The 55,839-nt window shown below is 63.9% G+C and carries 51 protein-coding genes (1 of these 51 only partly in view); 25 read left to right on the top strand and 26 right to left on the bottom strand.

Features of this window, described 5'->3' with window-relative positions; translation table 11 throughout:
• The 4 genes from AC1DZP_RS20105 to nhaA all read left to right on the top strand — a co-directional run.
• Positions 1–1,040: ATP-dependent helicase C-terminal domain-containing protein (locus AC1DZP_RS20105; protein ID WP_477304847.1), on the top strand; the 1,040-nt coding region annotated here is incomplete at its 5' end.
• A gap of 124 nt (positions 1,041–1,164) precedes the next feature.
• Positions 1,165–2,490 carry an ActS/PrrB/RegB family redox-sensitive histidine kinase gene (locus tag AC1DZP_RS20110; RefSeq protein ID WP_457150039.1) on the top strand — a complete coding sequence of 442 codons (1,326 nt, stop codon included), beginning with the start codon at positions 1,165–1,167 and terminating at the stop codon, positions 2,488–2,490.
• An 85-nt stretch (positions 2,491–2,575) separates the two neighbouring features.
• Positions 2,576–3,139: an ActR/PrrA/RegA family redox response regulator transcription factor gene (locus AC1DZP_RS20115; protein ID WP_095082767.1), complete on the top strand. Its 564-nt coding sequence runs from the start codon at positions 2,576–2,578 to the stop codon at positions 3,137–3,139.
• A 312-nt stretch (positions 3,140–3,451) separates the two neighbouring features.
• Positions 3,452–4,648, top strand: a complete 1,197-nt coding sequence (gene nhaA / locus AC1DZP_RS20120; protein ID WP_477304849.1) for a Na+/H+ antiporter NhaA — start codon at positions 3,452–3,454, stop codon at positions 4,646–4,648.
• 31 nt (positions 4,649–4,679) lie between these two features.
• On the opposite strand, the gene AC1DZP_RS20125 is transcribed toward nhaA, so the two are convergent.
• On the bottom strand, positions 4,680–5,180 hold the full coding sequence (locus AC1DZP_RS20125; RefSeq protein ID WP_184873363.1) for an MmcB family DNA repair protein: 501 nt from the start codon (positions 5,178–5,180) through the stop codon (positions 4,680–4,682).
• 900 nt (positions 5,181–6,080) lie between these two features.
• On the opposite strand from AC1DZP_RS20125, the gene AC1DZP_RS20130 reads away from it, so the two are divergent.
• Together AC1DZP_RS20130 and AC1DZP_RS20135 are read left to right on the top strand one after the other, a co-directional pair.
• A complete protein-coding gene (locus AC1DZP_RS20130; protein WP_477225231.1) occupies positions 6,081–6,647 on the top strand; it encodes an NADPH-dependent FMN reductase in 567 nt (188 codons plus the stop codon).
• 240 nt (positions 6,648–6,887) lie between these two features.
• A complete protein-coding gene (locus AC1DZP_RS20135; RefSeq protein WP_477304851.1) occupies positions 6,888–7,094 on the top strand; it encodes a hypothetical protein in 207 nt (68 codons plus the stop codon).
• 137 nt (positions 7,095–7,231) lie between these two features.
• Here AC1DZP_RS20135 and AC1DZP_RS20140 read toward each other — a convergent pair whose 3' ends face one another.
• Together AC1DZP_RS20140 and cueR are read right to left on the bottom strand one after the other, a co-directional pair.
• Complete coding sequence (locus AC1DZP_RS20140) at positions 7,232–7,606, bottom strand: hypothetical protein (protein WP_477304853.1); 375 nt, start codon at positions 7,604–7,606, stop codon at positions 7,232–7,234.
• A 99-nt stretch (positions 7,607–7,705) separates the two neighbouring features.
• Positions 7,706–8,128, bottom strand: coding sequence for a Cu(I)-responsive transcriptional regulator (gene cueR / locus AC1DZP_RS20145; RefSeq protein WP_457150044.1), 423 nt, complete (start codon positions 8,126–8,128; stop codon positions 7,706–7,708).
• Positions 8,129–8,352: 224 nt separating this feature from the next.
• On the opposite strand from cueR, the gene AC1DZP_RS20150 reads away from it, so the two are divergent.
• Positions 8,353–8,970 carry a L,D-transpeptidase gene (locus AC1DZP_RS20150; RefSeq protein WP_477304855.1) on the top strand — a complete coding sequence of 206 codons (618 nt, stop codon included), beginning with the start codon at positions 8,353–8,355 and terminating at the stop codon, positions 8,968–8,970.
• A 195-nt stretch (positions 8,971–9,165) separates the two neighbouring features.
• Here AC1DZP_RS20150 and AC1DZP_RS20155 read toward each other — a convergent pair whose 3' ends face one another.
• The 6 genes from AC1DZP_RS20155 to AC1DZP_RS20180 all read right to left on the bottom strand — a co-directional run bounded on the left by AC1DZP_RS20155 (position 9,166) and on the right by AC1DZP_RS20180 (position 17,050).
• The gene (locus tag AC1DZP_RS20155; RefSeq protein WP_095084295.1) at positions 9,166–9,735 is read right to left on the bottom strand and encodes a NifU family protein; all 570 of its coding nucleotides are present in this window, start codon (positions 9,733–9,735) and stop codon (positions 9,166–9,168) included.
• Between the two features lie 191 nt (positions 9,736–9,926).
• Positions 9,927–10,418 carry a universal stress protein gene (locus AC1DZP_RS20160; RefSeq protein ID WP_095082749.1) on the bottom strand — a complete coding sequence of 164 codons (492 nt, stop codon included), beginning with the start codon at positions 10,416–10,418 and terminating at the stop codon, positions 9,927–9,929.
• Positions 10,419–10,522: 104 nt separating this feature from the next.
• Positions 10,523–11,590 carry a tryptophan--tRNA ligase gene (gene trpS, locus AC1DZP_RS20165; protein ID WP_477304857.1) on the bottom strand — a complete coding sequence of 356 codons (1,068 nt, stop codon included), beginning with the start codon at positions 11,588–11,590 and terminating at the stop codon, positions 10,523–10,525.
• Between the two features lie 119 nt (positions 11,591–11,709).
• Positions 11,710–13,317, bottom strand: coding sequence for a murein biosynthesis integral membrane protein MurJ (gene murJ / locus AC1DZP_RS20170; protein WP_477225235.1), 1,608 nt, complete (start codon positions 13,315–13,317; stop codon positions 11,710–11,712).
• A gap of 46 nt (positions 13,318–13,363) precedes the next feature.
• The gene (locus AC1DZP_RS20175; RefSeq protein WP_477304858.1) at positions 13,364–16,165 is read right to left on the bottom strand and encodes a [protein-PII] uridylyltransferase; all 2,802 of its coding nucleotides are present in this window, start codon (positions 16,163–16,165) and stop codon (positions 13,364–13,366) included.
• Between the two features lie 33 nt (positions 16,166–16,198).
• On the bottom strand, positions 16,199–17,050 hold the full coding sequence (locus AC1DZP_RS20180) for a glycosyltransferase family 25 protein (protein WP_477304860.1): 852 nt from the start codon (positions 17,048–17,050) through the stop codon (positions 16,199–16,201).
• Between the two features lie 200 nt (positions 17,051–17,250).
• Here AC1DZP_RS20180 and AC1DZP_RS20185 point away from each other — a divergent pair, with 200 nt between their 5' ends.
• The 3 genes from AC1DZP_RS20185 (at position 17,251) to AC1DZP_RS20195 (ending at position 20,985) form a co-directional block, all read left to right on the top strand.
• Positions 17,251–19,614: a heavy metal translocating P-type ATPase gene (locus AC1DZP_RS20185; protein ID WP_477304861.1), complete on the top strand. Its 2,364-nt coding sequence runs from the start codon at positions 17,251–17,253 to the stop codon at positions 19,612–19,614.
• A 43-nt stretch (positions 19,615–19,657) separates the two neighbouring features.
• Entirely contained in the window at positions 19,658–20,050 is a 393-nt protein-coding gene (gene copM, locus AC1DZP_RS20190) for a CopM family metallochaperone (RefSeq protein WP_477304863.1), read from the top strand.
• A gap of 89 nt (positions 20,051–20,139) precedes the next feature.
• Positions 20,140–20,985 (top strand): aldo/keto reductase, encoded by an 846-nt coding sequence (locus tag AC1DZP_RS20195; protein WP_477304865.1) that lies wholly within the window; start codon positions 20,140–20,142, stop codon positions 20,983–20,985.
• Here the strand turns inward: AC1DZP_RS20195 and mutS are convergent, their stop codons facing one another.
• The gene (gene mutS / locus AC1DZP_RS20200; RefSeq protein ID WP_477304867.1) at positions 20,986–23,715 is read right to left on the bottom strand and encodes a DNA mismatch repair protein MutS; all 2,730 of its coding nucleotides are present in this window, start codon (positions 23,713–23,715) and stop codon (positions 20,986–20,988) included.
• Between the two features lie 213 nt (positions 23,716–23,928).
• Here mutS and AC1DZP_RS20205 point away from each other — a divergent pair, with 213 nt between their 5' ends.
• On the top strand, positions 23,929–26,208 hold the full coding sequence (locus AC1DZP_RS20205; RefSeq protein ID WP_477304869.1) for an NADP-dependent malic enzyme: 2,280 nt from the start codon (positions 23,929–23,931) through the stop codon (positions 26,206–26,208).
• A gap of 247 nt (positions 26,209–26,455) precedes the next feature.
• Positions 26,456–27,547 (top strand): sensor domain-containing diguanylate cyclase, encoded by a 1,092-nt coding sequence (locus AC1DZP_RS20210; protein ID WP_477304870.1) that lies wholly within the window; start codon positions 26,456–26,458, stop codon positions 27,545–27,547.
• Positions 27,548–27,578: 31 nt separating this feature from the next.
• Here AC1DZP_RS20210 and AC1DZP_RS20215 read toward each other — a convergent pair whose 3' ends face one another.
• Together AC1DZP_RS20215 and AC1DZP_RS20220 are read right to left on the bottom strand one after the other, a co-directional pair.
• Positions 27,579–28,292, bottom strand: a complete 714-nt coding sequence (locus tag AC1DZP_RS20215) for an antitoxin Xre/MbcA/ParS-like domain-containing protein (protein ID WP_477304872.1) — start codon at positions 28,290–28,292, stop codon at positions 27,579–27,581.
• Positions 28,293–28,684: 392 nt separating this feature from the next.
• Positions 28,685–29,677, bottom strand: coding sequence for an adenosine kinase (locus AC1DZP_RS20220; RefSeq protein ID WP_477225245.1), 993 nt, complete (start codon positions 29,675–29,677; stop codon positions 28,685–28,687).
• A gap of 307 nt (positions 29,678–29,984) precedes the next feature.
• Between AC1DZP_RS20220 and AC1DZP_RS20225 the strand changes: the two genes are divergently transcribed.
• Both AC1DZP_RS20225 and AC1DZP_RS20230 read left to right on the top strand, forming a co-directional pair.
• Positions 29,985–30,869: an EamA family transporter gene (locus AC1DZP_RS20225; RefSeq protein ID WP_477304874.1), complete on the top strand. Its 885-nt coding sequence runs from the start codon at positions 29,985–29,987 to the stop codon at positions 30,867–30,869.
• 133 nt (positions 30,870–31,002) lie between these two features.
• Positions 31,003–31,713 carry a sulfate transporter family protein gene (locus AC1DZP_RS20230; RefSeq protein ID WP_477304876.1) on the top strand — a complete coding sequence of 237 codons (711 nt, stop codon included), beginning with the start codon at positions 31,003–31,005 and terminating at the stop codon, positions 31,711–31,713.
• Between the two features lie 7 nt (positions 31,714–31,720).
• Here AC1DZP_RS20230 and AC1DZP_RS20235 read toward each other — a convergent pair whose 3' ends face one another.
• The 6 genes from AC1DZP_RS20235 to AC1DZP_RS20260 all read right to left on the bottom strand — a co-directional run bounded on the left by AC1DZP_RS20235 (position 31,721) and on the right by AC1DZP_RS20260 (position 36,315).
• The gene (locus AC1DZP_RS20235) at positions 31,721–32,719 is read right to left on the bottom strand and encodes a proline racemase family protein (RefSeq protein ID WP_477304878.1); all 999 of its coding nucleotides are present in this window, start codon (positions 32,717–32,719) and stop codon (positions 31,721–31,723) included.
• A gap of 12 nt (positions 32,720–32,731) precedes the next feature.
• On the bottom strand, positions 32,732–33,535 hold the full coding sequence (locus AC1DZP_RS20240) for an isocitrate lyase/PEP mutase family protein (protein WP_477304880.1): 804 nt from the start codon (positions 33,533–33,535) through the stop codon (positions 32,732–32,734).
• Between the two features lie 81 nt (positions 33,536–33,616).
• Positions 33,617–34,471 (bottom strand): hypothetical protein, encoded by an 855-nt coding sequence (locus AC1DZP_RS20245; RefSeq protein ID WP_477304882.1) that lies wholly within the window; start codon positions 34,469–34,471, stop codon positions 33,617–33,619.
• Positions 34,472–34,566: 95 nt separating this feature from the next.
• The gene (locus AC1DZP_RS20250; RefSeq protein WP_477304884.1) at positions 34,567–35,229 is read right to left on the bottom strand and encodes an HAD family hydrolase; all 663 of its coding nucleotides are present in this window, start codon (positions 35,227–35,229) and stop codon (positions 34,567–34,569) included.
• A complete protein-coding gene (gene dut / locus AC1DZP_RS20255; RefSeq protein WP_477225252.1) occupies positions 35,229–35,714 on the bottom strand; it encodes a dUTP diphosphatase in 486 nt (161 codons plus the stop codon). Before dut ends, AC1DZP_RS20250 begins: the two co-directional genes overlap by 1 nt.
• 130 nt (positions 35,715–35,844) lie before the next feature.
• Complete coding sequence (locus AC1DZP_RS20260) at positions 35,845–36,315, bottom strand: Lrp/AsnC family transcriptional regulator (RefSeq protein WP_477304886.1); 471 nt, start codon at positions 36,313–36,315, stop codon at positions 35,845–35,847.
• A gap of 115 nt (positions 36,316–36,430) precedes the next feature.
• Between AC1DZP_RS20260 and AC1DZP_RS20265 the strand changes: the two genes are divergently transcribed.
• The 3 genes from AC1DZP_RS20265 (at position 36,431) to AC1DZP_RS20275 (ending at position 39,049) form a co-directional block, all read left to right on the top strand.
• A complete protein-coding gene (locus AC1DZP_RS20265) occupies positions 36,431–36,679 on the top strand; it encodes a DUF6356 family protein (RefSeq protein WP_477304888.1) in 249 nt (82 codons plus the stop codon).
• A gap of 15 nt (positions 36,680–36,694) precedes the next feature.
• Entirely contained in the window at positions 36,695–37,495 is an 801-nt protein-coding gene (locus AC1DZP_RS20270) for a class II glutamine amidotransferase (protein WP_477304890.1), read from the top strand.
• 180 nt (positions 37,496–37,675) lie between these two features.
• The gene (locus AC1DZP_RS20275) at positions 37,676–39,049 is read left to right on the top strand and encodes an amidase (RefSeq protein WP_477304892.1); all 1,374 of its coding nucleotides are present in this window, start codon (positions 37,676–37,678) and stop codon (positions 39,047–39,049) included.
• On the opposite strand, the gene AC1DZP_RS20280 is transcribed toward AC1DZP_RS20275, so the two are convergent.
• Both AC1DZP_RS20280 and AC1DZP_RS20285 read right to left on the bottom strand, forming a co-directional pair.
• Entirely contained in the window at positions 39,043–40,116 is a 1,074-nt protein-coding gene (locus AC1DZP_RS20280; protein ID WP_477304894.1) for an NAD(P)/FAD-dependent oxidoreductase, read from the bottom strand. The two genes, AC1DZP_RS20275 and AC1DZP_RS20280, sit on opposite strands and share 7 nt — an antisense overlap.
• Entirely contained in the window at positions 40,113–40,388 is a 276-nt protein-coding gene (locus AC1DZP_RS20285; protein ID WP_477304896.1) for a DUF6959 family protein, read from the bottom strand. The genes AC1DZP_RS20280 and AC1DZP_RS20285 overlap by 4 nt, the downstream gene beginning before the upstream one ends.
• Positions 40,389–40,540: 152 nt before the next feature.
• On the opposite strand from AC1DZP_RS20285, the gene AC1DZP_RS20290 reads away from it, so the two are divergent.
• From AC1DZP_RS20290 to AC1DZP_RS20300, 3 genes are all read left to right on the top strand, one after another.
• The gene (locus AC1DZP_RS20290) at positions 40,541–41,137 is read left to right on the top strand and encodes a TetR/AcrR family transcriptional regulator (RefSeq protein ID WP_477304898.1); all 597 of its coding nucleotides are present in this window, start codon (positions 40,541–40,543) and stop codon (positions 41,135–41,137) included.
• Entirely contained in the window at positions 41,134–42,063 is a 930-nt protein-coding gene (locus tag AC1DZP_RS20295) for a haloalkane dehalogenase (RefSeq protein ID WP_477304900.1), read from the top strand. The genes AC1DZP_RS20290 and AC1DZP_RS20295 overlap by 4 nt, the downstream gene beginning before the upstream one ends.
• A gap of 99 nt (positions 42,064–42,162) precedes the next feature.
• Entirely contained in the window at positions 42,163–43,755 is a 1,593-nt protein-coding gene (locus AC1DZP_RS20300) for a peptide chain release factor 3 (protein WP_477304902.1), read from the top strand.
• Positions 43,756–43,931: 176 nt separating this feature from the next.
• Here AC1DZP_RS20300 and AC1DZP_RS20305 read toward each other — a convergent pair whose 3' ends face one another.
• From AC1DZP_RS20305 to AC1DZP_RS20315, 3 genes are all read right to left on the bottom strand, one after another.
• Positions 43,932–44,402, bottom strand: coding sequence for a VOC family protein (locus tag AC1DZP_RS20305; RefSeq protein WP_477304904.1), 471 nt, complete (start codon positions 44,400–44,402; stop codon positions 43,932–43,934).
• 39 nt (positions 44,403–44,441) lie between these two features.
• A complete protein-coding gene (locus AC1DZP_RS20310) occupies positions 44,442–44,969 on the bottom strand; it encodes an SRPBCC family protein (RefSeq protein WP_477225259.1) in 528 nt (175 codons plus the stop codon).
• 73 nt (positions 44,970–45,042) lie between these two features.
• The gene (locus AC1DZP_RS20315) at positions 45,043–45,387 is read right to left on the bottom strand and encodes an ArsR/SmtB family transcription factor (RefSeq protein WP_095082680.1); all 345 of its coding nucleotides are present in this window, start codon (positions 45,385–45,387) and stop codon (positions 45,043–45,045) included.
• Between the two features lie 197 nt (positions 45,388–45,584).
• Here AC1DZP_RS20315 and ilvD point away from each other — a divergent pair, with 197 nt between their 5' ends.
• From ilvD to AC1DZP_RS20330, 3 genes are all read left to right on the top strand, one after another.
• Positions 45,585–47,429: a dihydroxy-acid dehydratase gene (ilvD, locus tag AC1DZP_RS20320; protein WP_477304906.1), complete on the top strand. Its 1,845-nt coding sequence runs from the start codon at positions 45,585–45,587 to the stop codon at positions 47,427–47,429.
• Between the two features lie 254 nt (positions 47,430–47,683).
• Positions 47,684–48,976, top strand: coding sequence for an amidohydrolase family protein (locus AC1DZP_RS20325; protein ID WP_477304908.1), 1,293 nt, complete (start codon positions 47,684–47,686; stop codon positions 48,974–48,976).
• 178 nt (positions 48,977–49,154) lie between these two features.
• Entirely contained in the window at positions 49,155–50,078 is a 924-nt protein-coding gene (locus tag AC1DZP_RS20330) for a DMT family transporter (protein ID WP_477304910.1), read from the top strand.
• Between the two features lie 18 nt (positions 50,079–50,096).
• On the opposite strand, the gene AC1DZP_RS20335 is transcribed toward AC1DZP_RS20330, so the two are convergent.
• Complete coding sequence (locus tag AC1DZP_RS20335) at positions 50,097–51,014, bottom strand: phosphotransferase (RefSeq protein ID WP_477304912.1); 918 nt, start codon at positions 51,012–51,014, stop codon at positions 50,097–50,099.
• A gap of 69 nt (positions 51,015–51,083) precedes the next feature.
• Between AC1DZP_RS20335 and AC1DZP_RS20340 the strand changes: the two genes are divergently transcribed.
• The gene (locus AC1DZP_RS20340; RefSeq protein ID WP_457152732.1) at positions 51,084–51,746 is read left to right on the top strand and encodes a class I SAM-dependent DNA methyltransferase; all 663 of its coding nucleotides are present in this window, start codon (positions 51,084–51,086) and stop codon (positions 51,744–51,746) included.
• Between the two features lie 19 nt (positions 51,747–51,765).
• On the opposite strand, the gene AC1DZP_RS20345 is transcribed toward AC1DZP_RS20340, so the two are convergent.
• Complete coding sequence (locus AC1DZP_RS20345) at positions 51,766–54,207, bottom strand: GcvT family protein (protein WP_477304914.1); 2,442 nt, start codon at positions 54,205–54,207, stop codon at positions 51,766–51,768.
• Positions 54,204–55,091 (bottom strand): phosphotransferase, encoded by an 888-nt coding sequence (locus AC1DZP_RS20350; RefSeq protein ID WP_477304916.1) that lies wholly within the window; start codon positions 55,089–55,091, stop codon positions 54,204–54,206. The genes AC1DZP_RS20345 and AC1DZP_RS20350 overlap by 4 nt, the downstream gene beginning before the upstream one ends.
• Before the next feature lie 428 nt (positions 55,092–55,519).
• On the opposite strand from AC1DZP_RS20350, the gene AC1DZP_RS20355 reads away from it, so the two are divergent.
• Positions 55,520–55,839: the 5' end (the start) of a DeoR/GlpR family DNA-binding transcription regulator gene (locus tag AC1DZP_RS20355; protein WP_095082659.1), read on the top strand. Its footprint extends 457 nt past the window's final position; 320 of the gene's 777 nt are visible here — the first part of the coding sequence; the start codon lies at positions 55,520–55,522; the stop codon falls past the right edge of the window.

The raw sequence follows: 55,839 nt of genomic DNA on the forward strand, positions 1-55,839 counted from the left end.
GTGGGGGGGGGGGTCCCACGCTCGGCCCACCCCCACCCCGCTCCGCTTCGCGGATCGACCCTCCCCACAAGGGGGAGGGTGGGGCCGGCACGCTTCTGATCCACGCCTGGCCCGATCGCGTCGCCAAGGCGCGCGGCGAGCGCGGTCGTTTCGTGTTGGCCAACGGTTCCGGCGCCATGCTCGACGCTGCCGACCCGCTGGCCGGCGAGCCGTTTCTGGTCGTCGCCGACCTGCAGGGCAAGGCGCAGAATGCACGCATCACGGCGGCGGCGGCAATCGGCGAGGACGACGTCCGCACAGCACTTGCCGACAGGATCGAAACACGCAGGCAAACCAGCTTCGACCGTGACAAGCGCGCCGTGCGTGTGCGCGAGACCGTGCGCCTTGGCGCCATCACCCTTTCCGAGCGCATGCTGCCGCCGCCAACCGGCGCCGACGCCGATCGCGCCATCCTCGACGCCTTGCGCGAGCATGGGCTGTCGCTGCTGACCTGGGGCAAGGAGGCGCAAACGCTGCGCCAGCGGCTCTCCTGGCTGCACCGTGGCCTCGGAGCGCCGTGGCCTGATATGTCGGATGCCCCGCTCATCGAGCGCCTCGACGACTGGCTGCTGCCGTTCCTGTCCGGCGCGGCCTCCTTTGCCGCCATCGATCCGGGCGTCGTCGCGGCGGGGCTGGCCACGCTCGTGCCGCATGACTTGCAGCGCAGGATCGAAGCGCTGGCTCCAACCCATTTCGACGCCCCGTCCGGCAGCCATGTACCGATCCGCTATGACGGTGAATGGCCGGTGCTGGCTGTGCGCGTGCAGGAGCTGTTCGGCCTCGACCGCCATCCTGCCATCGCCAACGGCACGGTGCCGCTGACGCTCGAGCTCCTGTCGCCGGCGCACCGGCCGATCCAGACGACGCGCGACCTGCCCGGCTTCTGGCGCGGCTCCTGGGCCGATGTGCGCGCCGACATGCGCGGCCGCTATCCCAAGCATCTCTGGCCGGAAAATCCGCTGCTCGCCGCCGCTACGGCCCGCGCCAAGCCCAGAGCATGATCCCAAAAAGTGGGAACCGGTTTTTGGAAAAGATCATGCTCAAACAAGAAGTAGAGCTCCAATCCGGCTCCTCGGATTGGTGCGGTACCTAGCGCTTCCTGTCCCGCGGCTGTAATCCATCACCATGATCAACGTTTTGCGTTCGCCCGATTTCCAGCAGAGCCAGAGACTGCGCCTTAACACGCTGATCAGGCTGCGCTGGCTTGCCATCGTCGGTCAGAGCGTGACGGTGCTCGTCGTCGCCTATGGCCTGAAGTTTCCGCTGCCGGTCAGCCTTTGCTTCGCCCTGATCGCCTGTTCGGCCTGGATGAACCTGTTTCTCGCCTTTCGCTTTCCGGCGGCGCACCGGCTCACCCCGCTCGCGGCCTTCGGCATCCTCATCTTCGACAGCCTGCAGCTTGCCGGCCTGCTCTACATGACCGGTGGCCTTACCAACCCGTTCTCGCTGCTGATGACCGTGCCCGTCGTCATTTCGGCCACCTCGCTGCCCCTGCGCCTGACCGCAATCCTCGGCGGACTGGTGATGACGGCGGCGACCTTGCTGGTCTTCGTCCATCTGCCGCTGCCCTGGCATGAAGGCGCGCCGTTGGAGATGCCCTTCATCTACGTCGCCGGCATCTGGATGGCGGTGCTGTCCTCGATCGCCTTCACCGCCATATACGCCTTCCGGGTGGCCGCCGAGGCGCGGCTTCTGGCCAATGCGCTTGCCGCCACCGAACTGGTGCTGCAGCGCGAGCAGCACCTGTCGGCGTTGGATGGGCTGGCGGCGGCCGCCGCGCACGAGCTTGGCACGCCGCTCGCCACCATCACGCTTGTCGTCAAGGAGATGGAAAAGGCGCTCGGCAACGATCCCAAATACGGCGAGGACGTCAAGCTGCTGCGCTCGCAGAGCGAGCGATGCCGCGAGATCCTCAAGCGCCTGACCAGCCTTTCGTCCGAGGGCGAGGCGCATCTTTCCCGGTTGCCGCTGACCTCGCTGGTCGAGGAGGTCACCGCCCCGCATCGCGACTTCGGCATCTCGATCAAGCTTCGGCCTGGCGAGCGCATCGGCCCCGAACCGGTCGGGCGCCGCAATCCGGGCGTCATCTACGGCCTTGGCAACCTGGTCGAGAACGCCGTCGATTTCGCCCGCAAGAGCGTCACGGTGAGCTGGAGCTGGGACGACACCACTGTGGCCTTCTCGATCATCGATGACGGGCCGGGGTTTCCCGCCGAGATCATCGACCGTATCGGCGAGCCCTATATGTCGACGCGCCAGGGCACGGAAGCCGGCGGCGGCCTGGGGCTGGGCCTGTTCATCGCCAAGACGCTGCTCGAACGCTCCGGCGCGACACTTGATTTCCGCAATTCGAGCGGCCTGGGCGAGGGCGCCGTGGTACAGATATCGTGGCCGCGTGGCGTGTTCCTCAATCCGGAAATCACCTCGGCCAGCATGTTCGACACCGCCTGAGAGCCTTGCAAGGGTTCGAAAAATTGGACAATCAGGCTCAGGAACTATATCTGCGTGGAATTAAGGCAGCAGGAATTTTGAGACCATGACAGGCGACGAAAACATTGGCGCAATGGTGGAAGGCGAGGACACCTCGCTGCTCATCGTCGATGACGACAAGCCGTTCCTCACGCGCCTGGCCCGCGCCATGGAAACCAGGGGCTTCGTGGTCGAGACGGCCGAGAGCGTCGAGGAGGCGGTCGGCAAGGCGCGCGCCAACCCGCCCGCCTATGCCGTGGTCGACATGCGGCTCGGCGACGGCAATGGTCTCGACGTGGTTGCCGCCATCCGTGAGAAGCGCGACGATTCCCGCACCATCATTCTGACCGGCTACGGCAACATCGCCACCGCGGTGACAGCGGTGAAGCTCGGCGCCGTCGATTATCTCTCCAAGCCGGCCGATGCCGACGACATCTTCGCTGCGCTCACCCGCACGGCGGGCGAGCGGGCAGCGCCTCCGGAAAACCCGATGTCGGCCGATCGCGTCCGCTGGGAGCATATCCAGCGCGTCTATGAGATGTGCGAGCGCAACGTCTCCGAGACCGCGCGCCGGCTCAACATGCATCGCCGCACCTTGCAGCGGATCCTGGCCAAGCGCGCGCCGCGCTGAGCTTGCCGCAATACGCGGGGCAAATGGCTTCGGATCAATGACGGTTTCCAACTCGTGGCCGAGACCACCAATTGTCGAAGTAAGCCCCGCCCCTCATTGCCCTGCCGGGCATTTCTCCCCGTATAGTGACGGGGAGAAAGAGGCCTGCCAAAGCCGGTGCCTTTCTTGCAACGCTGAGATATTGGCGAAACCATTGATGACAGCGTCCCTCTCCCCGTCACTATACGGGGAGAGGATGCCGGCAGGCAGGTGAGGGGCGGCGCCAGCGCTCGGAAAATGACGCCGGCCAATAGGCGGCATGACGGAGGCGACATGCAGAACTTGAAGCAGCGGCCGGTTTCCGTCTTCCGCGAATTTCTCGATAGCGAGGCGGCCGGCGGCATCGTCCTGATGGTGGCCGCCGCATTGGCCCTGATCGTCGCCAACTCGCCGCTCGCCGAAACCTACTTCGCCGCTCTCCATGCCTATCTCGGCCCCCTCAGCGTCTCGCACTGGGTCAATGACGGGCTGATGGCGGTGTTCTTCCTGCTTGTCGGGCTGGAGATCAAGCGCGAGGTGCTGGACGGCCAGCTCTCGACCTGGCCGCGCCGCGTCCTTCCCGGCATCGCCGCGGCCGGCGGCATGGTGGTTCCAGCACTCGTCTACGTCGCGATCAACCGCAACGATGCGGCAGCCCTGTCCGGCTGGGCGATCCCGACCGCCACCGACATCGCCTTCGCGCTCGGCGTCCTGTCGCTGCTCGGCAGCCGTGTGCCCGCATCGCTGAAAGTCTTCCTCACCGCGCTTGCCATCATCGATGATCTCGGCGCTGTCATCATCATCGCCGTCTTCTACAGCAGCGGCCTGTCATCAGCTTATCTTGGTGCCGCCTTCGCCGTCATTGCCCTGCTCGTCGTGCTCAACCGCATGCGGGTGATGACGCTGCTGCCCTATCTCGTGCTCGGTGCAATCCTGTGGGTGCTGGTGCTGAAATCCGGCGTCCATGCCACGCTTGCGGGCGTGGCGCTGGCGTTGACCATTCCGCTCGAACGCTCCGCCGGGATCCGCCACGATCTCGACCATTCGCCGCTGCACCGGCTCGAGCATGGCCTGCACAGGATGGTGCCCTTTGTCGTCATCCCGATCTTCGGCTTTGCCAATGCCGGCGTTTCGCTCGCCAGCCTGAGCTTTGGCGCGCTGGTCGAGCCGTTGACGCTGGGTGTCGCCGCCGGCCTCGTCGTCGGCAAGCTGGTGGGCGTCTTCGGCTCCTCGGCACTTGCCATCCGCTTCGGCCTTGCCGACCTGCCGGCCCATGCCGGCTGGTCGCACTTGATCGGCATCTCGCTGCTGTGCGGCATCGGCTTCACCATGAGCCTGTTCATCGGCCTGCTCGCCTTCGCCAGCGACGCGGCCCTCCAGGACGCGGTCAAGGTCGGCATCCTCGCCGGCTCCTTCATCGCCGCCCTCCTGGGCGCCGCCGTGTTGTTGATGGCGCCGGCTGCGAGTGGGGTGGAAGAGAGCGAAGAGTAGGGCTGGCCCTGCAGTTCCCGGGCTCTGCGAACTACTCGCTCTCCCCCTCCAGCGCCGGCACCGACACGCCGGCAAGCTCGGCCGCCAGCAGCCGCGAGGCGCCGGCCCGCGCGATCCGCAGCATCAGCGCCTTGCGCGTTGCCGCCGCCATGCGGTGCTCCGGCGCATCGCGCAGGATTTCGGCGCCGTAGCCGTCGGAGAGGATGAAGCCGCACTCCTCGGGAAAAATCTCCGAGGGCACGCCGGGATGGGTGGCGAAGAAGAAGCGGTCGGAATGCAGCCGGTAATCCGGCCATTTGCGGTCGACCCGGAAATCCTCGATCGAGGACTTGATCTCGATGATCCAGATGTCGCCCTGCCGCGTTAGCGCGACGAGGTCGGCACGGCGGCCGGTGGCCAGCGACAGTTCGGGCAGCACATGCGCGCCCATCTCCATCAACAACCGCTGCACGCCGCGCCGCACCAGCATGGCGCGCTCGGACTGGCGACCGTCGATAAGCGGGTTTTGCAGAATCGGCGAGATGATTGGCATGGCGGCACCATGCCAGATTTTGTTCACGGTTTGAACCTGTTTTATGGGGGCGATTGTATCTTTGACAAACCCGGTGCTTCGACCCGATGGCATGAGGCTCTAGGCTGACAATTAGTCATCGCTAATATATTCTTATCCCGAAATGCGAGGGGGATGTCATGCGACAGCCACGAGGTTGGATCGCGCTGGCGTGGCTGGTCTTATCTGGCGACGCGGACGCCCATGATTGGTACACCGGCAAAAAAGACCCGGTTATGCAATCTGATTGCTGCGGCAACAAAGATTGCCACCCGATAGACCCTCGCGAGGTCAGGGAGACGAAAGACGGCTATTACGTCAGGTCGCCTCGCCCCGCATACATGAATGAGCCACAAGAGCCGGAGTGGTTTATCCCTAGAGATCGTGCCCAAGCCTCCCCCGATGACCGCTACCATCTCTGTGAGCATTTAATGACGTTCTATCGAACGATCATTCCCCACATGAAGTTCGAGGCCTCCAGAGATACAGATGGCGGTGTTTCTTCGTGCCCAAGGGCACGAGTTCAATCGAGAAAGGCCGATAGAAGGTCTTCAGGTGCTTCGTTGGTAGAGGCGCTACGATGAATGTCGGCCTAGCCAATTCCCACCCGGCCCTCTGGAGTGGCCGGTACGGTCGGGGTGCTTGGTGTTGGGGTAGGCCGCACCGGCCACTGCGGGATCAGGCTTTTGGGATCGTCCCCCGCACTGCCCAAGTTATAGGCACATTAGCGGAAGCTCAACTAAGACTGAAGTCCCAGACACGCCCTGCCCAGCCGTAGGGCAGCCGCTACCCACGATACGCGTGCATTGATCGGCCTTGGGGTGTACCCTTCAGGACTGCGCTGCCAGCCGCATACTGGCTTTCTCCCGAGGAGGCATTCTTATGACCGCGTACAAAGTCGGTTATCTCATTGGCAGCCTCGCCAAGGGCTCAATCAACCGGAAGCTGGCCAAGGCGCTCGTGAACCTGGCGCCAGCCGAACTCTCGATGGCCGAAATCCCGTTCAAGGACCTGCCGCTGTACAGCTACGACTACGACGCTGATTTCCCTCCGCCGGCAAAGGCATTCAAGGAAGCGCTCGCCGGGATCGAAGCCGTGTTGTTCGTCACGCCGGAATACAACCGCTCAATCCCAGGTGGGCTCAAGAACGCGATCGACTGGGCGAGCCGGCCCTACGGCCACAACTCGTTCACCCGAAAACCGTCGGCGGTCATCGGCACCTCGCCGGGTTCGATCGGCACCGCGCTGGCGCAGCAAAGCCTTCGCGGCGTTCTTGGCTTCTGCAACTCCCCGCAGATGAACTCGATCGAGGCTTACATCCAGTTCAAACCCGGCCTGATCACCGATGAAGGCGAGGTCACCGACGCCGGGACCGAGGAGTTCCTGCGCGACTACATGATGCAATTCCACGGCTTCATCACTCGGGTCTATACCGCCCTGGCCACATAAGCAGGACACCTCGCGGCCGGAAGCCCTTGGCTGCGAATCCATAGATTGGAGAATGCCCTCGTTTTCATGCTGATACCGGTCCGGTAGCTGATCTGGATGGACGTTCTGGATTGGTTGGCCCGCTGGTATGAAGCACAACCGCTAAGCTAGGGGCGTCCAATGAGCGAGAACGCCGATCTTATGATCTAACCCGGATGCACCCAAAAGAAGTCAGGCATTGGTCCTTGAAAGCCTGAACTTGTGGAGCTTATCGTCGCTTCCATGGGGACGGGTGACGCGACATCGAACAGCAGCGAAGGCGAACAGCTGTGGGCCTTCGACCTTGACGCTCTGCGCGAGGCCTTTGGAAAGTCTGTTCAGGAACATAAGATCACAGCGGACGATTGGGCGGAACACGCCAATCAGTTCCTCGAAAAACAAAGAGATCGTCCGCGCGAACCGACTTGATACGCCGGGTGGCCGGAGCGATCTTGGGAATGCCCAGCCGCCGTCTCCATCAAAAGCCGTTGCACGCCGCGCCGCATCAGGATGGCGCGCCCGGACGTCTGACAGACCCACGCTATCGGCCAATTGAGAGGCAGCCCTCAATCATCCAGCCAGTATGCTCGAAAACAGCCAAATTGGGGCGCGATCCCAAGCCGGCGCTTGGCGTCGAATTCCATCTCGGACAGCGCCCTGGCTGAGTTGTTCCCGGTCACATCAGGCACGATGGTGTACCCTTCCGCGACCAACTGCAGGCACATTTCCTGGTAGTGCCTTTTGAAGCCGTTCTTGATCTTGTACCGCGGATACCGCCGCCCGTGCATGCATTCCTGGCTCAGGATGTCGGAATACCGCAGGGCGCTGGCCATTCTTACTTTTTCTTCGAAGATCGGCTTGTAAGGCTTGTCCTTCGACCAGCATCGTCCTGCCGACGCGACCAGCGTCGCGGCCAACAGGCCTGCCAGGAACTTCCCCACTCAGGTCCCTTCCGACCAAGGAGATGTGCATTAGCCCCGGTTAATATTACGGCAAATCCTACCGGTTTCCAAATGATGCTCCCGCTGGACGCATAGCGCCTATGCGGCCGTCGAAGCATCCTTGCCGCTGGGCAGCGCAGCCCCGGCCATGTCATCCAGGATCGGGCAGTCCGGCCGGTCGTCGCCGTGGCAGGCGTGGATCAGCGTCTGCAGGGTCGAACGCATCGACTGCAATTCGCGCACCTTTTCCTCGATCGCCCTGACATGGGCGGCGGCGATCTCGCGCACGTCGTGGCTGGCGCGGCTTCGATCCTTGTAGAGCGCCATCAGCTGGCGGCAATCGTCGATGGAAAAGCCGAGGTTGCGCGCGCGGCGCAGAAAGGCAAGCCGGTGGATATCGTCGCCCGAATAGTCGCGGTAGCCGTTGGCGGCACGCGCAGGGGCGATCAGGCCAATCTCTTCATAGTAGCGGATGGTTTTGGCCGGCAGGCCTGAATGGTGGGCGGCGTCACCGACATTCATGACGATTTTCCTTGATTTTTAAGGGGCTTACGGACGGGGCCATTGATTTTGCTTCACAATCCTGTGAGGCCTGTTGCCGAAATGCCATAGTAATGCGCCTACCAGCACGTAAGCCCCTGCATATAGGCATCGGGTGCTTGGCAAGCAAAGAAAATGCCAGCATGAATGATCGTGAAGCGGCCGACTCGTGCTGCTGACGTTGGGGCGGGGCACCGGATCATCTTATGCGCATGAAGTCGTTTGCAATCGCCGCCGCATTGGCGCTTTCCACTGCTATCGCCGGTTGCAGCAGCATCGGCATGCGGATTTTCTCCAACGACTACGGTGCGGTCACCGACGCCGGTTACCAGCTGCCGCGCATCCCGATCGAGAAGGTGCCGATGAGGTATCATCGGCAGGAGGTGGACTACGACACCAAGGAAAAGCCGGGCACCATCATCGTCGATACGCAGAACAAGTTCCTCTACTTCGTCGAGGGTGATGGCCTGGCGATGCGCTACGGCATCGGCGTGGGTCGCGAAGGCTTCGAATGGCACGGCACCGCCCACATCGCGCTGAAGCGCGAATGGCCGACCTGGACGCCGCCTTCGCAGATGATCCACCGCCAGCCGGAACTGGCCAAGTTTGCCGGCGGCATGGAGCCGGGCCTGAAGAACCCGCTCGGCGCCCGCGCCATGTACCTGTTCAACAAGGGCGGCGACATGGGCTATCGCCTGCATGGCAGCCCGGAGTGGAATTCGATCGGCAAGGCAATGTCGTCAGGCTGCATCCGCCTGATGAACCAGGACATTATCGACCTTTATGACCGCACCTCGGTGGGCGCAAAGGTCATTGTTCTTTAGACCATGATCCCGAAAACCGGTACCGGTTTTCGGCAAAATCATGATCAGATAGAGACGCCTTTCATGCGCGGACCGTCTAGGCAACAACGGACGTCCCAAACAGAAAACCGGGCAATTCGGCCCGGTTTTTTGTTTTTTGCGCCTGTTTTTTGCGCTTTATCGAATCTGTTTGCCGGCAAAGCGTCCGGCGGACAATCAGGAAACCTGCTCGACCTGCTGCACTTCCGGTACGAAGTGGCGCAGGAGATTCTGGATGCCGTGCTTCAGCGTCGCCGTCGATGACGGGCAGCCTGCGCAGGCGCCCTTCATGTGCAGGAACACCGTGCCGTTCTCGAAGCCGCGGAAGGTGATGTCGCCGCCATCCTGGGCGACCGCCGGGCGCACCCGCGTGTCGAGCAGTTCCTTGATGGTGATGACGAGTTCCTCGTCAGCCTTGTCGTAGAACTCACCCGTCAGGCTGGTCTCAGCGGCGGGGCCGGCTTTGACCATGACCGGCGCGCCGGACATGAAATGCTCCATGATGGCGCCGAGAATCGCCGGCTTCAGATGCTGCCAGTCGGGGCCGTCCTTGGTCACGGTAATGAAATCGTAGCCGAAGAAAACACCGGTAACTCCGGGGATCTCGAACAGCCGGCCAGCCAGCGGCGAGGCGGTGGCGGCGCTGTCGGCATCGCGGAAATCGGCGGTGCCTTCCAGAAGCACTTCCTTGCCGGGCAGGAATTTCAGCGTCGCCGGATTTGGCGTCGATTCGGTCTGGATGAACATGGCCGTCTCCGTGCCCATTTCGGGCAACCAGTTTGGAATAGTTCTAAATAGGCTCTATTGGCTGGACATTCAAGCGAAACGCATCGCCGGAACGGCTGGCTGGCGGAATGTTTTTGCGACCTGCGATGCGCTTTGAGGTGCGATTCAGGTCTGGCCGTTTGCAGGCCGGCATCACCCGAATATCGATACATCTAGGCGAGGCTGTCGATCTCCTCGTCCGACAGGTTCTGCGGCACCACGGTCACCGGGATCGGGAAGGCGGCACCCTTGCCGGCCACGGCGCCGACCAGCGGTCCGGGACCTTCCTTGCCGGCGCCGGCGGCCAGCACCAGGATGGCGATGTCCTGGTCTTCCTCGATCAGCTTGTGGATCTCTTCGGTCGGCTTGCCTTCGCGAACCACCATCTCCGGCTCCATGCCGAGCTTCTGGCGCACCTTGTTGGCATAACCGTCAAGCGCGGCGCGCGCCGTGGCGTTGGCCTCCTCGCGCATGATCTTCTCGACACCCAGCCAGTGCTGGAAATCGTCCGGCTCGATCACATAGAGCAGCACCAGCATGCCGTTGGTACTCTGCGCCCGCTTCGAGGCGTAGGCGACGGCGCGCTCGCATTCCGGCGTGTCGTCGATGATCGCCAGGAACTTGCGGCGATGGCCGGCTTCGCGGCTGAGGCGTTTGGAGACCATGTCTACGTACTCGGTGTCATTGCGGCCGCAATCTGCCACTGCCGCAGACCGGCGGCAAGCCGCCGGCCTTATGCCAGTGTGGTGCAGTGCACCCGATGTTGGGATTAGCTCTGCAGCAGCCCGATGATGTCGCGCACGGTTTTCATCGTCGCTTCGGCCAGCACGCTGGCGCGCTCGCCGCCATCCCTCAGTACCGCGTCGACATAGGCGCGGTCATCGGAAATGCGGCGCATCTCGCTGGCGATCGGCGCCAGCTTCTCCACCGCAAGGTCGGCCAGCGCCGGCTTGAACACCGAAAACTGCTGGCCGGCGAACTCTTTCAGCACGTCTGCCTTCGACATATCGGCAAGACCAGCATAGATGCCGACCAGGTTTTCCGCCTCGGGCCGGCTGGCCAGCCCGTCCAGCTCGCTCGGCAACGCTTCCGGGTCGGTCTTGGCCTTGCGGATCTTCTTCGAGATGGCGTCGGCATCGTCGGTCAGGTTGATGCGCGACAGGTCCGACGGATCCGACTTCGACATCTTCTTCGAGCCGTCGCGCAGTGACATGATGCGCGCCGCCGGCCCGCCGATCACCGGCTCGGTCAGTGGGAAATAGCCATTGACGGTCTCCTCGCCGACCTGCATCTCGACGCCGACGCCAAGGGCTGCGATGCGGTCGGAAAAGTCGTTGTTGAATTTTTGCGCGATGTCGCGGGTCAGCTCCAGGTGCTGCTTCTGGTCCTCGCCCACCGGGACGTGGGTGGCGCGATAGAGCAGGATGTCGGCAGCCATCAGGCTCGGATAGGCAAGCAGGCCCAGCGAAGCGTTCTCGCGGTCCTTGCCGGCCTTGTCCTTGAACTGCGTCATGCGGTTCATCCAGCCGATGCGCGCCACGCAATTGAAGATCCAGGCGAGCTCCGCATGCTGCATGACCCGCGACTGGTTGAAGACGATGTGCTTCTTCGGGTCGATGCCCGAGGCCAGGAACGCCGCGGTGATCGACCGCGTCTGGTCGGCGAGGTCGTCATGGACGAGCTGTGCCGTCAACGAATGCAGGTCGACGACGCAATAGATGCAGTCGGAGGTTTCCTGCAGGGCGACGAATTTCTTGATGGCGCCGAGATAGTTGCCGAGATGGAGATTGCCGGTCGGCTGGACGCCGGAAAAGACGAGTGGCTTGAAGGCGGTCATGGTTGTTCCCTTGGCTTGTGGAGGGCCGTTTCGCGCGCGGCGAAAGTCTTGCGACGGCGCGCTTATGGACGAACACGACGATACGATCAAGACCGGTTTTGCCGTCGAGTTATCCGGCCCTACTCGTCCGGGGCGGTCTTTGGGGCCGGTGGCGCCGCTTTCCCCGATCCCCGCTTGACGTTGCGCCGGATCATGCCGAAATCGGCGCCGCCGGTGGCGAAGGCGGTGATGAAGTAGAGCAGCGCCCCGCCGGCGACGAGCGCCAGAAGCGTCGTCGCCTTGACGACCAGCGGCGCACCCCGGCCGAGCCTGACGGCGAACCAGTGTTCGGCAAAATAAAGTGCCGCCCCCATCACGATCGCTGACAGCACCAGCCGCGGAATGCGTTTCATCAGCGGAACGTCGCGGCCCCAATGGCCACGCCGGATCAAGACGCCGAGCAGCATCAGCGCGTTGACCCAGCCGGCGACCGCAGAGGCGACGGCAATGCCGGGTGCGCCCATTTCCGGAAACAGCGTCAGCGCCGTGGTGACGTTCACCGCCACCGAGATGGCAGCGAACATCATCGGCGTGCGGGTGTCCTCGCGGGCGAAATAGCCTGGGGTGAACGCCTTGATCAGCACGAAGGCCGGCAGGCCGAGGCCGAAGATCGCCAGGATCGCCGCCACCGTCGGCGTCGAGTTGTTGGCGGCAAAGGCGCCGCGCTCATAGACCAGCCGCACGATCGGCTCCGACATCACCCACAGTGCCGCGGCTGCCGGCAAGGTGAGGAACAGCGTGAACTCGACCGAGCGGTTCTGCAGATTGGCCGCCTCGATCAGGTTGCCCGACTTCAGCGCCCGCGACAGTTCGGGCAACAGCACGATCGCCACCGCCACGCCGACCACGCCGAGCGGCAACTGGTAGATGCGGTCGGCATAGGCGAGCGAGGACACCGCGCTGTTCTGCGCCGAGGCGATCGCCGTGCCGATCAACTGGTTGATCTGGGTGATGCCGCCGGTGATCGCCGCCGGCAGCGCCAGGATCAGCAGCCGCTTGACCGCGGGCGTCATTTTCGGACGGCGGAAGCCGATCGAGATGCCGGCATGGCGCACCGCCACCCAGACGATCGCCAGTTGCACCAGTCCGGCGGCCAGCACGCCCCAGGACAGTCCGTAGCCGACGGTGAGGGCGTCGGAGCCCTTGTACCAGGCGTAGGCGAGCACGCCGATCAGGATGATGTTGAGAAACACCGGCGCCACCGCCGCCGCGAAATAGCGGCGCAGTGAATTCAGCATCCCCGCCATCATGGCGCCCAGCGACATGCAGATCAGGTAGGGGAACATGATCGTCGCCAGCGTCACCGTGGTGTCGAATTTTCCCGGTATGCCGGCAAAACCCGGCGCAACCAGGTAGCGCACGATCAGCGGCATCGACAATTCCATGACGATGGTCAGCGCCAGCAGCGCCGTGAACAAGACGCCGAACACTTCCTCCGAGAAGCGCTTGGCGCCTTCGGTGCCGTGTGTCTCGATCTCCTTGGCGAACAGCGGCACGAACGCGGCGTTGAAAGCGCCCTCGGCGAACAGCCGGCGAAAGGTGTTGGGAAACTGGAAGGCGGCGTTGAAGGCGTCGGCGACCGGTCCGGTGCCCAGCGCTGCCGCCATCAGCATCTCACGCCCGAAGCCGAGCGCGCGACTCATCAGCGTGCCGGAAGCGACCGTTGCGAATTTCTTGACGAGGCTCATGCTTTTGGGAACTGCCTGCGGAATTGGGACAAAGTGATGGTCGCTGTCACTCGGCGGCGGCCTTGGCCTTGCCGCCACGCTCGGGCGCGACGCCTTCAAGAGCCGCCATCAGCCGGTTGCGGATGGTGGCGATGCGGGTCGGGTTGTCGATCTTCTGGCCGGTGAGGTCGGTGACGTAGAAGGTGTCGATGACCTTTTCGCCGAAGGTGGTGATGTGGGCCGATGCGATGTCGAGCGACAGGTCGGATAGCGTTCCGGTGATCTCCGACAGCAGGCCCGGCCGATCCAGCCCCTCGACCTCGATGACCGAAAAACGGTTCGACAGTGCGTTGCGGATTTCGGCGCGCGGCGGGATCTTGAACACCTTGGCGCCGCGCCGCGGCTTGGTCCGCTTCTCGATCATCTCCGGCAGCCAGCTCTTGCCCGACAGCACGTCCTCGATCAGCCGGCCGACGCGCTCGGCACGCCGGCGCTCGTCCTCGTCGCGGTCGAATTCCCTCGAGATCAGGATGGTGTCGAGGGCGCGGCCGTCCGACGTGGTGAAGATCTGCGCGTCGACGATGTTGCCGCCGGCTCCGGCGCAGGCCCCGGCGATGACCGAGAGCAGGCGGGGATGGTCCTGCGCCAGCACGGTGATTTCGGTCACTGCCTCGAACTGGTGGGTCTTGACCATGGTGGCGAGCTTGTTGCCCGAAGCGTCCGCTTCGCGGATGAACTCGGCATGGCGCAGCTGATCGGCGAGATCGACGGTCAAAAGGTAATTCTCGTAGTGCAGGGCGACATAGCGCTTGCGGGCCTTGTCCGACCAGTTGGCGAGCGCCTCGGCCAGACGCTCGCGCGCCGCCGCCGTCCGCTGCGCGCGCGACACTTCCGAAAAGCCGCCGGTCAAAAGCAGTTCGGTCTCGTAATAGAGCGTGCGCAGCAGCTGGCCCTTCCAGCCGTTCCACACGCCGGGTCCGACGCCCCTGATGTCGCAGACGGTGAGGATCAAAAGCAGCTTCAGCCGCTCGACCGATTGCACGATCGCGGCGAAATCCTCGATGGTCTTGCGGTCGTTGAGGTCGCGGGTCTGCGCCGTCATCGACATCACGAGGTGGTTCTCGACCAGCCAGGCCACCGTTTCGGTATCGGCTGGTGACAGCCCCATATGCGGGCAGATGCGCCGGGCGATCCTGGCCCCGGCCTCGGAATGATCCTCCGGCCTGCCTTTGGCGATGTCGTGCAGCAGCACGGCGACATAGAGCGCCTCACGGCTCTTCTTCAGGCCAGGCATCAGCGTGTGGGAGAGGGGATGGACCTTCTCGCCATCGCCGCGCTCGATCTCGGCCAGCACGCCGATGCAGCGGATCAGGTGCTCGTCCACCGTATAGTGGTGGTACATCGAGAACTGCATCATGGCGACGATCTTGCCGAAATCCGGGATCAGCTTGCCGAGCAGCCCGGCCTCGTTCATGCGCCGCAGATTGAGTTCGGCATTGCGGTCCGAGGTCAGGATGTCGAGGAACAGCCGATTGGCCTCCTCGTCGCGCCGCAGCGACTTGTTGACCAGGCCGAGCGAGCGGGTCAACAGCTTCAGCGCATCGGGATGGAACTCCAGACCGTGCTTGTCGGCGAACCAGAACAACCGCAGGAGATTGACCGGATCGCGCTCGAACACCTGGTCGTCGGCGATGTTGATGCGGTGGTTGTCGACGATGAAGTCTGAGGTGCCGGCGAGCTTGCGCTTGCGCCGCGAAAAGGTGAGGAAGATGCGGTTGAAGCCTGGCACGTGCTTGGCCTGCTCTTCCTCGAGCGCGGCGCAGAAGATGCGGGTCAGGTCGCCGACATCCTTGGCGACGAGGAAGTAGTGCTTCATGAAACGCTCGACCGCCGACAGGCCGGGATGGCTGGTGTAGCCGAGCCGCTCGGCGATCTCGCGCTGGATGTCGAAATGCAGCCGCTCCTCGGCCTTGCCGGTGAGGAAATGCATGTGGCAGCGCACCGCCCACAGGAAATCCTCGGCCTTCTGGAACTCGCGATATTCGCCCTCGGTGAAGACGCCCTTGTCGACCAGCTCCTCGCCCGTGCGCACGCGGTAGAAATACTTGCCGATCCAGAACAGCGTCTGCAGGTCGCGCAGGCCGCCCTTGCCGTCCTTGACGTTGGGCTCGACGAGATAGCGGCTTTCGCCGGCCTTGGCATGCCGGTCGTCGCGTTCGGCAAGCTTGGCCTGGACATATTCGGGGCCGGTCGTGCGCACCACCTCATGGTCGAAGCGCAGCATCAGCTCGTCATAGAGCTTGAGCTCGCCCCACAGGAAACGCGCCTCGAGGATCGAGGTCCGGATGGTGACGTCGGTGCGCGACAGGCGCAGGCATTCGTCGATGTTGCGGGTGGCGTGGCCAACCTTCAGCCCCAGATCCCATAGCATGTAGAGCATGTACTCTACGGTCTGCTCGCCCCATGGCGTCTGCTTGTAGGGCAGCAGGAACAGAAGGTCGATGTCGGAGCCAGGCGCCAGCGTGCCACGGCCATAGCCGCCGACGGCGACGACGGCCATGCGCTCCGCCGAAGACGGATTCTTGACCCGGTAGACATGCGTGACGGCGAAATCGTAAAGCGCCCGGATGATCTCGTCCATGAGGTGCGATAGCCGCGCCGCACAGGCACGGCCGCCGCCGTCGTCCCTCAGCATGCGTTCGGCAATGGCGCGTCCGTCCGCCAACCGCCCCTTGAGAAGCTGAAGCACGCCGCTGCGCGCGGCCTGTCCGGAGCCGTCCCCGGCCGTGGTCGCGGTCAGCGCCGTCATCTCGCGGCGCAAGGCTTCGCCGTCGATCAGTTCGTCGAGCTTCAGGGAGATTTTCGCCATAGGTACCGGTTGGCCTCGCCTTTTCGGCGGCGTCTATAGCGCCTTTTCGCGGTTGTGGGTATGGGCAGGACGGACACGTTCGCCGTGGCGATAGAACGCTATGAGCCTGTTTCTCTGCTTCAGCAGGCAGAGGTCGACGATCCTGCTCAGCAATTTCCTGGCCTCAGCCCCGATTCTCATCGTCAGCGTCTTGGTCGTGCGCGACCCGGATTGGACACCGGCAAGCCACTGGTCCCGCCGTTCCTCAAGAAGCAGGCTCGGCAGTGCGGCGGACCGCAAGAAGCGTTCCTGCGCGCACAGAGCCGGAATCAGCTGATAGATCGCCTTGCCGGGTGAAGGGGCGAATCTTGGATTGAAGATGATCTGGTCGACGGGACTGCTGAACTCTGCGGTGCCGTCGATGAGATCGCGCGCCGCCTGCCTCGAGAGTATGTAGCCGGCCGCGCCGACGTGGGCTCCGTGCAGTCTGGACGTGGAAAAGCCGTGCCCGGCCGGAGAGCGCCGCCATGCGAGCCGGGTCTTCTTGAAGAACGTCTCCAGCTTGACGATCTCGGCATCAGCCGGGATCCAACTGGCGTCGGCAAGCATCGCGCCGGCATTTTCCGAAAAGACGACATCGTCTTCAAAAACGACGCCGTAGGCATCGTCGCCATCGGCGATCTTTGCCCAGCAGGCCTTGTGGCTGAGGAAACAGGCGATCTCGGTATTGGTCAGATGCAACTGCGTCAGCGGATTGAGCCGCATCGGTGTTTGCGGGAGCTCGGATCTGTCCTGGGCGTCGACCGCCGCGACGCGTTCGAAGTCAATGCCGATACGGGCAAACTCCGACGTCATATGCGCGAGCCGGTCCTGGGACCGGTCGAGGTTTATGACCAGGCACTTCATTGGAAATGGAATCGATGCATTTGGATGCGTTTGGATTGTCAATCGGCGGGTCCATAGCACAAGAAGCCGCCGCGCATCCGACTTTCTTGATGGTGGCCGGCGCCGGCGACGGCATACGGAAAAAGAAAATTATGCCCTTGACCTTCCAGTTACTGGAAGCACTACCTCCGCATCGAGACGAGGCATCGAGGCATTTTTAAATGACGCATTCAGACCATCATCGTCATACGCATGACGGCTGCTGCACGGCGAAAGCCGCGGCCGGGGAGGCGGCCGTGGTGCGGGATCCTGTCTGCGGCATGACCGTCGACCCTGCGACAGCCAAGCACTTTGTCCGTTATCAAGGTCGGGACTTCTACTTCTGCTCTGCCGGCTGCAAGGCGAAATTCGAGGCGGAACCGCAGAAATATCTTGGCGATAGGGCCGCACCGCCGCCGATGCCCAAGGGCACGCAATACACCTGCCCGATGCATCCCGAAATCATCCGCGACAAGCCCGGCTCCTGCCCGATATGCGGCATGGCGCTGGAGCCGATGGGCGTGCCCACTGGTGATGAAGGACCAAATCCCGAGCTGGTCGATTTCACCAGGCGATTCTGGGTCAGTGCCGTGCTGTCGCTGCCGTTGCTGTTCATCGCCATGGCGCCGATGCTCGGCCTGACGTTCGAGGCCGTTGTCGACGAACGCACGATGGTCTGGCTGGAACTGGCGTTGGCCAGCCCCGTCGTGTTGTGGGCGGCGCTGCCCTTCTTCCATCGYGGCTGGGATTCGCTCGTCAACCGCAGCCCCAACATGTGGACGCTGATCTCGCTCGGCGTCGGCGCGGCCTATCTCTACAGCGTCGCAGCCACGCTGTTCCCGGACATTTTTCCGCATCAGTTCCGCAGCCATGGTGGTGCGGTGCCGGTCTATTTCGAGGCCGCCGCCGTCATCGTCGCGCTGGTCTTCCTCGGCCAGGTGCTGGAGCTGCGCGCCCGTGAAAAGACCGGGTCGGCAATCCGCGCTTTGCTTGATCTCGCGCCGAAGACCGCGCGGCTGATCGGTTCCGACGGCTCCGAAGGCGACGTGCCGCTCGACGCGATTAAGGCCGGTGACCGCCTGCGCATCCGTCCCGGTGACGCCGTGCCGGTCGACGGCACCGTGCTGGAAGGCCGTTCCTCCCTCGACGAATCGATGATCACGGGCGAACCGTTGCCGGTCGAAAAGGCCGAAGGCGATACCCTGACCGCCGGCACGCTCAACAAAAACGGCTCGCTGATCCTGCGTGCCGAGCGGATCGGCGCCGAGACCACGCTGGCGCGCATCGTCGAACTCGTCGCCAAGGCGCAGCGCTCGCGCGCCCCGATCCAGGGGCTTGCCGATCGCGTTTCCTTCTACTTTGTCCCGGCTGTGGTGCTGGTCGCGATCGCCGCCTTCGTGGCCTGGGCTGTCCTTGGCCCCGAACCCAGCCTGATCTTCGCCATCGTCTCGGCGGTGTCGGTGCTGATCATCGCTTGCCCCTGCGCGCTCGGCCTCGCCACGCCGATGTCGATCATGACCGCCACCGGGCGCGGCGCCCATGCCGGCGTGCTGATCAAGGAAGCCGCCGCGCTCGAACGCTTCGCTTCCGTCGACACGCTGATCGTCGACAAGACGGGCACGCTGACCGAAGGCCGGCCGAAACTGACCGATGTCGTTGCCGCAAACGGCTTTTCCGAAGACGAATTGCTGGCCCTTGCCGCCGGCCTCGAAAAGGGCTCGGAGCATCCGCTGGCCGAAGCCATCGTCGAAGGCGCCGGTACGCGCGACCTGGAGATCGCCGATGCCAGCGGCTTCGAGGCCGTCACCGGCAAGGGCGTTTCCGGCACCGTGTCGGGAAAGAAGGTCGCGCTCGGCAACGCGGCGATGATGACCGATCTCGGCATCGACACCGCGTCGGTCTCCGCCAGGGCCGAAACGCTGCAGACCGAAGGCAGGACCGTGATGTTCGTTGCCGTCGGCGACAAACTGGCCGGCATCGTCGCTGTCGCCGACCCCGTCAAGGCGACCACCGCCGAAGCGATCCGGGCCCTGCATGACAGCGGCCTGAGGATCGTCATGGCGACCGGCGACAATGAGCGCACGGCAAAAGCGATCGCGAGGAGCCTCGGCATCGATGAGGTTCGCGCCGGACTGCTGCCGGAACAGAAGGCAGCCCTGGTCGAAGAGCTGCGTGCCAGGAGCAAAGGCGTCGCCATGGCCGGCGACGGCGTCAACGACGCCCCCGCCCTTGCCGCCGCCGATGTCGGCATCTCCATGGGCACCGGCGCCGATGTCGCCGTTGAAAGCGCCGGCATTACTTTGGTCAAGGGCGACCTCAACGGCATCGTGCGGGCGCGTACGCTCGCCCAGGCGACGATCCGCAACATCCGCCAGAACCTGTTCTTCGCCTTCCTCTACAACGTGCTCGGCGTACCCGTCGCCGCCGGTGTGCTCTATCCGCTCACCGGCACGCTTTTGTCGCCGATGCTGGCGGCGGCGGCGATGAGCCTGTCCTCGGTGTCGGTGATATCGAACGCATTGCGGCTGAGAGCGTTGAAACTCTGAGCAAAGCCCCCAAATACGAAACCCACTCAACAGGAGACCATGAATGACCTTGGCTAAAAAACTCGTCCTTTTGCTGATGGCTGCCGGAATGCTGCTTGCCGTCTTCCTCGAAAGCGTTCCGGCGCAGAGCGAAGAGATGAAACACGACATGGGTGCCATGTCGGCGGATGCGACCAGCCCTTCGACCGAAGGCTACAAGGCGGCGATGGACAAGATGCATGCCGATATGATGGCGTTGCAAAATACCGGCAATGCCGATGCCGATTTCGTCCGTGGCATGATCCCGCACCATCAGGGCGCCATCGACATGGCCAAGGTCGAGCTTGCCAACGGCAAGGACCCGGAGATCCGCAAGCTGGCCGAGGGGGTCATCGCCGCGCAGGAAGCCGAGATCAAGCAGATGCAGGGCTGGCTCGCAGACCATCCGGTGGAGTAAGCCTTTCGCGAAGCTAGGATTCGGCGAGAACTCTCTCTGGATTTCCCGCCGAGCCTGTGATGCGATCCGGCCCTCAACTGGAGCCTGCCATGCCATCGACGATCAGAACAACTACGCTGCCTTCCGGCGAAGCCGTTCAGGTGCTTGGTCAGGGCACGTGGAAAATGGGCGAGGATATCCGTCGCCGCGCCGATGAGGTCAACGCCCTCAAGCTCGGCCTCGACCTTGGCATGACGCTGATCGATACCGCCGAAATGTATGCCAGCGGCGGTGCCGAGGAGGTAGTCGCCGAGGCCATCGCCGGGCGCCGCGACGAAACGTTCCTGGTTTCGAAAGTGCTGCCGTCAAACGCTTCGCGCGCCGGCGTGCAGCGCGCCTGCGAGAACAGCCTGAAACGCCTGCGCACCGACCGGATTGATCTCTATCTGCTGCATTGGCCGGGCAGCGTGCCGCTGGCCGAAACCGTCGCGGCCTTCGAGGCGCTGAAAGTGGCGGGCAAGATCCGCCACTGGGGCGTCAGCAACTTCGACACCGACGAGATGGAAGAACTGGTCGGCTTGTCCGACGGCGGCAACGTCCAGACCAACCAAGTGCTCTACAATCTGGTCCGGCGTGGCCTCGAATTCGATCTGGCGCCCTGGAGCCGCCAGCGCGGCATCCCCTTGATGGCCTACTCACCGGTCGAGCAGGGCGCGCTGGCACGCAATACCAGGCTTGGCGCCGTCGCGGCCCGCCACAATGCCACCCCGGCGCAGATTGCCTTGGCCTGGGTCATGCACCAGGAGGGTGTCATAGGCATTCCCAAGGCCAGCAGCCAGCAGCATGTCCGCCAGAATTTTGCAGCGCTCGACATCGAGCTGACGCCGCAGGACATCGCCGAACTCGACCGCGCCTTTCCGCCGCCAACCCGCAAGCGCGGTCTGGAGATGATTTGACTACTTTCCCGCCAGCCCCTTCAGCCGATACAGCGCCTCAAGCGCCTCGCGGGGCGTCATCTCGTCGGGGTTGATGTCGCCGAGTGCGGCGCCCAGGGCATCGTTCTTCACCGGCTTCGGCGCTTCGCGCTTCACCGCCACCGAAAACAGTGGCAGGTCGTCGACCAGACGGTTGGTCTTGCCCGAAACCTCGCCCTCTTCCAGCTGGTGCAGCACTTCCTTGGCCCGGTCGACCACTGCTTCTGGTAGCCCGGCCAGCCGTGCCACCTGCACGCCATAGGAGCGGTCGGCGGCACCCTTGCCGACTTCGTGCAGGAAGACGACGTCGTTTTCCCATTCCTTGACCCGCATGGTGACGTTGTGCAGCCGCGCCAGCTTGCCCGCCAGCGAGGTCATTTCGTGGAAATGGGTGGCGAAGATCGCCCGGCAGCGGTTCTTCTCGTGCAGGTATTCCACCGCCGCCCAGGCGATTGACAGGCCGTCGAAAGTGGCCGTGCCGCGGCCGATCTCGTCGAGGATCACCAGCGCACGCTCGCCGGCCTGGTTGAGGATCGCCGCCGTCTCGACCATCTCGACCATGAAGGTCGAGCGGCCGCGCGCCAGATCGTCCGAGGCGCCGACACGCGAGAACAGCCGGTCGACGACGCCGATATGGGCCGATGCCGCCGGCACGAACGAGCCGGTTTGCGCCAGGATGGCGATCAGCGCGTTCTGCCGCAGGAACGTCGACTTGCCGCCCATGTTGGGGCCGGTCAAAAGCCAGATCGCGCCATTCTTGGCGCTGCCCTCCGGCGACAGGTCGCAATCATTGGCGACGAACGGCCCTTCGCCGGAGCGCCGCAGCGCCTGCTCGACCACTGGATGCCGGCCGCCCGAAATTTCGAAGGCAAGGCTCGAATCCACCACCGGCCGGCACCAGGCTTCGCTCTCGGACAAGAGCGCGAGCGCCGCCGACACGTCGAGCACGGCCAGCGCATCGGCGCCGGCGCGGATCTTTTCGGCCTCGCCGACCGCTTCCGCCGTCAGCGCCTCGAAGGCTGCAAGCTCGATGCCGAGCGCCCGGTCGGCGGCATTGGCGATCTTGGTCTCCAGTTCGGCGAGTTCGGTCGTCGTGAAGCGCATGGCGTTGGCCATGGTCTGGCGATGGATGAAGCGCGCCTTGGCGCCGTCGCTGCCGGTCATCACCGCATGATGGTTGGCGGTCACCTCGATGTAATAGCCAAGCACATTGTTGTGCCGGATCTTCAGCGAGCGGATGCCGGTCTCGTCGATCAGCGAGCGCTCCAGCCCGGCGATGACCTTTCGCGATTCGTCGCGCAACGCCCGCATCTCGTCGAGCTCGGCATGGTAGCCGCCGCGAACGAAGCCGCCGTCACGCTTAAGCAGCGGCAATTCATCGCCAAGCGCCTGCGTCAGGTGCTGGGAAAGCGCCCTGGGCAGCGCATGGATGGCGCCCAGCGCCGCCGTGAGTTCCTGAGGCAGGGCGGTCTCACCGAAGATCCCGGCGATCGCACCGGCCACTTCGAAACCGGCGCGCAGCGCGCCGAGGTCGCGCGGGCCGCCACGGTTCAGCGCCAGCCGGGACAGCGCGCGCGGCATGTCGGCGACGCTCTTCAGGCTTGCCCGCACCGCCTGGCAGAGCCGCGTTTCAGCACGGAAGAAGGACACCGAGTCCAGCCTGGCGCCGATCGCCGCCGGATCGGTCAACGGCGCCATCAGCCGGTCGGCCAGCAGCCTTGCGCCGCCGCCGGTCACCGTGCGGTCGATCGCCTTGAACAACGAACCTTCGCGGCTGCCGGACAGCGTGCGCAGCAGTTCCAGATTGCCGCGCGTCGCCGGATCGATGAACAGGGTCGAGCCCTGCTCCTCGCGCTCCGGCCGCGACAGCGGCGGCCGCTCGGCCTTCTGCGTCTTCTCGACATAGGCGATGGCGCCCGAGATCGCCGACAATTCGGCGCGGGAAAACGCCCCAAAACTGTCCGGCGTCGCCACGTCGAAGAAGCGAGCGATGCGCCCCGTGGCCGAGGCCGAATCGAACAGCGAGGGCGGCTGCGGATTGACGACGCGGCCGAGCACGTCGAAGACCGGTTTCAGTTCGGCATCGTAGAACACCGGCTCGGCAACGATCAGCTCGCGCGGATCGACGCGGAAGATGTCGGCGAGCAGCCGGTCGGCGGTGGTCTCGGCGACACGGAAAGCCCCGGTCGAAATGTCGATCCAGGCCAGGGCAAAGGAGTGGTCCGCCCCACCTTTCACCCTCCCCAGCGCCATCAGGAAACTCGATTCCGACGGCGCCAGCAATTTGTCCTCGGTGATGGTGCCCGGCGTCACCAGCCGCACCACGTCGCGGCGTACCACCGATTTGCCGCCGCGTTTCTTGGCTTCGGCCGGATCCTCGATCTGCTCGCAGACGGCGACGCGAAAACCCTGGCCGATCAGCTTCTGCAGATAGTCGTCGGCGGCATGCACAGGCACGCCGCACATCGGGATGTCGTGGCCCTGGTGCTTGCCGCGCTTGGTCAGGACGATGCCCAGCGCCCGGCTCGCCTTCTCGGCGTCGTCGAAGAACAGCTCGTAGAAATCGCCCATGCGGTAGAACAGCAGCGAATCCGGGTTCGCCGCCTTGATCTCGATGAACTGCTCCATCATCGGCGTGACGGCGGCAGCGGCTGTCGGCAGGGGCGCCATCGCCTCGGGGGCGTCCGGCTCGTTCGGGCTATGCATGTTCATGCGCTGCACGCTAGCAGATGTGGTCGCGCGGTTTAATGCCGGCGCCTCGAAAAACAGGGGACGACTGACACGGCCAGATGCCCGCAATCGCCAGCACCAGCGCGATTCCCGAACACTGGCGGTTTACACGCGGCGGTGCGTGGTCTTAATTCGGAACCTCACAAAGCACCCGCCCTAACGAGGTGCTGCACCGGCGAGGAAATCAAAAGCATCATGGCCAAAAAAACCGAGAACAACGGTCCGTCCGTCAGTGCGCAGGAAGCGCTCGAATTCCACGCCATGGGCCGCCCCGGCAAGCTGGAGGTTGTTGCCACCAAGCCGATGGCGACGCAGCGCGATTTGAGCCTCGCCTATTCGCCGGGCGTCGCGGTACCTGTTCTGGCCATCGCCGAGGACCCCAGCCGCGCCTTCGACTACACGACGCGCGGCAACATGGTCGCCGTCATCTCCAACGGCACCGCCATCCTTGGCCTCGGCAATCTCGGCGCGCTGGCCTCCAAGCCGGTCATGGAAGGCAAGGCGGTGCTGTTCAAGCGCTTCGCCGATGTCGATTCCATCGACCTCGAGGTCGACACCGAGGACGCCGACGAGTTCATCAATTGCGTGCGCTTCCTCGGCCCATCCTTCGGCGGCATCAACCTTGAAGACATCAAGGCGCCGGAGTGCTTCATCATCGAGCAGCGCCTGCGCGAGCTGATGGACATCCCGGTTTTCCATGACGACCAGCACGGCACGGCCATCATCTCGGCCGCCGGCCTGATCAACGCGCTGGAGATCACCGGCCGCGACATGAAGACGACGAAGATGGTCTGCAACGGCGCTGGCGCCGCCGGCATCGCCTGCATCGAGTTGATGAAGGCGATGGGCTTCGCGCCCGAAAACATCATCCTGTGCGACACCAAGGGCGTCGTCTTCCAGGGCCGTACCGAAGGCATGAACCAGTGGAAGTCGGGACATGCGGTGAAGACCGGGGCGCGCAGCCTCGCCGAGGCGCTCGACGGTGCCGACGTCTTCCTAGGCCTCTCGGCCAAGGGCGCGCTGACCACTGCCATGGTGCAGTCGATGGCCAAGAACCCGATCATCTTCGCCATGGCCAATCCCGACCCGGAAATCACGCCGGAGGAAGTTGCCGAAATCCGCACCGACGCCATCATGGCGACCGGGCGTTCGGATTATCCGAACCAGGTCAACAATGTGCTCGGCTTTCCCTACATCTTCCGTGGCGCGCTGGATGTGCGGGCCACCACCATCAATGACGACATGAAGATCGCCGCCGCCCAAGCGCTGGCAGCGCTGGCGCGTCAGGATGTGCCAGACGACGTCGCTGCCGCCTATCAGGGCAACCGGCCGAAATTCGGCCCCAACTACATCATCCCGGTGCCTTTCGACCCGCGCCTGATCTCGGCCATCCCGATCGCGGTCGCCAAGGCGGCGATGGATTCCGGCGTCGCCCGCAAGCCGATCCTCGATCTCGACCGCTACGCGCAGGAATTGTCCGCCCGCCGCGACCCGATCGCCTCGACCTTGCAGCGCATCTACGACCGCGTGCGCCGCCAGCCCAAGCGCATCGTCTTTGCCGAGGGCGAGGAGGAGCAGGTGATGCGCGCCGCCGTTTCCTATGTGAACCAGCGGCTCGGCACCGCCATCCTGCTCGGCCGCGACGACGTCATCAAGGAGAACGCCAAGCACGCCGGCATCGACCTCAACAAGCAAGGCATTGAGATCATCAATGCCCGGCTATCGCGCCGCAACGGCATCTACACCGACTATCTCTACGAGCGTATGCAGCGGAAGGGCTTCCTGTTCCGCGACTGCCAGCGGCTGATAAACAACGACCGCAACCACTTCGCCGCCTGTATGGTGGCGCTGGGCGATGCCGACGGCATCGTCACCGGTGTGACCCGCAACTATTCGACCGCGCTCGACGACATCCGCCGCGTCATCGACGCCAAGCCCGGCCACCGCGTCATCGGCGTTTCGATCGTGCTGGCGCGGGGCAGGACCGTGCTGGTCGCCGATACCGCCGTGCACGACATGCCGAACGCCGAGCAGATCGCCGACATCGCCGAGGAGGCGGCAGGCTTCGCCCGCCGCATGGGCTACGAGCCGCGGCTCGCCATGCTCGCCTATTCGACCTTCGGCCATCCGCAGGGCGAACGCTCCGAGCGCGTCCAGGAAGCCGTGCGCATCCTCGACAAGCGCCGGGTCGATTTCGAATATGACGGCGAGATGGCCGCTGACGTCGCGCTCAACGCGCGGGCCATGTCGCAGTATCCGTTCATCCGCCTGACCGGCCCGGCCAATGTCCTGATCATGCCGGCGTTCCACTCGGCCTCGATCTCGACCAAGATGCTGCAGGAACTCGGCGGCTCGACGGTGATCGGCCCGCTGCTGGTCGGGCTGAACAAGCCGGTCCAGATCGTTTCGCTGAACGCCAAGGATTCAGACATCGTCAACATGGCGGCGATCGCGGCGTATACGGCGGGGGCTTGAGCGGCGGACGAAAGCCCCGTGAACGCCTTTCGAGTGATGCTAGGCCCAGGCCCGGTCGAGGGCCGCACAACTCCACCTGAATGTGTGCAATCGCAGGAATCCCGCGATTCAAGCCGAATTTATGGGAAAATCGCTGCGATCCATAAGATATTGATAATATCCGGTTGTTATACCAGAGAGCTGTCATCGATGTGCCAGAGGGGCATTTTGGACAGACCGGGGTGGTGACAATCATGGATCTGCAGCCGTGAAGCACGATACGATTCCCGCATCCGTGGTCGGCGAGCGAGCCTATCACGACGAGCGCCTGGATGCGCTGCTCAGCATCACCGGCCGCATGGACGGCTACCTCTACCGCTGCCGCAACGATGCGTCCTACACCATGCTCTACATCAGCGACGGCGTTCTCACCGTCAGCGGCTATCCGCCAACGGATTTCGTGCACAACGCCGTGCGCGACTACGTTTCGGCCATCCATCCGGACGACCTCGCCTCGGTCTATGCCGCCGTCGACGCCGCGCTCGAAGCGCGTTGCAACTGGAACGTCGACTACCGCATCGTGCCGAGGGTGGGCGAACCGCTTTGGGTCCGCGAGATCGGCGGCGGTGTATGGGACGACGCCGGCGAACTCGAATTCCTCGAAGGCTTCGTCGTCGACACCAGCGACCGCAAGGTTGTCGAGGACCTCAATTCGCAGCTGCTGCTGGATCTGAAGACCGCCAACGAGGAGCTGTCCGCGCAAAAGCGCGAGATCGAACTGGCCAAGCAGCAGAGCGACCATTCCGCCAACCACGATCTGTTGACGGACCTGCCGAACCGACGTGCCTTCCACAACGAGCTCAAATCGGTGGTCGCCCGCTGCGGCGCCACCGGCGAGGCCGCCGGTCTTCTGTTCATCGACCTCGACCGCTTCAAGGAAGTCAATGACACGCTCGGCCATGAGGCCGGCGACGCGCTGCTGCAGCGCGTCTCGAGCCAGCTTCGCTCGATCCTGCGCAGCGCCGATTTCGTCGCCCGGCTTGGCGGTGACGAGTTCGCCTTCCTGTTCTCGGGCGCCGCCGATCTGGCACAGCACAAGGCCGTGCGCGTTGCCGAACGCATCCTGGAAAGGCTGCAGATCAAGGTTCCCACGCCGAATGGCGCCATTCAGGTCGGCTGCACCGTTGGCGTGGCCATGTATCCGGCGGAAGCCGCCGATTCCGAAGCACTGGTCGCGCTCGCCGATCGGCTGATGTACATCGGAAAAAAGAGTGGCCGCAACCGGTTGGTCACCGCCACGGAAATGGCACCGCAACAGCCATCGTCCGCGCCTCGTCCCTCAATCCGCAGGACTGCCTAGGCACGTCTATCAAGGGCGTGCACCGAAGCGGTCAAGCCGGCGCGAACACGCGTGCGGCCTCGACGACCTGCTCGATCTGATCCTGCCGGAGCAGGTCGATCGGAACGCGGCCATCGAGTTGTGCCGAGGGGCGTGTCAGCCACAGCCAGGCGAGCCTGGGATTGCTGATCAGCGACAGCACGTCATGGATGCCCGCCACCGGCCTGCCGTCGACGAACTGCGCCAGCGGGAAGACATGCTTGCGGCCGCCCTTGCGCAGGGCGATGACCTCACCCCGCCTTTGCCAGCGATGCAGGGTCGAGCGGGCGATGCGCATGTTCTCTTCCAGATAAGTCGATCCGGCGACGCGCCCGGCCCAATCCTCGATCAGCATCGATTCGAGGTCGTCGGCTCGCGGCGCTGAGGAAACGGATCCATCGATATCCACGGGGGATGCCGGCGGCAGCCCCGTCGCGCCGCCTGTGCCCGCCTCGCTGCGGCGCGCGGCTTCCGCCGCCAGCGCGCGTACGAATTTCGATGCAAGCCCGGGAAGGTCGGCATGGATGGCGTCGATGGCACGCTGATGCTTCGGCGACAGCAAGGTGACGGCGGAAGCTATGCTGCCGGCAATCTTGCCGACCGAGACCATGGTGGGTCTGTTGATGGCCTCGTCATAGTGAGCGAGCGCACGTTCGACATCCTCCGCGACCATTTCCGCGAAGTCGTCCTGCTTGATGCCGGTTGCCTGGATTTGAAATCTGTTCATGCATCTGTCTCTTGGGCCGGGCGCTCCTCCCGCAGTTGCGGCCGGTTGTTGAACGGCTAGAGCGGAGAGCGGAGATCGCGGCGGCAACAGATGCAGCGGCCCGACAGCATGCTGTCTTGCATTTTATGACACCCCAACTGACTGCAGGCGTCCCGAAATGTCAGTCTCAGGTCGCCTAGATTGCGTGTAGGGGCAATGTATGACAACCGCGCGACGGTGAGAGGCGGGCGGCCTTCCCTTCTCCCCTTGTGGGAGAAGGTGGATTGGCGCGCAGCGCCAAGACGGTTGAGGGGTGTTGGACGGAGTGTTGCCAGTACCAAGCTGGAACACCCCTCATCCGGCCGAGCTTCGCTCGGCCACCTTCTCCCACAAGGGGAGAAGGGAAACCTAACCTACAGCAACCCGGCCTGCTCAGCCTCGCGGCGCAGGTTCTGGCGCGGGCGCGGGCCGATCTGCTGGATCACCAATCCGGCCGCCAGCGAGCCAAGGTCGCCGCAGGCCTTGAGGTCGCGGCCTTGCGTGTAGCCATGCAGGAAACCGGCGGCGTAGAGGTCGCCGGCGCCTGTCGTGTCGACCAGTTCCTTGATCGCGGTCGCCTGGATGAGCACGGTCTCGTCGCCGCGCACGATGACCGAGCCTTTTTCCGAGCGCGTCACGGCGGCGATCCGGCAATCCTTGCGGATCTGCGCCAGCGCCTCGTCGAACGAAGACGTCTGGTAGAGCGACTTGATCTCGTGGCTGTTTGCAAAGACGATGTCGACGGTGCCCGAGCGCATCAGGTCGAGGAACTCGTCGCGGTAGCGATCGACGCAGAACGAATCCGAGAGTGTCATCGACACCTCGCGGCCTGCCGCGTGCGCCAGCTTCGCCGTCTGCCGGATCGCTTCCTTGGCCCGCGGCGGGTCCCACAGATAACCCTCGAAATAGGTGACCTTGGCGCCGGAAGCCTTGTCGGCCTCGACATCCTCCGGCCCGAGTTCGATGGCGGCGCCGAGATAGGTGTTCATCGAGCGCTCGCCGTCGGGGGTGACGAAGATCATCGAGCGCGCCGTCGGTGGCTCGCCCTTGAGCGGCTTGGTGTCGAAGGCGACGCCCTGCGCATGGATGTCGTGCGCGTAGATTTGGCCCAGCGCATCGTTCGAAACCTTGCCGAAGAAGGCGACGCGGCCACCGAAGCTGGCGACGCCGGCCGCCGTGTTGCCCGCGCTGCCGCCGGACGCTTCGATCGCCGGGCCCATGCGGCTGTAGAGCAGTTCGGCGCGCTGGGTGTCGATGAGGTTCATCGCGCCCTTGATGATGCCGTTGGTCTCGAGGAAGTCCTCGTCGCACTGGGCGATGATGTCGACAATGGCATTGCCGATGCAAAGCACGTCATAATCCGGCATCAATGTCTCCGCCAAAAACCCGAGCCGGCTTCTTGCCATGCCCGGGCGGGTCTACAGCAAGACTCCGAAAATTGGCAACCGATTTTCTGTCGTTGCCGGCGTGGCGGCGATGACCATTCCCTTGTCGAGGAAGGCGCGGAGCCGCGGTTCTTGCAAATCAGGTGCGCCTCCGCGACGAGGCGCTACGACAATTCGACCGTGGCCGAAGCATTTCATCGCGGCGCCGCTTACAAGCCTGGCCAGCCGATCATTTTTCTAAGGCGAGCCAGCCCCCATGCCTACAAAGAACAGGCCGACAAAGAACGATATGACCACCGACCTGGCGCTGCTCGCCGTGCTGGCGGTGCTTTGGGGCGCCTCCTATACTTTCATCAAGATCGGCGTCGAGACGATCCCGCCGGTCACGTTCATTGCCGCGCGCACACTGATTGCCGGCGGCATTCTCTTCGCCATCATACGCTGGCGCGGGCTCGCAATGCCGGGCGATGCGGCAAGCTGGCGCCGCTTCGCCTTCCAGGCATGCCTCAACAGCGTCGTGCCGTTCACGCTGATCGCAGCCGCTGAGCGCTCCGTTGATGCCGGTCTCGCAACCATCCTCAACGCGACCTCGCCGATCTTCACCTTCCTGCTGACCGCGCTCATCACCCGCCACGAGCCGGTCACGTTTCGCAAACTGATTGGTGTCGGCGCCGGCATTGCCGGCATCTGCCTCATCATCGGCACCGAGGCGCTGGGTGGTCTCGGCCATGAGCTCTGGGCGCAGCTGGCAATCGTCGCGGCGACGATCTGCTATGCCGGGGCGGCGATCTTCGGCCGTGGCTTCAAGGGCCTCGACCCGATGCTGCCCGCCGCCGGTTCGATGCTGTGCGGCGCCATCATCCTGGTGCCGCTCAGCGTGATGGTCGACCAGCCATGGACGCTCGCGCCATCGACGGCGTCGATCCTGGCCTTGCTCGGCCTGTCGGTGTTTTCGACCGCGCTGGCCTTTGTCATCTATTTCCGCCTCATCCACACGCTCGGCTCGGTCGGCACCACCTCGCAAGCCTATCTGCGCGTGCCGATCGGCGTCGGCATCGGCGCCGTCTTCCTCGGCGAAAGCCTTGGCCCGACAGCATGGCTGGGAATGGGTTTTGTCGTCGCCGGCGTCGCAGCCATGACCATCCCGGTTCGAAAGCCGGCGCTCGCGCGATAAAGCAGCTAGAGGAAAGTGTGAAGCGGTTTTCCGCCCGGAACTTGCCTAAAACAAAGGGAGACCCCTGCGCTTGTGGCGGGCGGGCGCGCCGCCTATCTCCGGACGATCCGTTCGACGTGAGGTTGGAAGCACCGTGATCTCTGACGCCGCCCGAGCCGCCGCCGGCCAGTTGTTCTCGCCTGAATTCCGTTCGGTGTTCATCAAGACGCTCGGGCTGACCTTGCTGGCGTTGGTGGCCTTGTGGTTCGGCCTCACCAGCCTCATCGAGTGGCTGGCCCTGCCGTGGCTCCAAACGCTGTTGCCCGGCATGCCGTCCTGGGCCGGCTGGCTGGGCGGCATCATCGCCGCCATCGCTCTTGCCTTCGGCATGGCGTTGCTCATCGCCCCGGTCACGGCGATTGTCGCCGGCCTGTTCCTCGACGACATCGCGGAAGTCGTCGAACGCACCGATTATCCCGGCGACCCGGCTGGACGCGCCATGCCGGCGCTGCGCTCGCTGGTCTTGTCAGCCAGGTTCTTGGGCGTCGTCATCCTCGGCAACATCGTCGCCCTGCTGCTACTCCTGGTGCCGGGCGTCAACATTGCCGCCTTCTTCATCGTCAACGGCTATCTGCTCGGGCGTGAGTTCTTCGAATTCGCCGCCATGCGCTTTCGCCCGGAGGAAGAGGCCAGGGCCTTGCGCAGGCACTATGCCGGCACGGTGTTCCTCGCCGGGCTGGTCATATCAGCCTTCCTCGCCGTACCGCTGCTCAACCTGGTGACGCCGCTTTTTGCCGCAGCCATGATGGTGCATCTGCACAAGGCGATCAGCGGACGGGAAGCGTCTCGCGTCTCGCCAGGCTAAGCTCTGTTCAGCGCAACAGGAATCCGCGCCCCAACTCATCATCGGCTTCGACGATGAATTCTGCTCGCCCGGAATAGTAGGCGCGGCCGCCGACGCGGGCGATGATTGCTTCGTGCGGGCCAGCCGTCGCCGTCCGCACCACGGCCCCGGAAAAGCGCGAGCCGGCGATGCTTTCGAATGTGCGCGTCTGCCCGATGTCGATCTCGCCCTTGGCATGCATGGCCGCCAGCCGGGCGGTGACGCCGGAGCCGGTCGGTGAGCGGTCGACCTCGGCCTCGGCAAAGACGCAGACGTTCTTGGTCACGTCGCCGGAAAACGCGTCGCGGCCATCGGTCAGGATGGTGCCATAAAGGAAGGCAAGGTCGGCATGGTCGGGATGCGACAGCGGCAGCTCGGCCTTGAGCCTGTTGGTCAGCGCGGTGGCCGCATCGACGAAATCGCGCACCCGATTGCGGCCGAATTCCAGACCGAACTGGTGACAGTCGGCCAGCGCGTAGAAGGCGCCGCCATAGGCGATGTCGAAGCCGATCGCGCCATAGCCTTGCAGCTCGATCGCCTGGTTTCGTGCGAACAGGAATGCCGGAACGCTTTCGAACGAGACAGCACCGGCCTTGCCATCCCTGACCTCCACCGAAGCGACGACCAATCCGCACGGCGCTTCGATGTTGACGGGCGTCACCGGCTCGCGTTTCGTCACCAGCCCTTCGTCGACGGCGTAGCGGCCGAGTGCGACGATGGCGTGGCCGCACATGGTCGAATAGCCTTCATTGTGCATGAACAGCACGGCGAGGTCGGCGCCGGGCAGATCCGGCTCGACCAGCAAGGCGCCATACATGTCATAATGGCCGCGCGGCTCGAACATCAAAATCTTGCGCAAATGATCGAGATGGTCGCGCACATAGGCGCGCTTTTCCAGGATGGTGCCATTCGGGATATCCGGGTAGCCGCCGGTAACGATCCTGAGCGGCTCGCCGCCCGTATGCATGTCGACGACAGTCAGCGTCATGCGACAGGCCTCTTAATCTGGGGATTTGCCAAACAAGGTCTGCAATTTGCCGAACGGCATGGCGGCACGGGTGAAGCCGAACGTGCCGTCTTGCTGGATCTCGCGTGCCGCCGTTTCCAACATGCCATAGGCGAAATTGGTCAACCACGGCCCGAGCGAAATGCGCTTGACGCCGGCCGTGGCGAGATCGGCGACGGTGAAGCCGGGCCTCGCCATGACGTTGACCGGCTTGCTGACCGCCGAGCAGATCGTGCGCACCATCTCTATATCGCCGATGCCTGGCGCATAGAGCACATCGGCGCCGGCCTTCTCGAAGGCCTGCAGCCGCTTGATGGTGTCGTCAAGGTCGGACCTGCCCCACAGGAAGTTCTCGGCCCGCGCGGTGAAGACGAAATCGCGCTTCAACGCCCGCGCCGCCTCCACGGCGGCCGCGACGCGCTCGACGGCGTGCGAGAAATCATAGATCGGCTTGTCCGGATCGCCGGTGTGGTCCTCGATCGAGCAGCCGGCAAGGCCTGCCGCTTCGGCCGCGAAAATGGTTTCGGCGGCACGCTCGGCGCTGTCGCCCTTGCCTCTCTCGAGATCGGCCGAGACCGGCAGGCTGGTCGCCGCCGTCACGTCGCGGCAATGATGGATCATCGCCTCGAAGGTCACGGCGCCGTCCGGCAGGCCGCGCGAAAAGGCAAAGCCGGCGCTGGTCGTCGCCAGCGCCTTGAAGCCGAAAGAATCCAGCAGCTTCGTCGTGCCGACATCCCAGGGATTGGGCATGACGAAGGTAGAGGCATGCAGGTCACGAAAGATCTTGCCCTTGTCCATGGTAATTCCCCCCATCATGTGCGGCGTGGCGGAAAGGATTCTATCCTGCCCTCCCTGGCCGGGCAAACGAATGCCATTGGTTCAGAAGCGTTTGGCGTTCTCTCCTGCCAATTTTTCCAGCGCGTCGGAGTCCTTGGCGTAGTGCGAGGCCTTGGTGTCCCAGTGGTAGGTGACGGAAATGTCCTGCGACGCAGCCATGGGCGGCGCGTCATCGCAGGTTTCGCCGTTCGGCACCGTGGCATCGGTCACCGTCACCTTGATGGCGGCAAAAGGCCGGTCGTCGGCGATGGCCTGGAAGGCCACGTCCTGCTTGCGGCTGTAGCTGCACAGGTTTTCATCGAACGTATAGATCATGTCGATCAGTTCGAACTTGTCGCCGCGGACCATGATCAGCGGCGTGGCCACATAGTTCTGGTTCGAATTGAAATGCGCGCTCATGGTGATGAGGATGTCATCGTTAGCGCTGACGGAAAGCTTGCCTGGTTCGCGGAAATAGGTGCCACGGTCGACCGCGACATTGACGGCGTCGAGCAGCTTTGGCTTGGCCGAAGTGTCGTACAGCGCCAGCACCGCATAGCCTTCGGCACTGTCGGGAGAATCACCGAGGTCGAACAGCATAGTCAGCCGGTCCTTGCCTCCAGCCTTGATGGCCAGCACCGCGGCATTTGAAAAGCCCGATGTCTCGGGCGGCGAACCGCCGCTGTCAGGTCCCTCGATGTGGCGCATGTCGATCGGCAGCCCACCCTTGTAGAAGCCGTCCTTGTCCACGGCGAGATCGGGGATGACCATCCTCGCCAGGTCGAGATAGGTGACGTCCTGGTGGCCGGGCAGCGCGCTGCCGAGTTCCGGAAAGCTGACGGCTTGCGCGCCGTCGGCTGTCCAGAGAAATGGCAGCAGCGTCAAGGCGAGGATGAAGCGAAGCAGGTTCGTTGTCATAGGCGCGCCTTGGTCTGTCGGGCGCGCGGAACGTAGCATAGCGGTCCGGGACGTCCAATCCGTCCGTCAAACCCGGCGGATCGGTGGCCGGCAGGTTAGTGGATCGGCACCAGCCCGGCCAGCTCGCGCATGTCGTTGAACAGGATGCCGCCGGCCTGGATCAGGCCGTCGCGGTCGGAATAGGGGTCGCCATGATAGGAAAACACCCGCATGCCGGCGGCAATGCCGGCTTGCGTGCCGGCGACGCTGTCCTCGATGACGACGCAGTCGGCGGGCGCGAAGCCCATCGTCTTGGCCGCATGCAGGAACAGGTCGGGGAATGGCTTACCGCGCCCGACCATCGTCGAGCTGAACATCGCGTGTTCGAACAGCGACAACAGCCCGGTCTGGCCGAGTGTGATGTGCATCTTCGACACCCTGGCCGAGGTGGCGACGCAATAGGCGATGCCGGCTGAGCGCACGGCTTCGACAAACTCGCGGACGTAAGGGATCGCCTCGACCCCGTGGGCGAACAGATCCGGCAGGCCGGCATTCCAGCGGTCGACGAAATCGGCGCCGAGGCGGACACTGGCCTCCTCTTCAATCTGTTTTTGCACCGACGCCATGCTGCGGCCGGAAAAATGCTTGCGGCAATATTCGAAGCTCGTCGGATAGCCGGCGGTAACAAGCCATTCGGCGAGGCGTCGATTGGCGAGGTTCTCTGTATCGACCAGGATCCCGTCGCAGTCGAAGATGACGAGTTTTGGCAGTTCGGCCATCAGGCGGTGCCGGTCGATCCGAACCCGCCCGAACCTCGCGCCGTGCCCCCAGCCAGGCTGCGCTCTTCCACGGCCGCCTGCGTCACCGCTGCGAAAACGATCTGGGCGATGCGCATGCCGCGCGTCACCGCGAAATCCTCGTCGCCGAGATTGATCAGCAGCACCTTCACCTCGCCGCGATAGTCGCTGTCGATGGTGCCGGGTGTGTTGAGGACGGTAAGACCATGCTTGAAAGCAAGGCCGGAGCGTGGCCGGACCTGGCCTTCCATGCCTTCGGGAATTTCCAGGATCAGCCCGGTCGGCACCAGAGCGCGTTTTCCAGGCAGGATCAGCAGCGGCCGGTCGTCGGGCACCGCCGCGCGCAGATCCATACCGGCCGCGCCGGGGCTTTCATAGGCGGGGAGGGGAAGTCCTTCACCATGCGGCAACCTGACGAAGCCGACGGTCGGACCGATGACGGAGGGATTTTGAAGGGCTGCGCGCATAAAATCGATCCTATCGGCGCGAACGACGATTCAGTCAACTCAGGTCTAGCGCTATCAACGGCTTTCTTTCGGGCATCACTATGGCCTCCGGCATCCAGGTCAGTCCGACATCACCTGAATCCGAGCAGACCTAGCGCAGTTCCATTGGAACCACGGTGGTCTCCTTGATCTCCTCCATCACGAAGGAGGCCGAAACGTCCGACAGCGCCACCTTGGCGATCAGCCGCTGGTAGAGCCGGTCATAGGCCTTCACGTCGGCGACCCGGGCGCGCAGCACGTAGTCGAGGTCGCCCGACATGCGATAGACGCCGGTGATCTCGGGAAAGCCGGTCACCGCCGCCCGGAATTTCTGCAGCCAGTCCGGGTCGTGGTTGGACGTGCGGATCAGGACGAACACCGAGAGGCCAAGCCCGAGCTTTTCGGCATCGACCAGCGCCACGCGGCCGGTGATGACGCCGTCCTCCTCAAGTCGCTTCACCCGGCGCCAGCAGGCATTGCGCGACAAGGCCACCCGTTCCGACAGCTGGTCGACCGACAGCGTGCCGTCGCGTTGCAGTTCGGTGAGCAATTTTCGGTCGATTTCGTCGATTTCCGGTGCCATGTGGGATGTTTGTCCCATGGAGCGGCCAAATACAAGGACATTTTGAGACCAATGAACCGGCGAAGCGTGTCAAGATACTCATATCAAGAACACCAAGCGCTGAAAGGGGAACAGCATGTCGCTCGCAACGATCTTCACCTCTCATCCGGCCAAGGTCGGTGAAACCTATTTCGGCCATATGGCCTTTGCCGCCTGGTTCTCGTCGCGGTTGCTGATCGCGGCGGGTGCCGCGCTCGTTCACGCTTTCTTGCCATTTCTGTTCGAGACTACCGCCAGCCGAATCGTCCGCGAGCTTTACGAGCGGACGCACAACAGAGGCTCGCACGGGACCAAGGAGCCAGCGGCTCTCATGGATCGTGCCTAGAGGACGACAGAAGCGATGTGCCGGTGGGCGGCCTATCTCGGTGAAGCGGTTTTTCTCGAAGACATCCTCACGGCGCCCTGTCACTCGCTGATTGCCCAGAGCCATTGCGCCCAGGAAGCGAAATCGCCGACCAATGGCGATGGCTTTGGCCTTGCCTGGTATGGCGACCGGCCGGAGCCGGGCCTCTATCGCGATATCCTGCCGGCATGGTCCGACCCCAATCTGAAGAGCCTGTGCCGGCAGATCAGGTCGGGCCTGTTCCTGGCGCATGTGCGGGCCTCGACCGGTGGCGCCACCAGCCGCATGAACTGCCATCCCTTCATTTCAGACCGCTGGTCATTTATGCACAACGGCCAGATCGGCGGTTTTGAAAAGATCCGCCGGGCGCTGGAAAACTCGCTGTCCGACGCCGTCTTCGACCAGCGCGAAGGCACCACAGATTCCGAATTGTTTTTCCTCCTGATGATCGACGAAGGATTGGCCGCCGATCCGCAAGGCGCCGTCTCGCGCGCCACCAGCCGCGTGCTTGAAGCCTCGCGCCGGGCCGGCCTCGAGCCCGCGCTGAAACTCACCGCCGCCTTCTCCGACGGCCAGGCGCTCCATGCGGTGCGCTATGCCACCGACACTCACGCCCCGACGCTTTACACCTCCGTTTTCCGCAAAGGCGGCGGCCGCTGCATTGTTTCCGAGCCGTTCGATCGCGAGGGCGGCGACTGGCAGGCGATCCCGCCATCGAGCTTCGTCACCATGACCACGGATGGTATCGCCATCCGTCCCTTTGCTCCGGCATCGGCCAGGCTCGCACTGGCCGTCTAGTTACAAATTGCGGCAGCGTCGCGGGACAGAGGGGGGCGCCGTAGAGCGCCGACCCAACAAAACCTATCGGTGCAATTCCGATCAAGCGCAGCCGATCCTCCAATGCTCGACTCCGCTTGAAGTCGCGTCGCTGTCGGCCATCTTGATCCAGACACGCGCGGCCAAGCCGGAGCATTGATCATGGACATCGCCTTTTCCACAACCGTCGCACTGGCCGCCGCGATCGCCACTCGAAAAGTCTCGGCTGTCGAGGCGCTCGACGCATATCTGACGCAGATCGACAGCCGCAATGGGGCCGTCAACGCCGTCATCTCGCTCGACCGGGAAGGCGCCCGCGAGCGCGCCAAAAACGCGGACGCGGCTCAAGCGCGCGGCGCGGCGCTCGGGCCGCTGCATGGCGTGCCGTTCACGCTGAAGGACATGCACGAGACGGCAGGAATGAAGACTACGGTCGGTTTTCCCGCTTTCGCCGATTATGTCGCCAAGCGGGACAGCTCGGTCGTTGCCAGGCTCAAGGCGGCCGGCGGCGTGCTGATGGCCAAGACCAATGTCGCGACCATGCTGGGAGACTGGCAGTCGGACAATCCGCTGTTCGGCCGCACCGGCAATCCGTGGAACCTCCAGCGCACGGCGGGCGGCTCCAGCGGCGGCGCGGCGGCGGCGCTTTGCTCAGGGATGACGCCGTTCGATGTCGGCTCCGACATGCAGGATTCGATCCGGCTGCCCGCCGCCTTTTGCGGCGTCTATGGCCTCAAACCGACCGAGCATCGCGTCTCGCTGGCCGGCGCCTTCCCCGATCCGGGAGGTGTCGCGCGCAGCGTGCGGCTGATGTCATGTCTTGGCCCGTTGGCGCGCAGCGCGGAAGATCTGGCCTTGATCTATCAAATCATTGCCGGCCCCGACGGAAACGACACCGATCTTGCGCCGGTGCCGGTCGAAGGCATGCCGAAGCTCGACCCCAAGACATTGCACATCGCCTTCGCACCGAACCTTTCAGGGTTTCCGGTGGCCAGCGAGATCAGCGCCGCGGTCGAAAGTCTGGCAAGGCGGCTGCAATCGGCAGGGGCGACCGTCGAGGAAGCGAAACTTCCAAAACTCGACCTGCACGACGATCTCAAGCAAGGCGGCGCGCTGATCGGCATGATGATGGAGGCCGCGCAGCCGGAGCCGCCGGGGGAGCCGACACCGGTCTCGCGCTGGTTCGAGGCGCTCGCCCGCCGCGACAAATCCATTCTGGCCTGGGACCAGTTCTTCGAAACCTGGGATGCGCTGCTTTGCCCGGTCGCCATGACGACGGCCTTCCCGCATTGCGAGCCGGGCGCGCCGATCCAGGTCGACGGCAAAGAGCAGAGCTACTGGATGCTGCCGGCCTATGGCGCCGTGTTCAACTACAGCGGCCATCCGGCACTTTCGCTGCCGTGCGGACAGGACAGCGACGGTTTGCCGATCGGCCTGCAACTGGTCGGCAAACGCTGGTCGGAATCGCGGTTGCTCGGCATCGCCAAGGCAATCGAACCGTTGACCGGCGGCTTTCGCCGTCCGCCGGGTTACTGAGTGAAGCGCGACAATCCATAGGGCGCCAGCAGCGGGTCGCGCTCGCCGTCGAGGATTTCCCGGGCGGCGAACAGGCCGACAGCCGGCGCCAGCGTGATGCCCGAATGCATGACCGCGACGTACAGACCGTCCATGCCCTCGGCGCGGCCTATGATCGGAAAACCGTCGATAGGCGTCGGCCGGTAGCCGACCGTATGGAAATCCAGCTCCAGTTCGTCGCCGCCGTGCAGCATGGCTTTCAGGGCCGCAAACAGGTCGCGGGCGGTGACTTCGGCATCCATGCCAGGGTCGGCGCCGCCAAAATCCGAGCCGGCGATGATGCGGCCCTCCGCCGTCTGGCGCATATGCAGGCGCTCGGCCAGCACCAGCCCGTTGAGCAGTTTTGCATAAGGCCGCGAATGGACGATCAGCCCGGGCGGTGTCTCGATCGGCAGGTTGATCCCGGCCGTCGCGGCGATAGGCGGTGACCCGACGCCCGCCGCGATCACCACCTCGTCGGCGGCTATCAGGCCATGCGATGTGTCCACGCCGGTGATCTGGCCGCCGGTCTGGACCAGCGCCGTCACCGTGCTGGAGATGATCCGCGCGCCGCGCCGTTCGGCGTCCGCCAGCAGCGCCCTGGTGGCGGCCACCGGTTCGGCGACACCCTCTTCGGCGACGTGCAAGGCGACATCCGGCAGCTCGGCGAGATTGGGCTCGAGGCGCGCGACGCCAGCGCGGTCGACGCGCTTGATGCCGTAGCCCCAGGCGGAGTGCTCGGCGGCGTAGGTTTCCATTGCGGCCGCCGACAAATCCCAGCACAGGCCGCCGCACCAGCTGAGCGGAATTTCGGGCAGGTCCCGCGCCAGCCGCGTCCATTCGGCCATGGCGCGGGTGCGCAGCCGGAAATATGGCTGCGGATTGCCCCAGCTGGCATTGATCCAGGCAAACGAGTTCGGCGTCGCGACGCCGCCGGCGGCGCTGTCGGCAATAACCGTCACCTGCGTCCCCGCTCTGCTCAGATGCCAGGCGATGGAGGCACCGATGATGCCGGCGCCGATGACGATCACCTGTTTCGCCACGGTCATGCTTGCTCCTCGACGAATGGGAGAGGCAAGCCCTCCTCTTTCAAAACTTTGATGTAGTGATTTAGAAATTCCCACAAGTCGGTGCGCAGATAGTCAGCCTCTTCGAAGCCGGGCTGTCCGCTGCCGATTTCGGAACACACTCTGTCAGCCGTTACGCAAAGTGAGTGAAGTGTGTCGCCTTGCAGAAGCAAGCCGGGGAAACGGCGGGCAGGGTGCCGCATGATGGCGGCGTTGGTGGCATCGGAGTAGATCTCGATCAGTTCGTCTCGCATTGCGGTGAGCTGCCCTTTTTCTGCTTCGACCCTACATGCGACTACGCCGCCGGCAAGTCCAATGGTCTCATCTTTTGTGCAAGCGAAGGGTGCCAGTAGCTCATTCGGAACACCGCACTTGACATCAATACGTACGTACGTATTATTTCGCCATGGCTAGACAATCACTCCGCGAAAAACTCCTCGACGCTGGTTTCCGGACCATATGGAATTCAGGCTATGCCGCTGCCGGCGTGCGCGACATCGTTGCCGCGGCCGATGCCCGGCCCGGTTCGTTCACCAACCATTTCGCCTCCAAGGAGGAGTTTGCCGGCGAGGTGCTCGACCGCTATTTCACCTATGTCAGCGGCCTGGTCGAAGCAGCCCTTGCGCAGGATGGGACGCCGCCCGTCGGCAGGCTGCGTCGCTACCTCGATGTCATCACCTCGAAGCTCGAAGCGCATGACTGGGCGCGAGGCTGCATGATCGGCAATCTCAGCCTCGAAACCGCGGTGCACAGCGAACCGCTGCGCCAGCGGCTTGTCGCCATCTTCGAGCGCTGGCGCCAGCCATTCGCGGCCTGCATCGCCGAGGGTCAGGCGGCCGGTGACATCACCCGAGCTTTCGATGCCGACGACCTCGCCGACTTCCTGCTGTCGTCCTGGCAAGGCGCCATGCTGCGCATGAAGGTCGAGCGCAGCCCGGCGCCGCTCGAGCGCTTCAAGAAAATCATCTTCAGCACAGTCTTTGCAAAGGAGCCGATCCAATGAGTTTGAACGTCGACAAGCCGAAATCCGGCTCCACCGCATCGCGGCGCGAGGAAATCGCCGTGCTCGATTCGACCATGTCCTATGTCGAGGCCGGCGTGGTCGGTCCGACCGTGCTGTTCCTGCATGGCAATCCGACCTCATCCCACATCTGGCGCAACATCGTCCCGCATGTCGCGCCGCTCGGGCGCTGCATCGCACCGGACCTGATCGGTTACGGACAGTCCGGCAAGCCCGATATCGACTATCGCTTCTTCGATCATGTCCGCTATCTCGACGCCTTCCTCGATGCGCTCGACATCAGGGAAATGGTGATGGTCGCGCAGGACTGGGGCACGGCACTTGCCTTCCATCTCGCGGCGCGGCGGCCGCGCAACATTCTCGGCCTGGCCTTCATGGAATTCATCCGGCCCTTCGGGCGCTGGGAGGATTTTCACCAGCGTCCGCAGGCCCGCGAGCTGTTCAAGGCGCTGCGCACGCCGGATGTCGGCGAAAAGTTGGTTCTGGAAGACAATGTCTTCGTCGAGAAAGTGCTGCCGGCCTCGGTTTTGCGGACAATGAGCGACGAGGAGATGACGGCTTACCGGGCGCCGTTCCCGACGCCGCGATCGCGCAAGCCGGTGCTGCGCCTGCCCAGGGAATTGCCGATCGAGGGTCAGCCTGCCGACGTCGCCTCCATCAGCGAGCACGACCATCGGGCGCTGCGGCTTTCCACCTACCCGAAACTGCTGTTCGCCGGCGATCCCGGCGCGCTGATCGCGCCGCAAGCCGCAGGCGAATTCGCCGCCGGGCTGAAGAACTGCCGGTTCATCAATCTCGGACCCGGCGCGCACTATCTGCAGGAAGACCATGCCAACGCGATAGGCGAGGCCATTGCCGGCTGGCTTCCGGAGATCGTTCCGGCGAGCCACATGGCCGAGTTGGCCTGAGCGCGCCACGCCAACCGGCGGCGTCAGCGCCGCCGGACCGGTCGACAGCCCGGCACTGCGCTGCTAGAAGCCCGGCCTGTCACACGGAAATCCTGAAGAATGCCTGAAGCAATAGAAGAAGAAGTGGCGCGCCGCCGCACCTTCGCGATCATCGCGCACCCCGACGCCGGCAAGACAACGCTCACCGAAAAGCTGCTGCTGTTCGGCGGCGCCATTCAGCTTGCCGGCGAGGTCAAGGCCAAGAAGGATAGGATCCAGACCCGCTCCGACTGGATGAAGATCGAGCGCGAGCGCGGCATTTCGGTCGTTACTTCGGTGATGACGTTCGAATATGAGGACAATGTCTTCAACCTGCTCGACACGCCCGGCCACGAGGATTTCGCCGACGACACCTATCGTACGCTGTCGGCCGTCGACAGCGCGGTCATGGTCATCGACGCCGCCAAGGGCATCGAGCCGCGCACGCTGAAACTGTTCGAGGTTTGCCGGCTGCGCGACATTCCGATCATCATCTTCGTCAACAAGATGGACCGCGAAAGCCGCGATCCGTTCGAGATTCTGGACGAGATCGAACAGAAGCTGGCGCTGGATACCGCACCGATCACCTGGCCGATCGGTCGCGGCAAGACGTTTTCCGGCACCTATCACCTGGCGCTGAATGCGGTGCGCAAGGGTGACGACGAGAAGGAACGCACGCCGGTCAACGGTCCCGATTCCAACCGCGTCGCCGGCCTGTTGCCGGAGAACGAGCGCGAGGCCTTCATCGAGGAACTGGAACTGGCGCGCGAAGCCTGCCGTCCGCTCGACATCGACGCCTTTCGCGAGGGCCATCTGACGCCGGTCTATTTCGGCTCGGCGCTGCGCAATTATGGCGTCCGCGACCTGATCGAGGCGCTTGGCGCCTTTGGGCCGCCGCCGCGCGCGCAGGAGGCCGATGCCCGCAAGGTCGAGGCGACCGAGGACAAGATGACGTCCTTCGTCTTCAAGATCCAGGCCAACATGGATCCCAACCACCGCGACCGCATCGCCTTCGTCCGCGTCTGCTCGGGCAAGCTCGAGCGCGGCATGAAGGCCAAGCTGGTGCGTACCGGAAAGCCGATGAGCCTGTCGGCGCCGCAGTTCTTCTTTGCCCGCACCCGCGTCACCGCCGACGAGGCGTTTGCCGGCGACGTCGTCGGCATCCCCAACCACGGCACGCTGCGCATCGGCGATACGCTGACCGAGGGCGAGGAAATTCTGTTCCGAGGCGTGCCCAACTTCGCCCCGGAAATCCTGCGCCGCGTCCGCTTGGGTGACGCGATGAAGGCCAAGAAGCTCAAGGAAGCGCTGCACCAGATGGCCGAGGAGGGCGTCGTGCAATTGTTCTCGCCCGAGGATGGCTCGCCGGCCATCGTCGGCGTCGTCGGCGCGCTGCAGCTCGATGTCCTGAAGGAGCGGTTGAACTTCGAATACACGCTCCCGGTCGAGTTCGAGATGTCACGCTTTTCGGTCTGCCGCTGGATATCGGCCGAGGACAAGGCCGAGGTTTTGCGTTTCATCGAGGCACATCGCGGCGACATCGCCCGCGACCTCGACAATGATCCCGTGTTCCTCGCCCAGCACGCCTTCTCGCTGAACTACGAAGCGGAACGCTGGAAGGCGATCCGCTTCGCCACGATCAAGGACTATCAGGTTCGCGACAAGGCGGCTTGAAGCGTTGCTTTCCGTCTCCCCTCAAGGGGAGAAGGTGCCCGAAGGGCGGATGAGGGGCGACGCCGACCTCGATGATCAAAGGGCTCCAATGAACCTCCGGCCCTTCGCAGGCTCAGGGCGTTCGAAGCTCGAAAAGCCAAGCAATTGGCTTTTCGTCCGCTAGAGCGGACCGCTTCTCACCCTCTGGCTGCTTCTTCGATCTTGGCGATGTCGATCTTGCCCATCTGCATCATCGCATTCATCGCCCGGCCGGCCTTGGCCCTGTCCGGATCCTGCAGCAGGCGCGGCAGTTGTTCCGGCACGACCTGCCAGGAAACACCGAACTTGTCCTTCAGCCAGCCACAGGGTCCTGGTTCGCCGCCACCCTCTGTGAGCCTGGTCCAGAAATGATCGACTTCTTCCTGCGTCTTGCAGTCGATCGATAGTGAGATCGCCTCGGTGAACTTGTATTGTGGTCCGCCGTTGAGCGCCAGGAACGGGACGCCGTCGAGTTCGAACGAGGCCACCAGCACCTTGCCCTCATCAGCGTGACCCTTGGGCCAACGCGTCACGCTCAGCTCCTTCGAATTCTTGAAGATGGACATGTAATGGTTCATGGCCTCCTCGGCCTGTCCGTCGAACCACAGGAAGGTGGTGATCTTTTGCATGGTCTTTCTCCTCGTTTCTCTTGGGGGATGAAGCAAGCGTCAGGCGGCGCCTTTGGCAGCGTCCTGAAGTGAAGCGAGATAAGCGTCGAGCTGGGCATAGCTCTCGCCCATGCCGCGGGTCATGCCGGTGCCGAGCGCGCCGTCGCGGGCCGCTTGCGAAGCGTAGAGCACCGTCTGCGTCAGAAGCGTCTTCCCACTCTGTTCGGTGAAGACCACCGTCCCGACGGTTTCGCCGCCGGTCCAGTCCTCGTCGAACAATTCGGTGGCGACGATCCTGGCTGGACGCACGATTTCGCGATAGGCGCCGCTCATGCCCATGCTGCGGCCATCGCGGTGCTGCCAGACGTAGCGTGTGGCGCCGCCAACCCTGAGGTCGATTTCGCAGACCGCCAGCCGCCAGCCATCGGGGCCGTGCAGCCAGCCCTTCAGCAACTCGGGTATCGTCCAGCAGTCGAAGACCATCGGCCGCGACGCATCGAAGATACGGGTGATCTGGACCTCGCGGTCGCTGGGCGTGGTCACCGTCAGTGTGGCGACGGTCGAACCGGGCAAGGTTGTGGTGCTCATGATGATCCTCCTCATGTTTGCCAAAGGACGTGCGGCAGGCCGGTGATCCGACACAGGCCGCGATGTTTTCGCGCTATTGGTCGGTACTGTCGGGGGCTTTCTCGGCCTTCATCGCGCCGAGCAACGCGTCGAGGCGCTGGAAGTTGCCTTCCCAGATCCTTCGATAACGCTCAAGCCAGTCATTGGCCTCTGCCAGCGGTTTTGCTTCGAGCCGGCACGGCCGGCGCTGTGCGTCGCGGCCGCGTGAAATCAGTCCGGCGTTTTCCAGCACCTTGAGGTGCTTGGAAATCGAGGGCTGGCTCATCGCGAAAGGCTCGGCGAGTTCCATCACGGATGCTTCGCCCTGGATGAGCCGGGCAAGAATGGCGCGGCGCGTCGGATCGGCGAGTGCGGCAAAAGTGGCGTCCAGCTGGTTCATCAGGTATCCATAGCCAAATGGGTATATACCTGATTGGCTATATACAGGCGAACGCCGCTCGTCAACCGCACATCCGGATTTCGTGGCGCATTGCAAAATTGTGGCCAGACCAGGCTTGCGCGTCTATAAGGCCTGCGGTCCGAATTCAGCGCCGCCACGCTCCGCATGGAGCGCAGCAAGCCAGCCAAGGAAAATTCATGCCTGCCTATCGCTCCCGCACCACCACCCATGGCCGCAACATGGCCGGCGCTCGCGGCCTCTGGCGCGCCACCGGCATGAAGGATTCCGATTTCGGCAAACCGATCATCGCGGTGGTCAACTCCTTCACCCAGTTCGTGCCGGGCCATGTCCACCTGAAGGACCTCGGCCAACTGGTCGCGCGCGAGATCGAGAAGGCCGGTGGCGTCGCCAAGGAATTCAACACCATCGCCGTCGATGATGGCATCGCCATGGGCCATGACGGCATGCTCTATTCGCTGCCGTCGCGCGAGCTCATCGCCGATTCCGTCGAATACATGGTCAACGCGCACTGCGCCGACGCCATGGTCTGCATCTCCAATTGCGACAAGATCACGCCCGGCATGCTGATGGCCAGCTTACGCCTCAACATCCCGACCGTCTTCGTCTCCGGCGGACCGATGGAAGCCGGCAAGGTGGTGCTGGCGGGCAAGACGCAGGCGCTCGACCTGGTCGACGCCATGGTGGCGGCCGCCGACGACAAGATCTCCGACGAGGACGTCAAGGTCATCGAACGCTCGGCCTGCCCGACCTGCGGTTCCTGCTCGGGCATGTTCACAGCCAATTCGATGAATTGTTTGACCGAAGCGCTTGGCCTGTCGCTGCCGGGCAACGGCTCGACGCTGGCCACGCATGCCGACCGCAAGCGCCTGTTCGTCGAAGCCGGCCACCTGATCGTCGATCTCGCCCAGCGCTACTACGAGCAGGACGATGAAACCGCGTTGCCGCGCAACATCGCCTCGAAGGGTGCCTTCGAAAACGCCATGACGCTCGACATCGCCATGGGCGGCTCGACCAACACCGTGCTGCACATCCTGGCCGCCGCGCATGAAGGCGAGATCAACTTCGATCAGGATGACATCGACGCGCTGTCACGCAAGGTGCCGGTGCTGTGCAAGGTGGCTCCCGCCAAGGCGGATGTGCACATGGAAGACGTCCACCGCGCCGGCGGCATCATGGCGATCCTCGGCCAGCTCGACAATGCCGGCTTGATCAACCGCGACCTGCCGACCGTGCACACGCGCACGCTGGGTGAGGCGCTCGACCATTGGGACATTTCGCGCTCGACCAGCCAAAGCGTGCGCGACTTCTTCCTCGCCGCGCCTGGCGGCGTGCCGACGCAGGTTGCCTTCAGCCAGGACCGCCGCTGGGACGACCTCGACCTCGACCGCGAGAAGGGCGTCATCCGCTCGGTCCAGCACCCCTTCTCCAAGGATGGCGGCCTTGCCGTGTTGAAGGGCAATCTGGCGCTCGACGGCTGCATCGTGAAGACCGCCGGCGTCGACGAATCGATCCTGAAGTTCACCGGCCCGGCCCGCGTGTTCGAAAGCCAGGACGCCAGCGTCAAGGCAATCCTGGCCAACGAGATCAAGGCCGGTGATGTCGTCGTCATCCGCTATGAGGGGCCGCGCGGCGGTCCCGGCATGCAGGAAATGCTCTACCCGACCAGCTATCTGAAGTCGAAGGGCCTGGGCAAGGCCTGCGCGCTGGTCACCGACGGCCGCTTCTCCGGTGGCACCTCCGGCCTGTCGATCGGCCATGTCTCGCCGGAAGCCGCCGAGGGCGGTTTGATCGGCCTGGTGCAGGAGGGCGATACGGTCGAGATCGACATCCCGAACCGGACCATCCGCCTTGCCGTCAGCGATGCTGAACTCGCCAGCCGCCGGGCGGCGATGGAGGCCAAGGGGATTGCTGCCTGGAAGCCCGAGGAAAAGCGCAAGCGCAAGGTCACGACAGCCTTGCGCGCCTACGCCGCGATGGCGACCAGCGCTGCCAAGGGCGCGGTCAGGTTCGTGCCGGAGTAAGGCTGAATTCCATCAGCGTGGCGCTGCCCCTTATTGTCCTGCCGGACATTTCTCCCCGTATAGTGACGGGGAGAAAGGCGCCGTCACCAACGATTTCGCCAATTGTAGGCGTTGACAAAGAGCGGCGAGGCCGCAGCATCTCCCTTCTCCCCGTCACTATACGGGGAGAAGGTGCCGGCAGGCGGGCGGCACAAACGCTGCAGATTCTTTGCCGCCACGATAGGATGCTGATTCTTCAAGCGGGATGACGACGGATGGATTTCGACCTTATCGTTCGCGGCGGTACGCTGCCTGATGGCAGGGTCGCCGACATCGGCATCGTCGGCGAGACAATCGCGGCGATCGAGCCGAAGCTCGACGTCACCGCCGGCACGGCGATCGACGCCAGTGGCAATCTGGTCTCGCCGCCCTTCGTCGACCCGCATTTCCACATGGATGCAACGCTCTCCTACGGTATACCGCGCATCAACGCGTCGGGCACGCTGCTCGAAGGCATCTCGTTGTGGGGCGAGCTGAAGCCGCTGTTGACGCATGAAGCCGTGCGCGACCGCGCCCTTGTCTATTGCGACTGGGCGGTGTCGATGGGTCTGCTTGCGATCCGCACTCACGTCGATGTCTGCGACGACAGGCTGCTGGCGGTCGAGGCCCTGCTCGAGGTCAAGAAGACGATCGCCCCGTATATCGACCTGCAATTGGTCGCCTTTCCGCAGGACGGGTTTTATCGCTCGCCGACGGCACATGAAAACACCATCCGCGCACTCGACATGGGCGTCGACATCGTCGGCGGCATCCCGCATTTCGAGCGCACCATGGCCGACGGCACGCGCTCGGTGACGGAGCTGTGCGAAATCGCGGCCGGGCGCGGCCTGATGGTCGACCTGCACTGCGACGAGACCGACGACCCGCTGTCGCGCCATATCGAACAGCTTGCCTATGAGACGCAGCGCCTCGGCCTGCAGGGCAAGGTCGCCGGCTCGCATCTCACCTCGATGCATTCGATGGACAACTACTATGTCTCGAAATTGCTGCCGCTGATCGCCGAGGCGGGTGTTTCGGCGATCCCAAATCCGCTGATCAACATCATGCTGCAGGGCCGCCACGACACCTTTCCCAAGCGCCGCGGTATGACCCGGGTCAAGGAAATGCAGGCGCTGGGCATCCGCGTCGGCTGGGGCCAGGATTGCGTGCTCGATCCCTGGTATTCGCTGGGCACCGCCGACATGCTCGACGTCGCCTTCATGGGCCTGCATGTTGCCCAGATGTCGAGCCCGGCCGACATGGCCCGCTGCTTCGACATGGTCACCAATGTCAACGCGTCGATCATGGGGCTCGATCATCTGGGCCTGGCGGTCGGCAAGCGCGCCAGCCTGGTCATCCTGGATGCCGGCAATCCGATCGAAGCCCTGCGCCTGCGCGCCGAACGCCTGTGCGTCATCGCCAGGGGCAAGGTGGTGGCGCAGCGGTCGAAGCAGGACACCAGGCTGTCCATTCCGGGCAGGCCCGGCCTCGTGAACCGCAGGCACCGGACGCCGCATCAGGCCCAATAGAACAGGCCAGACCCAGCCGATTCCCGGTTCTGGCCTTGCGGATTTCCGGATTTCTCCTCGTCAAAGCAGGCGCTTCAGTCTACGACGCGGCTCTAAATCAAAGAGATAGAGCATGATGTCGTCCGAAAACCGTTTCACACTTTTCGGCATCATGCTCTAGGGAGGAATCGGGATCGGCATGACGCAGCCCGTGGCGCAGAATTCCACAATCAGGAACGTGCTCCTGGCCGGCATCCTTTTGATGCTGGCCGGCGATTTCCTGTTTGCGCTGAACGATGCCATGGGCAAGTGGCTGGTCGCCAGCTTCTCCGTCGGCCAGGTGGTGCTGATCCGTTCCATCGGCGCGTTCTTCGTGCTTGGCCCGATGATCGCCCACCAGGGCACGGCCAAGCTGTTTCAGATGGAGCGCCTGGAGCTGCAGCTGCTGCGCGTGGTGATGACGACGCTCGACACGGCACTGTTCTATGCCGCCGTCGTCTACCTGCCGCTTGCCGACGTGATGAGCTTCTACATGGCCGGACCGATCTATGTTGCGGCACTCTCGCATTTGTTGCTTGGCGAGAAAGTCGGCTGGCGCCGCTGGATGGCGATCCTGCTCGGCTTCTGCGGCGTGCTGATCATGCTGAAACCGTCCTCGGCGGCGTTCTCGTTGTCATCGAGCTTCGCGCTCGCCGGCAGCATTGCCTTCGCCTTCGCCATCATCCTCAACCGGCGCCTGCGCGGCACCAGTGACACCAATCTGGTGACATGGCAGACCATCGGCACGATGGTGGTCGGCGGCGTGCTGACCATCGGCGCCTGGCAGACCCCGTCGGCGCTCGATTTCGGCGCCATGCTGCTGCTCGGTATCGTTTCATGCGGCGCGCATCTGATGATCACCAGGGCGCTCAAGCTGGCCCCGGCCTCGACGCTGGCGCCGCTGCACTACACGCTGCTCCTGTGGGCGGTGGTGTTCGGGCTGGTGTTCTTTGGTGACGTTCCCGGTCCGCGCATCCTGATTGGCTCAGGCATCGTCGTTCTCGCCGGCCTGTTCATCTTCCACCGCCAGAAAGTGGTCGACACCACGGTGCCGCCCGAAAACGTGCCAAAAGGCGTCAATTAGGGTCCAGATTTCCTGTGCCTAACCCAGGCGTATCGCCGCCAGGTGCCGTGAAAACTCCGGCGTCTCCATCAACGCCTTGCAGCGCACGAACCGCCCGTCGGCATAGGCGCGGAAATCGTCGACCGGATTGTTGTTGGCGAGCTGGATCAGCCCCCACAATGTCCACAACAGGTCGCACATCGCCTTGTAGATGACGATGCGGCCGCGCTCGGCCGCTCTCGCCTCGCCGCCGAAATAGGCGCGCATCATCTCTTCGTCCTGCGCCGTATCGAATTTTCCTTCCACGCTGAGGTCGCCGAGATCCCAGAGCGGATCGTTCATGCCCGAATATTCCCAGTCGACGATCCACATCCGCTCGCCTGTATCGAGAAAGTTCTCGCACAGCGGATCGCAGTGGCAGGCAGCGAGGGGCAAGGGATGGGCGGCCAGCGCCGAGCGCACGCTCCCGGCCTCGCGCACCACGTCGTGATAGCCGGTGGGCAGGGCGACGTCCTTGGTCGACAGCACCTTGAGATAGTCGTCGATCATCGCAAACAGTTCGAAGCGGAAGGGAAACACCGCGGTGGAATTGTGCAGTTTGCGGAAGGCCTCGCCGGCCCGCGCCGGACTGCCGGGCCGAACCTTGAATTTCTCCGGCGACATCGTCTCCGCGCCGGCGATGAAGCGCGTCACCATGACCCCGGTGGCGGGATCGACATGCAGCACCTCTGGACTGACCTCCGCCTTTGCCGCTTCGCGCGCCGCCACCGCCTCGTTGGCGCGGTTGATGTATTCCTCGGTGCCCTTGCCGGGAATGCGCAGGCAGAACTCGCCAGCCTTGAAGACCAGATTGGTGAGGCCGCCGAGCCGTTCGAGCGGCCCGGTGTAGCCGGCCAGCATGGGAATCGTGGCCAAGGAAATGTCGGCAAGTGCCGCACGCGCCTCGTCTGTCACCATGCCTGCGCCCCCACGCTGTTATTTGTCGCAGCGACGGTTCCACAATTTTCGTGGTTTGGCTATCATGCGATGCAAGACCGATTGGTGGACAGGACAAAAGTGGCGCACAGCAAACATCGAGGCCCGCTTGCAGCAGCCTACGCGGCGAAGCGGCCAGAGGACGTCGCGGCACTCTATGACCGCTGGTCGCAGACCTATGACGCCGACATGTCGGCCGCCGGCTATCGCCATCCGACGATCTGCCTTGCCTTGCTGGCCCGCCATCTGCCGCGCGGTGCCGCGCCGCTGCTCGATGCGGGAGCCGGCACGGGGCTTATCGGCGAATGGCTTGATATAACAGGCTATCCGTTGGTCGAGGCGCTCGACATATCTGAAGGCATGCTGGCCCAGGCCGCCCGCAAGGGGGTCTATTCGGCGCTGCATTGCCTGGCGCTCGGCGGCAAGCTGCCGTTTGCCGACGATGCCTATGCCGGCATCATTTCGGCCGGCGTCTTCACCTCCGGCCATGTCGGCGCCGAGGGGCTGGACGAGCTGATCCGCATCTGCCGGCCGGGTGGCATCATCGTGCTGACAGTCAAGAACACGTTGTGGGAAGCCGGCTTTGGCGCTCGCATCGCCGAACTCGAGGCGCAAGGCCTCGTCACCCGCGTCGAGGAAACGCGCCCTTACGTCTCCATGCCGGGCGAGGCCGACACCGTGCCAAGCCGCGGTCTCGCCCTGCGCGTCACCTGATCTACGCTTTGACCCCGATCTACACTTTGACCTTGGCGGCTGTCGGGTCGTACATAGGCTCGAGATGGATTTGGGCCGGCGTCCGCTCCATCGCCACGACCAGTTCATAGTCGCCCGAGGCGAGAAAATCGTCGCTCACCCCGTCGGCGTTGCGCACGTAGCCATAGCCGATGTTCCGGCTCACCGTGTAGCCATAGCCGCCGCTGGTGAGATAGCCGACCGGCTCGCCATTGCGCAGGATGGTCTCGCGGCCGAGCAGCACGATTTCCGGGTCAACGACCGTGAAGCCGGCAAAGCGCTTCTTCAAGGCCGCGCCGCTGGTCTTCTCCAGCGCGCGCCGTCCGACGAAATCAGTGTTCTTGCGCAGCTTGACCGCCCAGCCCAAGCCGGCTTCCTGCGGCGTGTCGTTGGGCGTGATGTCGGAGCCCCAGGCGCGATAGCCCTTTTCCAGCCGCAGCGATTCCAGGGCGCGATAGCCGACCGGGCGGATGCCATGCCTCCCGCCGGCCGCCATCAGTGCATCGAAGACTTCGCCTGTCGCCGCGATCGGCACATGCAGTTCCCAGCCGAGTTCGCCGACATAGGTGACGCGCAGCGCCCGAATTGTGTGGCCGGCAATGGCAATCTCACGCACATGGCCGAACGGGAAACTGGTGTTCGACACGTCGGCTTCGGTCACGGCAGAAAGCACATCGCGCGCCCGAGGCCCCATCAGCGACAGCGTGCCGAATTCCTCGGTGACATCGACAAGCGTGGCATCGAGCCCTTCGCCGATATGGTCACCGATCCATGACAGATCATGCGTGCGGAACCCGGTGCCGGTGACAATGTAGAATTTCTCCTCGGCCAGCCGCGCCACGGTCAGGTCCGCCTCGATGCCGCCGCGCGTGTTGAGAAGTTGCGTGTAGGTCAGCCGGCCGACAGGCTTGCTGACGTCGTTGGCGCAGATCCAGTCCAGCGCCTTCAGCGCGTCGGGCCCGCTCAGTTCGTATTTGGCGAAGGAGGATTGATCGAAGATGCCGCCCTTCTCGCGCACGTGCCGGTGCTCGTCGCCGACCGCCGCAAACCAGTTCTGCCGACCCATCGAATAGACATCCTGCGGCTCGACGCCTTCGGGCGCGAACCAGTTCGGCCGTTCCCAGCCAAGCTTCGACCCGAACACGGCGCGCTGCTGTTTCAGCCTGTTGTAAAGGGGTGAGACGATGCGCGGCCGCCCGCTGGCGTACTCCTCATGCGGGAAGCCGATCGTATAGTGCTTGCCATAGGCTTCCAGCGTGCGGTCGCAGACCCATTGCCGGTCGCGGTGCAGGTTGGAAAAGCGCCTGATGTCGACAACCCACAAGTCGAGCGGCGCTTCGCCGTCGACCACCCATTGCGCCAGCACCCAGCCGGCGCCGCCACCCGAGGCGATGCCGAAGGCGTTGAATCCGGCGCCGACAAACATATTGGCGCATTCGGGCGCCGCGCCGAGAATGAAATTGCCGTCCGGCGTAAAACTCTCCGGCCCGTTGATCATCTGCTTGACGCCGACGGTTTCGAGCGCCGGCACGCGCGCCATCGCTTGGCGCATATGCTGTTCGAAATGGTCGTAGTCGTCGTCGAAGAGCCGGAACTCCCAATCGTCAGGCACATCTCCGGTCGTCCAGGCCTGCGGGTTAGGCTCGTAACCGCCCATCACCAGCCCGCCAACCTCCTCCTTGAAATAGGTGCGCCGGTCCGGGTCGCGGATGGTCGGCGCGTCGGTCGCCAGCCCATCGATCTTCTCGGTGATGATGTACTGGTGCTTCACCGGCTGCAGCGGCACGTTGATGCCGGCCATGGCGCCAACCTGCCGCGCCCATTGCCCGGCACAGTTGACCACCTTGTCGCAGGCAATGTCGCCCTTGCTGGTCTTCACCGTCGCGATGCGGCCATCCTTCATCTCGAAGCCGGTGACGCGCACATCCTCGAACAGTTTGGCGCCATGCATGCGCGCGCCTTTCGCCAGCGACTGCGTGATGTCCGAAGGGCTCGCCTGGCCGTCTGTCGGCAACCAGGAAGCGCCCACCAAATCGCCGGTTTCCAGGAGCGGCCACATCGCCTTGACCTCCGCCGGCGACAGCAGTTGCATGTCCATGCCGAAGCTTTTCGCCGTCGTCGCCAGCCTCTTGTACTCGGTCCAGCGGTCGGCATTGGTGGCCAGCCGCAGGCAGCCGGTCATCTTCCAGCCGGTGGCAAGGCCGGTTTCGGCCTCCAGTCCCTTGTAGAGGTCGACGGAGTATTTGAGCACGCGGGTGATCGAGGCCGACGAGCGCAATTGCCCGACAAGGCCCGCGGCATGCCAGGTCGAGCCCGATGTCAGCTTGCCCTGTTCGAGCAGCACCACGTCCGCCTTGTGGTCACGCGCCAGATGATAGGCCGTCGAACAGCCGATGATGCCGCCGCCAATGACGACGATTGCGGCCTGGCTGGGCAATGTCATGATTTCTGTATCCCGTACTTCGTTCTGTAGTTGTCGAGCGCGGCTTCGAGCCGCGTCAGGTTCTCCTCGGTGTAGGCGACGTAGTCGATGCCGGGCGCGTCGAGGTAGAGTTCGGACACCATGCTCCACATCGCCTCGCGCAGCAGCGAAGCGCATTGCATGGCCGCGTGCGAGCGGCGGATCGCCTGGTCCGGTTCCTTCATGAAATAGGCGGTCAGGAAGGCGAAGGATTCCTCGTCGCTCATGCCGGCATTCGAGGCTACGCCGGCAAGGTCGAACATCGCCGTGTTGAAACCGGCATACTCGAAGTCGATCAGCCATAGCCTGCTGCCGTCGTCAAGGATATTAGCCGGCAAAAGATCGTTGTGGCCAAAGACGATCGGCAGCAATTTCTGCGCGCGCTCCAGCTCGTCAGCTAGCGCCAGCAGGCGCGGCAATTCGCTGCGCTTGCGGCTGCCGCCTTCTTCAAGGGTCCGCGCATAGTCGCGAATGACATGGAACACCCAGAACATGAAGCCGGCGCCGGAGACGTGATTGGGCATCTCCCGGTGGAAACCGCGCATCAGGGCTGCGACACGACCAAGATTGGCGCGCACGTCCTGTGCAAGATAGGTTTTCGCACCAAGGTATTCCGTCACCAGGATGCCCGGTTCGGCATGGAGGACGGCTGGCGCGAAACCGGCGGCATGTGCCGCACGCGCGGTCATCACCTCACGCTCGCGAAAGACGTGATGGAACGGATAGTCCCTGCCGAAGCGCACGACGTGCTTTCCGGCGGCGTCCTTGACCACATAATTGGCGTTGCTGAGACCGCCCGGCAACGGCGCAATCTCGATGTTGCCGGTCCAGCAGGGCAGGGCACGGATGCGGTCTTCTGCAATCACGGGATCATCCCTGGTTTGCTGAGCGTCGACTTTGCGGAGCGTCGGCAAGGGCGCCATGGACAGCCCAACGACAGCGAGGAGAAACAAAAAAATCTCGTCGGTGCGAGACGCCAGGATCGGTATCCCGCACCGCACCGACGAGCCCCTTGGCCAGGTTTTTGACCCCGGCATCCGCCCCCGCGGATCTGAAAATTCCTTGCGCCAGACACGTTCAAAACTGCCTGGTCAATGAGTTGCGGCTCTGCCATCACCCTCCCGTTGCAGCTCCGAACTCGTGTTTGATAACTCAATTTCACGCCAAGGTTGCCTGCCTGTCAACAAAAAGTTGTGACTTTTTTCGGGTATTTTGCCCGAAAGCGCGGGTAGTTCCTTTAAAACCGCTCGAATTAGCTTAGAATCGGGCAAAGGGCTAAGTCCGGGAAACCCAAATGGTCCATTCAAAACGACACGGCGAGATCCTGCGGCTGCTGCAGGAAGAGGGGACCGTCACCATCGCCAGCCTGGCCGACCGGCTGGGCGTTTCACTCGAGACCGTGCGCCGTGACGTCAAGCCACTCACCGGTGACGGCTCCGTCCTCAAGATGCATGGCGCCATCGGCCTGCCGTCGATGATCGGCGAAGCGCCATTCGAACGGCGCATGCGCGAGAATGCAGATGCCAAGCGGATCATTGCCCGCATGGTGGCCGCCACCATCCGCGACGGTGAATCGATCATGCTCGACACCGGCACGACAACCTCGTTCCTGGC

Source organism: Mesorhizobium sp. P2_F8 (genome assembly GCF_056403655.1).

Excerpts from the sequence above, each read along its gene's own strand:
- nhaA (WP_477304849.1), top strand. The coding sequence starts at position 3,452 with ATGCAGAACTTGAAGCAGCGGCCGGTTTCCGTCTTCCGCGAATTTCTC.
- AC1DZP_RS20250 (WP_477304884.1), bottom strand. The coding sequence starts at position 35,229 with ATGGCCGAACTGCCAAAACTCGTCATCTTCGACTGCGACGGGATCCTG.
- trpS (WP_477304857.1), bottom strand. The coding sequence starts at position 11,590 with ATGACCGCCTTCAAGCCACTCGTCTTTTCCGGCGTCCAGCCGACCGGC.
- AC1DZP_RS20175 (WP_477304858.1), bottom strand. The coding sequence starts at position 16,165 with ATGGCGAAAATCTCCCTGAAGCTCGACGAACTGATCGACGGCGAAGCC.
- AC1DZP_RS20240 (WP_477304880.1), bottom strand. The coding sequence starts at position 33,535 with ATGGACAAGGGCAAGATCTTTCGTGACCTGCATGCCTCTACCTTCGTC.
- AC1DZP_RS20125 (WP_184873363.1), bottom strand. The coding sequence starts at position 5,180 with ATGCCAATCATCTCGCCGATTCTGCAAAACCCGCTTATCGACGGTCGC.
- AC1DZP_RS20150 (WP_477304855.1), top strand. The coding sequence starts at position 8,353 with ATGCGCATGAAGTCGTTTGCAATCGCCGCCGCATTGGCGCTTTCCACT.
- AC1DZP_RS20220 (WP_477225245.1), bottom strand. The coding sequence starts at position 29,677 with ATGCCGGATTATGACGTGCTTTGCATCGGCAATGCCATTGTCGACATC.
- mutS (WP_477304867.1), bottom strand. The coding sequence starts at position 23,715 with ATGAACATGCATAGCCCGAACGAGCCGGACGCCCCCGAGGCGATGGCG.
- AC1DZP_RS20205 (WP_477304869.1), top strand. The coding sequence starts at position 23,929 with ATGGCCAAAAAAACCGAGAACAACGGTCCGTCCGTCAGTGCGCAGGAA.
- AC1DZP_RS20270 (WP_477304890.1), top strand. The coding sequence starts at position 36,695 with ATGTGCCGGTGGGCGGCCTATCTCGGTGAAGCGGTTTTTCTCGAAGAC.
- AC1DZP_RS20305 (WP_477304904.1), bottom strand. The coding sequence starts at position 44,402 with ATGCAAAAGATCACCACCTTCCTGTGGTTCGACGGACAGGCCGAGGAG.
- AC1DZP_RS20160 (WP_095082749.1), bottom strand. The coding sequence starts at position 10,418 with ATGGTCTCCAAACGCCTCAGCCGCGAAGCCGGCCATCGCCGCAAGTTC.
- AC1DZP_RS20155 (WP_095084295.1), bottom strand. The coding sequence starts at position 9,735 with ATGTTCATCCAGACCGAATCGACGCCAAATCCGGCGACGCTGAAATTC.
- copM (WP_477304863.1), top strand. The coding sequence starts at position 19,658 with ATGACCTTGGCTAAAAAACTCGTCCTTTTGCTGATGGCTGCCGGAATG.
- AC1DZP_RS20330 (WP_477304910.1), top strand. The coding sequence starts at position 49,155 with ATGACGCAGCCCGTGGCGCAGAATTCCACAATCAGGAACGTGCTCCTG.
- AC1DZP_RS20130 (WP_477225231.1), top strand. The coding sequence starts at position 6,081 with ATGACCGCGTACAAAGTCGGTTATCTCATTGGCAGCCTCGCCAAGGGC.
- AC1DZP_RS20295 (WP_477304900.1), top strand. The coding sequence starts at position 41,134 with ATGAGTTTGAACGTCGACAAGCCGAAATCCGGCTCCACCGCATCGCGG.
- AC1DZP_RS20280 (WP_477304894.1), bottom strand. The coding sequence starts at position 40,116 with ATGACCGTGGCGAAACAGGTGATCGTCATCGGCGCCGGCATCATCGGT.
- AC1DZP_RS20225 (WP_477304874.1), top strand. The coding sequence starts at position 29,985 with ATGACCACCGACCTGGCGCTGCTCGCCGTGCTGGCGGTGCTTTGGGGC.
- AC1DZP_RS20290 (WP_477304898.1), top strand. The coding sequence starts at position 40,541 with ATGGCTAGACAATCACTCCGCGAAAAACTCCTCGACGCTGGTTTCCGG.
- AC1DZP_RS20340 (WP_457152732.1), top strand. The coding sequence starts at position 51,084 with ATGCAAGACCGATTGGTGGACAGGACAAAAGTGGCGCACAGCAAACAT.
- AC1DZP_RS20180 (WP_477304860.1), bottom strand. The coding sequence starts at position 17,050 with ATGAAGTGCCTGGTCATAAACCTCGACCGGTCCCAGGACCGGCTCGCG.
- AC1DZP_RS20325 (WP_477304908.1), top strand. The coding sequence starts at position 47,684 with ATGGATTTCGACCTTATCGTTCGCGGCGGTACGCTGCCTGATGGCAGG.
- AC1DZP_RS20195 (WP_477304865.1), top strand. The coding sequence starts at position 20,140 with ATGCCATCGACGATCAGAACAACTACGCTGCCTTCCGGCGAAGCCGTT.
- AC1DZP_RS20335 (WP_477304912.1), bottom strand. The coding sequence starts at position 51,014 with ATGGTGACAGACGAGGCGCGTGCGGCACTTGCCGACATTTCCTTGGCC.
- AC1DZP_RS20275 (WP_477304892.1), top strand. The coding sequence starts at position 37,676 with ATGGACATCGCCTTTTCCACAACCGTCGCACTGGCCGCCGCGATCGCC.
- AC1DZP_RS20300 (WP_477304902.1), top strand. The coding sequence starts at position 42,163 with ATGCCTGAAGCAATAGAAGAAGAAGTGGCGCGCCGCCGCACCTTCGCG.
- AC1DZP_RS20265 (WP_477304888.1), top strand. The coding sequence starts at position 36,431 with ATGTCGCTCGCAACGATCTTCACCTCTCATCCGGCCAAGGTCGGTGAA.
- AC1DZP_RS20110 (WP_457150039.1), top strand. The coding sequence starts at position 1,165 with ATGATCAACGTTTTGCGTTCGCCCGATTTCCAGCAGAGCCAGAGACTG.
- AC1DZP_RS20215 (WP_477304872.1), bottom strand. The coding sequence starts at position 28,292 with ATGAACAGATTTCAAATCCAGGCAACCGGCATCAAGCAGGACGACTTC.
- AC1DZP_RS20115 (WP_095082767.1), top strand. The coding sequence starts at position 2,576 with ATGACAGGCGACGAAAACATTGGCGCAATGGTGGAAGGCGAGGACACC.
- dut (WP_477225252.1), bottom strand. The coding sequence starts at position 35,714 with ATGCGCGCAGCCCTTCAAAATCCCTCCGTCATCGGTCCGACCGTCGGC.
- AC1DZP_RS20345 (WP_477304914.1), bottom strand. The coding sequence starts at position 54,207 with ATGACATTGCCCAGCCAGGCCGCAATCGTCGTCATTGGCGGCGGCATC.
- cueR (WP_457150044.1), bottom strand. The coding sequence starts at position 8,128 with ATGAATGTCGGTGACGCCGCCCACCATTCAGGCCTGCCGGCCAAAACC.
- murJ (WP_477225235.1), bottom strand. The coding sequence starts at position 13,317 with ATGAGCCTCGTCAAGAAATTCGCAACGGTCGCTTCCGGCACGCTGATG.
- AC1DZP_RS20245 (WP_477304882.1), bottom strand. The coding sequence starts at position 34,471 with ATGACAACGAACCTGCTTCGCTTCATCCTCGCCTTGACGCTGCTGCCA.
- AC1DZP_RS20235 (WP_477304878.1), bottom strand. The coding sequence starts at position 32,719 with ATGACGCTGACTGTCGTCGACATGCATACGGGCGGCGAGCCGCTCAGG.
- AC1DZP_RS20260 (WP_477304886.1), bottom strand. The coding sequence starts at position 36,315 with ATGGCACCGGAAATCGACGAAATCGACCGAAAATTGCTCACCGAACTG.
- AC1DZP_RS20285 (WP_477304896.1), bottom strand. The coding sequence starts at position 40,388 with ATGCGAGACGAACTGATCGAGATCTACTCCGATGCCACCAACGCCGCC.
- ilvD (WP_477304906.1), top strand. The coding sequence starts at position 45,585 with ATGCCTGCCTATCGCTCCCGCACCACCACCCATGGCCGCAACATGGCC.
- AC1DZP_RS20315 (WP_095082680.1), bottom strand. The coding sequence starts at position 45,387 with ATGAACCAGCTGGACGCCACTTTTGCCGCACTCGCCGATCCGACGCGC.
- AC1DZP_RS20310 (WP_477225259.1), bottom strand. The coding sequence starts at position 44,969 with ATGAGCACCACAACCTTGCCCGGTTCGACCGTCGCCACACTGACGGTG.